The organism is Sphingomonas echinoides ATCC 14820 (assembly GCF_000241465.1).
GTDB lineage: Bacteria > Pseudomonadota > Alphaproteobacteria > Sphingomonadales > Sphingomonadaceae > Sphingomonas > Sphingomonas echinoides.
In genome coordinates this window covers 3,720,032-3,777,702 of the sequence record NZ_JH584235.1, presented here as the reverse complement: position 1 = coordinate 3,777,702, position 57,671 = coordinate 3,720,032, and the positions used below count along the sequence as shown (strand labels likewise).

General features: G+C 65.5%; 47 protein-coding genes, 1 tRNA gene and 2 pseudogenes (2 of these 50 running past the window's edge). 26 read left to right on the top strand and 24 right to left on the bottom strand.

Annotated elements, in window-relative coordinates; translation table 11 throughout:
* Positions 1 to 1,322: the 3' portion of a peptidylprolyl isomerase gene (locus ON00_RS17465; RefSeq protein ID WP_010408124.1), read on the top strand. Its footprint begins 628 nt before the window's first position; the window shows 1,322 of its 1,950 coding nt (coding positions 629-1,950); its start codon lies off the left edge, out of view; its stop codon occupies positions 1,320 to 1,322.
* Positions 1,303 to 2,817 (top strand): anthranilate synthase component I, encoded by a 1,515-nt coding sequence (gene trpE / locus ON00_RS17460; RefSeq protein ID WP_010408122.1) that lies wholly within the window; start codon positions 1,303 to 1,305, stop codon positions 2,815 to 2,817. The genes ON00_RS17465 and trpE overlap by 20 nt, the downstream gene beginning before the upstream one ends.
* A gap of 115 nt (positions 2,818 to 2,932) precedes the next feature.
* Here the strand turns inward: trpE and ON00_RS17455 are convergent, their stop codons facing one another.
* Positions 2,933 to 3,379 (bottom strand): hypothetical protein, encoded by a 447-nt coding sequence (locus ON00_RS17455; RefSeq protein ID WP_010408119.1) that lies wholly within the window; start codon positions 3,377 to 3,379, stop codon positions 2,933 to 2,935.
* Between the two features lie 113 nt (positions 3,380 to 3,492).
* Between ON00_RS17455 and ON00_RS17450 the strand changes: the two are divergent.
* The 5 genes and pseudogenes from ON00_RS17450 to ON00_RS20690 all read left to right on the top strand — a co-directional run.
* Positions 3,493 to 4,059 (top strand): annotated as a pseudogene (locus ON00_RS17450) (anthranilate synthase component II); the annotation flags it as partial.
* A gap of 158 nt (positions 4,060 to 4,217) precedes the next feature.
* Positions 4,218 to 5,204 carry an anthranilate phosphoribosyltransferase gene (gene trpD, locus ON00_RS17445; protein ID WP_010408115.1) on the top strand — a complete coding sequence of 329 codons (987 nt, stop codon included), beginning with the start codon at positions 4,218 to 4,220 and terminating at the stop codon, positions 5,202 to 5,204.
* Positions 5,201 to 5,986: an indole-3-glycerol phosphate synthase TrpC gene (gene trpC, locus ON00_RS17440; RefSeq protein ID WP_010408112.1), complete on the top strand. Its 786-nt coding sequence runs from the start codon at positions 5,201 to 5,203 to the stop codon at positions 5,984 to 5,986. The genes trpD and trpC overlap by 4 nt, the downstream gene beginning before the upstream one ends.
* A complete protein-coding gene (gene moaC, locus ON00_RS17435; protein WP_010408110.1) occupies positions 5,983 to 6,456 on the top strand; it encodes a cyclic pyranopterin monophosphate synthase MoaC in 474 nt (157 codons plus the stop codon). Before trpC ends, moaC begins: the two co-directional genes overlap by 4 nt.
* A gap of 385 nt (positions 6,457 to 6,841) precedes the next feature.
* Positions 6,842 to 6,997 (top strand): hypothetical protein, encoded by a 156-nt coding sequence (locus tag ON00_RS20690; protein WP_154651363.1) that lies wholly within the window; start codon positions 6,842 to 6,844, stop codon positions 6,995 to 6,997.
* 102 nt (positions 6,998 to 7,099) lie between these two features.
* On the opposite strand, the gene ON00_RS17425 is transcribed toward ON00_RS20690, so the two are convergent.
* Positions 7,100 to 9,439: a TonB-dependent receptor gene (locus ON00_RS17425; protein WP_010408108.1), complete on the bottom strand. Its 2,340-nt coding sequence runs from the start codon at positions 9,437 to 9,439 to the stop codon at positions 7,100 to 7,102.
* Between the two features lie 333 nt (positions 9,440 to 9,772).
* Here ON00_RS17425 and ON00_RS17420 point away from each other — a divergent pair, with 333 nt between their 5' ends.
* From ON00_RS17420 to ON00_RS17405, 4 genes are all read left to right on the top strand, one after another.
* On the top strand, positions 9,773 to 10,828 hold the full coding sequence (locus ON00_RS17420) for a sensor histidine kinase (RefSeq protein ID WP_010408105.1): 1,056 nt from the start codon (positions 9,773 to 9,775) through the stop codon (positions 10,826 to 10,828).
* 28 nt (positions 10,829 to 10,856) lie between these two features.
* On the top strand, positions 10,857 to 12,041 hold the full coding sequence (locus ON00_RS17415; protein ID WP_010408102.1) for a molybdopterin molybdotransferase MoeA: 1,185 nt from the start codon (positions 10,857 to 10,859) through the stop codon (positions 12,039 to 12,041).
* 71 nt (positions 12,042 to 12,112) lie between these two features.
* Positions 12,113 to 12,784 carry a transcriptional repressor LexA gene (lexA, locus tag ON00_RS17410; protein WP_010408099.1) on the top strand — a complete coding sequence of 224 codons (672 nt, stop codon included), beginning with the start codon at positions 12,113 to 12,115 and terminating at the stop codon, positions 12,782 to 12,784.
* 173 nt (positions 12,785 to 12,957) lie between these two features.
* On the top strand, positions 12,958 to 13,788 hold the full coding sequence (locus tag ON00_RS17405; protein WP_010408095.1) for a hypothetical protein: 831 nt from the start codon (positions 12,958 to 12,960) through the stop codon (positions 13,786 to 13,788).
* Between the two features lie 61 nt (positions 13,789 to 13,849).
* On the opposite strand, the gene ON00_RS17400 is transcribed toward ON00_RS17405, so the two are convergent.
* Positions 13,850 to 16,060, bottom strand: a complete 2,211-nt coding sequence (locus tag ON00_RS17400) for a ComEC/Rec2 family competence protein (RefSeq protein ID WP_010408092.1) — start codon at positions 16,058 to 16,060, stop codon at positions 13,850 to 13,852.
* Between the two features lie 43 nt (positions 16,061 to 16,103).
* Between ON00_RS17400 and gltX the strand changes: the two genes are divergently transcribed.
* The 3 genes from gltX to ON00_RS17385 are packed head-to-tail and all read left to right on the top strand — an operon-like array spanning position 16,104 to position 19,074.
* Entirely contained in the window at positions 16,104 to 17,576 is a 1,473-nt protein-coding gene (gltX, locus tag ON00_RS17395) for a glutamate--tRNA ligase (protein WP_010408089.1), read from the top strand.
* A 20-nt stretch (positions 17,577 to 17,596) separates the two neighbouring features.
* Positions 17,597 to 18,883, top strand: coding sequence for a citrate synthase (locus ON00_RS17390; protein ID WP_010408087.1), 1,287 nt, complete (start codon positions 17,597 to 17,599; stop codon positions 18,881 to 18,883).
* Positions 18,880 to 19,074 (top strand): hypothetical protein, encoded by a 195-nt coding sequence (locus ON00_RS17385; protein ID WP_010408084.1) that lies wholly within the window; start codon positions 18,880 to 18,882, stop codon positions 19,072 to 19,074. Before ON00_RS17390 ends, ON00_RS17385 begins: the two co-directional genes overlap by 4 nt.
* 31 nt (positions 19,075 to 19,105) lie before the next feature.
* Here the strand turns inward: ON00_RS17385 and ON00_RS17380 are convergent, their stop codons facing one another.
* The 5 genes from ON00_RS17380 to ON00_RS17360 form a co-directional block, all read right to left on the bottom strand.
* Entirely contained in the window at positions 19,106 to 20,605 is a 1,500-nt protein-coding gene (locus ON00_RS17380; RefSeq protein WP_010408080.1) for a globin-coupled sensor protein, read from the bottom strand.
* A 140-nt stretch (positions 20,606 to 20,745) separates the two neighbouring features.
* Entirely contained in the window at positions 20,746 to 22,143 is a 1,398-nt protein-coding gene (locus ON00_RS17375) for a sensor histidine kinase (RefSeq protein WP_010408079.1), read from the bottom strand.
* Positions 22,140 to 23,255 (bottom strand): DUF2336 domain-containing protein, encoded by a 1,116-nt coding sequence (locus ON00_RS17370; RefSeq protein ID WP_010408077.1) that lies wholly within the window; start codon positions 23,253 to 23,255, stop codon positions 22,140 to 22,142. Before ON00_RS17370 ends, ON00_RS17375 begins: the two co-directional genes overlap by 4 nt.
* A 35-nt stretch (positions 23,256 to 23,290) precedes the next feature.
* Positions 23,291 to 24,451, bottom strand: coding sequence for a hypothetical protein (locus tag ON00_RS17365; RefSeq protein ID WP_010408076.1), 1,161 nt, complete (start codon positions 24,449 to 24,451; stop codon positions 23,291 to 23,293).
* A gap of 50 nt (positions 24,452 to 24,501) precedes the next feature.
* Positions 24,502 to 24,795, bottom strand: coding sequence for a hypothetical protein (locus ON00_RS17360; protein WP_010408074.1), 294 nt, complete (start codon positions 24,793 to 24,795; stop codon positions 24,502 to 24,504).
* 82 nt (positions 24,796 to 24,877) lie between these two features.
* On the opposite strand from ON00_RS17360, the gene ON00_RS17355 reads away from it, so the two are divergent.
* A complete protein-coding gene (locus ON00_RS17355) occupies positions 24,878 to 27,187 on the top strand; it encodes a coiled-coil domain-containing protein (RefSeq protein WP_029623062.1) in 2,310 nt (769 codons plus the stop codon).
* Between the two features lie 42 nt (positions 27,188 to 27,229).
* Here ON00_RS17355 and ON00_RS17350 read toward each other — a convergent pair whose 3' ends face one another.
* The 4 genes from ON00_RS17350 to ON00_RS17335 all read right to left on the bottom strand — a co-directional run bounded on the left by ON00_RS17350 (position 27,230) and on the right by ON00_RS17335 (position 30,848).
* Positions 27,230 to 27,643, bottom strand: a complete 414-nt coding sequence (locus ON00_RS17350; protein ID WP_010408067.1) for an Hpt domain-containing protein — start codon at positions 27,641 to 27,643, stop codon at positions 27,230 to 27,232.
* Between the two features lie 152 nt (positions 27,644 to 27,795).
* Complete coding sequence (der, locus tag ON00_RS17345; RefSeq protein WP_010408065.1) at positions 27,796 to 29,193, bottom strand: ribosome biogenesis GTPase Der; 1,398 nt, start codon at positions 29,191 to 29,193, stop codon at positions 27,796 to 27,798.
* 66 nt (positions 29,194 to 29,259) lie between these two features.
* Positions 29,260 to 30,003: an NUDIX hydrolase gene (locus ON00_RS17340; protein WP_010408062.1), complete on the bottom strand. Its 744-nt coding sequence runs from the start codon at positions 30,001 to 30,003 to the stop codon at positions 29,260 to 29,262.
* Positions 30,000 to 30,848 (bottom strand): oxygenase MpaB family protein, encoded by an 849-nt coding sequence (locus tag ON00_RS17335; RefSeq protein WP_029623061.1) that lies wholly within the window; start codon positions 30,846 to 30,848, stop codon positions 30,000 to 30,002. Before ON00_RS17335 ends, ON00_RS17340 begins: the two co-directional genes overlap by 4 nt.
* A 218-nt stretch (positions 30,849 to 31,066) precedes the next feature.
* Here ON00_RS17335 and ON00_RS17330 point away from each other — a divergent pair, with 218 nt between their 5' ends.
* Both ON00_RS17330 and ON00_RS17325 read left to right on the top strand, forming a co-directional pair.
* Positions 31,067 to 32,869 carry a CocE/NonD family hydrolase gene (locus tag ON00_RS17330; protein ID WP_083834183.1) on the top strand — a complete coding sequence of 601 codons (1,803 nt, stop codon included), beginning with the start codon at positions 31,067 to 31,069 and terminating at the stop codon, positions 32,867 to 32,869.
* Between the two features lie 64 nt (positions 32,870 to 32,933).
* Positions 32,934 to 35,744, top strand: coding sequence for a bifunctional YncE family protein/alkaline phosphatase family protein (locus tag ON00_RS17325; RefSeq protein ID WP_010408055.1), 2,811 nt, complete (start codon positions 32,934 to 32,936; stop codon positions 35,742 to 35,744).
* Between the two features lie 51 nt (positions 35,745 to 35,795).
* Here the strand turns inward: ON00_RS17325 and ON00_RS17320 are convergent, their stop codons facing one another.
* The 3 genes from ON00_RS17320 to ON00_RS17310 form a co-directional block, all read right to left on the bottom strand.
* Positions 35,796 to 36,686, bottom strand: a complete 891-nt coding sequence (locus ON00_RS17320; RefSeq protein WP_010408053.1) for a sterol desaturase family protein — start codon at positions 36,684 to 36,686, stop codon at positions 35,796 to 35,798.
* Position 36,687: 1 nt separating this feature from the next.
* On the bottom strand, positions 36,688 to 37,089 hold the full coding sequence (locus tag ON00_RS17315; protein WP_169313346.1) for an EF-hand domain-containing protein: 402 nt from the start codon (positions 37,087 to 37,089) through the stop codon (positions 36,688 to 36,690).
* An 83-nt stretch (positions 37,090 to 37,172) separates the two neighbouring features.
* A complete protein-coding gene (locus ON00_RS17310; RefSeq protein ID WP_245535599.1) occupies positions 37,173 to 37,535 on the bottom strand; it encodes a hypothetical protein in 363 nt (120 codons plus the stop codon).
* Between the two features lie 208 nt (positions 37,536 to 37,743).
* Here ON00_RS17310 and ON00_RS17305 point away from each other — a divergent pair, with 208 nt between their 5' ends.
* Positions 37,744 to 38,463: a response regulator gene (locus ON00_RS17305; RefSeq protein ID WP_010408042.1), complete on the top strand. Its 720-nt coding sequence runs from the start codon at positions 37,744 to 37,746 to the stop codon at positions 38,461 to 38,463.
* A gap of 8 nt (positions 38,464 to 38,471) precedes the next feature.
* A pseudogene (locus ON00_RS21420) lies at positions 38,472 to 39,749 on the top strand (sensor histidine kinase); the annotation flags it as partial.
* Here ON00_RS21420 and ON00_RS21255 read toward each other — a convergent pair.
* Both ON00_RS21255 and ON00_RS17290 read right to left on the bottom strand, forming a co-directional pair.
* The gene (locus tag ON00_RS21255) at positions 39,705 to 39,854 is read right to left on the bottom strand and encodes a hypothetical protein (protein ID WP_154651362.1); all 150 of its coding nucleotides are present in this window, start codon (positions 39,852 to 39,854) and stop codon (positions 39,705 to 39,707) included. The pseudogene ON00_RS21420 and the gene ON00_RS21255 sit on opposite strands and share 45 nt — an antisense overlap.
* Before the next feature lie 37 nt (positions 39,855 to 39,891).
* Positions 39,892 to 39,967 (bottom strand) — tRNA-Ala (locus ON00_RS17290).
* Between the two features lie 155 nt (positions 39,968 to 40,122).
* On the opposite strand from ON00_RS17290, the gene ON00_RS17285 reads away from it, so the two are divergent.
* Positions 40,123 to 41,124 (top strand): NADP-dependent oxidoreductase, encoded by a 1,002-nt coding sequence (locus ON00_RS17285; RefSeq protein ID WP_029623058.1) that lies wholly within the window; start codon positions 40,123 to 40,125, stop codon positions 41,122 to 41,124.
* A 45-nt stretch (positions 41,125 to 41,169) separates the two neighbouring features.
* Here the strand turns inward: ON00_RS17285 and ypfJ are convergent, their stop codons facing one another.
* Positions 41,170 to 42,087 (bottom strand): KPN_02809 family neutral zinc metallopeptidase, encoded by a 918-nt coding sequence (ypfJ, locus tag ON00_RS17280; protein WP_010408033.1) that lies wholly within the window; start codon positions 42,085 to 42,087, stop codon positions 41,170 to 41,172.
* A gap of 142 nt (positions 42,088 to 42,229) precedes the next feature.
* On the opposite strand from ypfJ, the gene ON00_RS17275 reads away from it, so the two are divergent.
* From ON00_RS17275 to ON00_RS17265, 3 genes are all read left to right on the top strand, one after another.
* Positions 42,230 to 43,393 carry a patatin-like phospholipase family protein gene (locus ON00_RS17275; protein ID WP_010408030.1) on the top strand — a complete coding sequence of 388 codons (1,164 nt, stop codon included), beginning with the start codon at positions 42,230 to 42,232 and terminating at the stop codon, positions 43,391 to 43,393.
* A 20-nt stretch (positions 43,394 to 43,413) separates the two neighbouring features.
* Positions 43,414 to 44,199, top strand: a complete 786-nt coding sequence (locus ON00_RS17270) for a 3-hydroxybutyrate dehydrogenase (RefSeq protein ID WP_010408027.1) — start codon at positions 43,414 to 43,416, stop codon at positions 44,197 to 44,199.
* 76 nt (positions 44,200 to 44,275) lie between these two features.
* Positions 44,276 to 44,959 (top strand): DUF4893 domain-containing protein, encoded by a 684-nt coding sequence (locus ON00_RS17265; RefSeq protein WP_010408023.1) that lies wholly within the window; start codon positions 44,276 to 44,278, stop codon positions 44,957 to 44,959.
* Here the strand turns inward: ON00_RS17265 and ON00_RS17260 are convergent.
* On the bottom strand, positions 44,956 to 45,906 hold the full coding sequence (locus ON00_RS17260) for a cation diffusion facilitator family transporter (RefSeq protein ID WP_010408021.1): 951 nt from the start codon (positions 45,904 to 45,906) through the stop codon (positions 44,956 to 44,958). The two genes, ON00_RS17265 and ON00_RS17260, sit on opposite strands and share 4 nt — an antisense overlap.
* A gap of 322 nt (positions 45,907 to 46,228) precedes the next feature.
* Between ON00_RS17260 and ON00_RS17255 the strand changes: the two genes are divergently transcribed.
* Both ON00_RS17255 and mgtA read left to right on the top strand, forming a co-directional pair.
* Positions 46,229 to 47,779, top strand: a complete 1,551-nt coding sequence (locus ON00_RS17255; protein WP_010408019.1) for a polysaccharide lyase family 1 protein — start codon at positions 46,229 to 46,231, stop codon at positions 47,777 to 47,779.
* Positions 47,780 to 47,857: 78 nt separating this feature from the next.
* Positions 47,858 to 50,422, top strand: coding sequence for a magnesium-translocating P-type ATPase (gene mgtA, locus ON00_RS17250; RefSeq protein WP_010408017.1), 2,565 nt, complete (start codon positions 47,858 to 47,860; stop codon positions 50,420 to 50,422).
* On the opposite strand, the gene ON00_RS17245 is transcribed toward mgtA, so the two are convergent.
* The 5 genes from ON00_RS17245 to ON00_RS17225 all read right to left on the bottom strand — a co-directional run bounded on the left by ON00_RS17245 (position 50,398) and on the right by ON00_RS17225 (position 57,372).
* Positions 50,398 to 51,483 (bottom strand): AI-2E family transporter, encoded by a 1,086-nt coding sequence (locus ON00_RS17245; RefSeq protein ID WP_029623056.1) that lies wholly within the window; start codon positions 51,481 to 51,483, stop codon positions 50,398 to 50,400. The genes mgtA and ON00_RS17245 overlap by 25 nt on opposite strands.
* On the bottom strand, positions 51,480 to 54,035 hold the full coding sequence (locus ON00_RS17240) for a cation-translocating P-type ATPase (RefSeq protein ID WP_010408013.1): 2,556 nt from the start codon (positions 54,033 to 54,035) through the stop codon (positions 51,480 to 51,482). Before ON00_RS17240 ends, ON00_RS17245 begins: the two co-directional genes overlap by 4 nt.
* Positions 54,036 to 54,186: 151 nt before the next feature.
* A complete protein-coding gene (locus tag ON00_RS17235) occupies positions 54,187 to 56,175 on the bottom strand; it encodes a TonB-dependent receptor (protein ID WP_010408011.1) in 1,989 nt (662 codons plus the stop codon).
* Between the two features lie 85 nt (positions 56,176 to 56,260).
* A complete protein-coding gene (locus tag ON00_RS17230; RefSeq protein WP_245535598.1) occupies positions 56,261 to 56,599 on the bottom strand; it encodes a hypothetical protein in 339 nt (112 codons plus the stop codon).
* Positions 56,600 to 56,616: 17 nt separating this feature from the next.
* The gene (locus ON00_RS17225; protein ID WP_010408007.1) at positions 56,617 to 57,372 is read right to left on the bottom strand and encodes a competence/damage-inducible protein A; all 756 of its coding nucleotides are present in this window, start codon (positions 57,370 to 57,372) and stop codon (positions 56,617 to 56,619) included.
* Positions 57,373 to 57,435: 63 nt separating this feature from the next.
* Here ON00_RS17225 and map point away from each other — a divergent pair, with 63 nt between their 5' ends.
* Positions 57,436 to 57,671 carry the beginning of a type I methionyl aminopeptidase gene (gene map / locus ON00_RS17220; RefSeq protein WP_010408004.1) on the top strand. The gene runs 589 nt beyond the window's last position, so 236 of the gene's 825 nt are visible here — the first part of the coding sequence; the start codon lies at positions 57,436 to 57,438; the stop codon falls past the right edge of the window.

The window sequence follows — 57,671 nt, the reverse complement described above, 5'->3', positions numbered from 1 at the left end:
CAGGCCCCGCGCCGACCGATGCCGAGCTTAACACCTTCTACACCCGCAACCTGTCGCGCTACCGCGTGCCGGAGCGGCGGATCGTGCGCTATGCGCTGATCAATGCGGCCACCGTCGCCGCCGCGCCGACCGACGCCGAGATCGCCGCTGCCTATAAGGCGCAGGCGGCAAGCTTCGCCGCCGCCGATGTGCGCACGATCGCGCAAGTCGTGGTGGCCGATCAGACCGCCGCGACGGCGCTCGCCGCCAAGGTGCGCGCAGGCACGCCGATCGAGCAGGCAGCCCGCGCCGCCGGGCTCGAAGCCGCGACGCTGACCGACCAGCAGAAAGCGGGCTATGCCGGGCAGACGTCCGCCGCCGTCGCCGATGCGGCCTTTGCCGCCAAGGCGGGCGATGTCGTCGGACCGCTGCGCGCGCCGCTCGGCTTTATCGTCGCCAAGATCGTCAAGCAGCATATCCAGCCCGCCAAAACGCTGGCCGAGGCAACGCCAGCGCTGCGCGAGACGCTGTCCAAGCAGAAGACCACCGCCGCGCTGACCGACAAGCGCAATGCGATGGAGGACGCGCTGTCGAAGAGCAATTTCGATACGCTGGTCACGCAGCAGAAGCTGACGCCGCTGCGCACCCCCGCGCTGCTGCCTACCGGTCAGGACATCGACAACCCCACCGCCAAGCCCGATCCTGCGATTGCGCCGATCCTCGCCGCCGCCTTTGCAGCGCAAGCGGGCGATGCGCCGCAAACCGTGCCGTTAGGCCCCGATGGCAGCTTTGCGTTGGTCGCGGTCGAAAAGATCGTGCCGACCGCGCCGCGCCCGCTGGCGCAGATCCGCGACGTAGTGGTGCGCGACTTCACGCTCGACCGTGGCCAGCGCGAGGCGCGCAAGATCGCCGCCGCCGTCGTCGCCAGCGCCAATAAGGGCACGCCGCTGGCCGAGGCGATGGCCGCGACCAAGCTGAAGCTGCCGCCGCTGCGCCCGATCAACGCGCCGCGCGCCGCCCTGATGGCCAATCCGCGCCAGGTGCCAGCGCCGCTGTCGCTGCTGTTCAGCATGGCCGCCAAGACCACCAAGCTGATCGAAGCGCCGGACAGGGCCGGCTGGGTCATCGTTCATCTCGACTCGATCGAAGCGGGCGATGCGCGCGGCAACGACAAGGTCATCTCCGGTACGCGCTCCGATATCGGCAAGGTGATCGGCCGTGAATATGCCGGTGCCTTCGGCAAGGCCGTGCAAAAGGCGGTTGGTACCACGCGCAACACCGCTGCGATCGCCAAGCTCAAGCTCAACATGCTGGGTGGCGTGAGTGCGACCGATCAGCCCTGATACGGCGGCGGCACACACCGCCCTCGCCGCCGGTCGTCCGGCGCTGCTGTGGCAGCGTCGGGTCGCCGATACCGAAACCCCGGTCGCTGCAGCCCTCAAGCTGATCGAGCCGGGGCGCGGCGACTTCCTGCTCGAATCGGTCGAGGGCGGGGAAACGCGCGGGCGGCACAGCCTGATCGGGCTCGCGCCCGATCTGGTGTTCCGCGCGCAGGGCAATGCCGCCGCGATCAACCCGCATTGGCTGACCGATCGCGAGGCCTTCGCGCCCTGCACCGAACCGACGCTGGAGGCTTTGCGCGCGCTGGTGGCGTCGTGCCGGATGGACGTGCCCGCCGAACTGCCGCGAGCACTCGCCTGCCTGGTCGGCTATTTCGGCTATGAGACGATCGGCCTGGTCGAGCGGCTGCCGCGCCCGGCGACCGATACGCTGGGCTTGCCCGACATGATGTTCGTGCGGCCAACGGTGGTGCTGATCTTCGACCGGCTGGCCGATGCGCTGTTCCTCGTTGCGCCGGTCTGGCCCGATGCGGCCCGAACGCCCGAGGCGATCGTGACCGAGGGACTCGAGCGGATCGAGGCGACCGCCGCGCGCCTCGCCACCGCGCCCTTGCCCGCGCCGGTGCGCGGCGAGGCGAGCGAGATCGCGCTGACGCCAACGCTTGCCCCCGGCCGCTATGCCGAAATGGTGGCGCGGGCGAAGGATTATATCGTCGCGGGCGACATCTTTCAGGTGGTGCTGTCGCAGCGCTTCACCGCGCCCTTCCCGCTGCCGCCGTTCGAACTGTACCGCGCGCTGCGGCGGATCAACCCGTCGCCGTTCCTCTATCATCTCGATCTGCCCGGCTTTGCGCTGACCGGATCGAGCCCGGAAATTCTGGTGCGGGTGCGCGATAGCGAGGTGACGATTCGCCCGATCGCCGGCACGCGCCCACGCGGCAAGACCGCCGCCGAGGACGAAGCCAATCGCCAGAGCCTGCTCGCCGACCCCAAGGAGCGCGCCGAGCACCTCATGCTGCTCGATCTCGGGCGGAACGATGTCGGGCGCGTGGCGACGGCGGGCAGCGTGCAGGTAACGGCGAGCTACACCACCGAATTCTACAGCCATGTCATGCACATCGTCTCGAACGTGATCGGCCAGCTAGCGCCCGAGCATGACGCGCTCGACGCACTGTTCGCGGGTTTCCCGGCGGGCACGGTCAGCGGTGCGCCCAAGGTGCGCGCGTGCGAGATCATTGCCGAACTGGAGGACGCGGTGCGCGGCCCCTATGCGGGCGGCGTCGGCTATTTCTCGCCCGACGGATCGATGGATTCGTGCATCGTGCTGCGTACGGCGATCGTGAAAGACGGCATCATGAATGTGCAGGCGGGTGCCGGTATCGTTGCCGACAGCGAAGCGGCGTATGAGCAGCGCGAGTGCGAAGCCAAGGCCGGGGCGTTATTGGCCGCCGCGCGCGAGGCGATCGCGCGGGCGGCAGAGAGCGGGTTCGGGCAGTAACCGGCTAGGCTCCCCCCGTTCGCCCTGAGCTTGTCGAAGGGCAGCCCGCCGCACGCACGGGGTCGGCGGGAGAGCGGGGCTTCGACAAGCTCAGCCCGAACGGGGTAATGGCCTCTTACGGTACCTGGCTCGCCTGCCGCTTGGCTTCGGCTTTTTCGGCAGCATATTGTTGGGCGCGCATCTGGGCGCAGCCGGTCTGGCCGCCCGAGCCAGTCGGCGAACAGGTATCGGGGAGGCCTCCCGCTCGACGACCCACCTCGTCCATCACCGCGGTACGATTGACCCAGCTCTGGTTTTGCGCCGGGATCGGCTTTTGGTCGCGCAGCGCCTTGGGAATGCGATAGGGTTCGCCGACACGCGCGCACACCACGATCTCTTGATCGGGATTGCTCGCCTGCGGGCAGGTCTCGTTACCCGTCAGCGTGACGGAGCGAATCCGGAGCGGAGGCTTGCCCGACTCGGCCTGTTTGGCTTCGGTCGTCGAAGCCTGCGGCGCGCTCTGCGCGACCGTCGCGGTGGGGACTGTAGCCAGCAAAAGGGCGACGGCGAAGGGGCGCAGCATGGGAATTTCTCCTTGGGACACGGTAACGTGTAGCACGTTTGGTTAGATCCAACCTGAACGGCGTCTTTATCACCGCGATTGTCGTATCAGCACAAACAGGTTAGCGGCGCGCCATGATCCTCGTCATCGACAATTACGACAGCTTCACCTGGAACCTGGTCCACTACCTGATGGAGTTGGGCGCGGAGGTAAAGGTGGTGCGCAACGATGCGCTGACCGCCGCCGAAGCGCTGGCCAGCAATGCGCAGGGGTTCCTGATCTCGCCCGGCCCCAAAACCCCGACCGAGGCCGGCATCTCGCTCGATCTGGTGGCGGCCTGCGCCGCAGCTGGGCGTCCGTTGCTGGGCGTGTGCCTGGGGCATCAGGCAATCGGCCAGCATTTCGGCGGCCGCGTGGTGCGCGGCGGGTTGATGCACGGCAAGACCTCGCCCGTCACGCATGACGGAACGGGCGTGTTCGCGGGCCTGCCCTCGCCTTTCACCGCGACGCGCTATCATTCGCTGATCGTCGAGGATCTGCCGGACACGCTGGTGGTCAACGCGCGCGCGGATGACGGATCGGTGATGGGCGTGCGCCATGCGACGCTGCCGATCCACGGCGTGCAGTTCCATCCCGAAAGCATCGCCACCGAACATGGCCATGCCATGCTGGCCAATTTCCTGGCGGATGCGGGCATATCTCCCCTCCCGCTTGCGGGAGGGGCTGGGGGAGGGCCTGTCCAAGACGCACAGCTCTCTGCCCCCCCTCCCCTAACCCAGTACCGGGTGGACGACGCCCCACGTCGTCCAGGCCATGCCGGGGGCATGGCCGACCCGGAACTCGCAAGCGGGAGGGGAAATTGAACCTCCTCCCCGACACCGCATCACCGCTCAGCCGCGAAACCGCGGCGCAAGCCTTTGCCGACCTGCTCGACGCGCGGACCTCGGAAAGCGAGATCGAGACCTTCCTGATCGGGCTGACCGAGCGCGGCGAGACCAGTATCGAGATCGCCGAGGCCGCCCGCGCGATGCGCGCGCGCCTGCTGCCGATCGATGCGCCGCCGGGCACGGTCGATGTCTGCGGCACCGGGGGCGACGGGCATCATACGCTCAACGTCTCCACCGCCGTCTCGATCGTCGTCGCCAGTACGGGCGTTCCCGTCGCCAAGCATGGCAATCGCGCGGCCTCCTCCAAGGCGGGCGCGGCGGATACGCTGGAAGTGCTGGGGCTCGACATGCACCGCGCCGGGCTGTGCGCCGAGGCGAGCCTGCGCGATATCGGCATCGCCTTCCTGTTTGCCGCCAACCATCACCCGGCGATGAAGCGGATCACACCGATCCGCCAGCGGCTGGGCCGCCGCACGATTTTCAACCTGATGGGGCCGCTCGCCAACCCCGCCGGGGTAACGCGCCAGTTGATCGGCATTGCGCGGCCCGATTATGCCGCAACCTATGCCGCCGCGCTCGAACAGCTTGGCACCGAGGCGGCGTTGGTGGTGTCGGGCGAGGAAGGGCTGGACGAATTGTCGAGTGCCGGCAGAAGCGTCGCGGTCAGCGTGGGCCAGGTTGACCTGCCCGACATCATCGTCCCCGAAGACGCGGGATTGCCGCGCCACCCCGTCACCGCGATCCGTGGTGGCGACGCCGCTTATAATGCCGCCGCGCTGCGCCGCTTGCTTCAGGGCGAAGCGGGCCCATATCGCGATGCTGTTCTCCTCAATGCCGCCGCCGCATTGATCGTGGCGGGAACCAGCCAGACGCTTGCCGAAGGCGTGGAGATTGCACGCGACGCGATCGACAGCGGCGCGGCGAACGGCTTGCTCGATCGATGGATTGCCTATTCATGACCGACGTCCTCACCCGCATCCTGGAAACCAAGCGCGCCGAAGTCGCCGCGCGCAAGGCAACCACCGCAATCGCCGAACTCGACGACCGCATCGCCGCGCAGACCGCGCCGCGCGGCTTTCGCGCCGCCTTGGATGGGCGGGCCGAGACCGGCTTTGCGCTGGTCGCCGAAATCAAGAAGGCCAGCCCGTCCAAGGGCCTGATCCGCGAGGATTTCGATCCCCCCGCCCATGCCGCGGCCTATCAGGCGGGTGGCGCAACCTGCCTGTCGGTGCTGACCGACGAAGCGTGGTTCCAGGGGGCCGACAGCTATCTGACCGCCGCGCGCAACGCTTGTGCGCTGCCGGTGCTGCGCAAGGATTTCATGGTCGATCCATGGCAAGTGCCCGAATCGCGTGGGCTTGGTGCGGACGCGATCCTGCTGATCATGTCGGCGCTCGACGACGGGCTGCTGGCCGAGATCGAGGCGAGTGCGCTCGAATGCGGGATGGACGTGCTGGTCGAGGTGCATTCGCACAGCGAAATGGAGCGCGCGCTGAAGCTGAAGTCGCGGCTGATCGGCGTCAACAACCGCAATCTGCGCGATTTCACCGTCGATTTCGCGCGCACCTATGAACTCGTGTCCAAGGCACCGAAGGATTGCACCTTCGTCGCCGAAAGCGGCCTCACCACCCGCGCCGATCTCGATGCGATGGCCGAACATGGCATTCGCTGCTTCCTGATCGGCGAATCGCTGATGCGTCAGGCCGACCTGGAAGCCGCGACGCGCACACTGGTCGGATGAGCGACCTCACCCATCTCGATGCGGCAGGCGCGGCGCATATGGTCGATGTCGGCGGCAAGGCGGCGACGCGGCGCGAGGCGGTGGCGACCGGGCGGATCGAGATGGCCGCAGAGGCCGCGCGCGCGATCCGCGACGGCACCGCGCTGAAAGGCGATGTGCTGGCGGTGGCGCGGGTCGCGGGAATCATGGCGGCCAAGCGCACCAGCGAGTTGATCCCCTTATGCCACCCGTTGCCGCTGACGCGCGTGGCGATCGATCTGGTGGTGGACGAAAGCGGCGTCACCGCAACCGCGACGGTGGCGACCGAGGGCAAGACCGGGGTCGAGATGGAAGCGCTGACCGCCGTTACGGTCACGCTGCTGACGATCTACGACATGGCCAAGGCGATCGACAAAGGCATGACGATCGGCGGCGTGCAGTTGCTGACCAAGACCGGCGGCAAATCGGGCGATTGGGCGCGGGCGGGCTGAATCACCTGCCTCGAAGATCAGCGTTAGCATCCGATGCTCAACAATCACATCGCCTCGGTGACACGATTGTCATTAGCGAAGGTTGAGCCAGAGGGTTATGCTAGCATGCTGATCATGCCGTGGAGACAACAAGATGCGATACGCGGTTTGTGCTTTTGCCCTCGCGGCCCTCGGATCTACCTCTGCGTCAGCGCAAGATCAATTTGCTGAGAGTTGCACCGGAACAGAAACCGTCCAAGTTGACACGAACGCGCCTATGGTCGTTCCTTACACCATAACATTCAGTGCGGACCTGGCAGCAGGATATTATTGTTACGCGGAGTGTAGCCCCCAGCAGACATATCCCATTAAGGACCGGGCATCTTATCCAATAAAGCTGGCTGACATGCAGACGCCTGAGCAGGATCGCTTAATCACCTTCGATCGTAAAACCGCGACCCTCACCGACTATCAAATCATTCGAGTTGTTGGCACCACCATAAGAAACGCAAAGGCCACTTGTCTAACGGCGGCGTTCCACAAGCCGCAAACCGGCAACTGATCCATGGGCCAAACCGGATCCCTGCGCTCTGGCGGCGCGCATATTCGGTTTGGCCCCCAACGGTGAACGCGGCCCGCCGAAGCAGGCCGCGCCCTCAGCCCCTTAGAACTTGCCGCTCAGCGACACGCCGATGATGCGTGGGTCGTTGAACACGGCAGCGTTGTAGTTATCGAGCACGCCCTTCAGGTTCTTCTCATTGGTCAGGTTGCGCACGAATACGGCCAGTTCGTACTTGTTGTCCGGCGCGGCGTAACCGCCCTTCAGGCCAGCCTCGAAAGTGCCGTCCGAGGTGTACTCGATCGTCTTGTACGGCACGAAGCTGGTATAGCCCTGCAGCGTGACGTCGCCCGCGAGGAACAGCTTGCCGCCATTGCCGAGCGGATAGTCATACCGGGCATTGGCATCGAGCTGATATTTCGGCGCGTCGGGCAGGACGTTGCCGTTGATCTGCGCGAGCGTCGCCGCGCCGACATTGATCGTCGGGTTGAGCACGGTGCAGGTGACGACGCCGTTAAGCTTGCAGACCGGTGCATACACGCGCGTGTCGTTGATCTCGGTGTGCAGCACGCTGCCACCCAGGCCGAGCGTGAACTCGGGCACCGGACGCCAGGTCAGCTCCGCTTCGCCGCCCCACGCCTGCGCCTGGTTGGCGTTGAACAGCAGGCCGTTATTGTTGGCGTCGTTGCCGTTCAGCTGGATGTTGTGGACCTTGTAGTAGAAGCCCGTCGCGTTGAAGCGCAGCGTGTTTCCGAACAGGTTCGACTTGATGCCGGCTTCATACGACGTGATCGTCTCCGACGTCGCGGTCACGAAGGCGGAGCTGAACACGGCGTTGCGACCCTGGATCGTCGGCCCGCGGAAACCGTGCGAAACGCGCGCGAACACGTTCACATTCGGCTCGACCGCATAGTTGAGGCTGCCTTCCCAGCTCGGCTGGGTATCGGCCAGGCGCACATAGCTCGCGGCCGCAGCCGGGAAGGTCGATACGCCCGCTGCGTTGCGCGGCGGCGTGACGAGGCGCGTGGTCTTTTCGTCATAGGTCACGCGTACGCCGCCGGTCAGCGTCAGCTTGGGGAGCAGCTCGTAGCTCGCCTGGCCAAAACCGGCATAGGACGTGTTGATGTTGCGCAGGACGACGAAGTTGTTCGGGTTCGGGTTGGTCCCGAACGAATTGTCGAGCAGGAAGAAACCACGCTGGTCGAATTCGGTCGTATCGCGCGATTCAAAGTAGATGCCGCCGATCTGCCACTTGAAACGCCCGGTGCCATTGCTGGCCAGACGCAGTTCCTGGCTCAGCTGGTCGAGGTCGCGGACGCGGCCCTGGCTCTCGCCATAGAACTTGCCGCCCGCGAAATTGACCGCGGCACCGCCATCGGTGTCGCCGCGGCTATAGCCCGACGTGGATTCATACGCCGTGATCGAGGTCAGCGTGACCGCGCCGAAATCGTTCTTCGCGTTGAACGAGCCGCCATAGGTCCGGTACGCCTGCGGATTGTTATGGCCCTCGTCGAGCGCGATGCTGTCGCGCGGTTCGGCGCTGACATCGTTGGTGCCGAGCTTGATCGCGCCGCGATGGAAGATCGTCGAAGTGCCCGAGTAATTGCGCGCATGCGCCGAAACGATGCCGGTGAAGCCGGTTTCGGGCGGGGTCAGCATCAACTGGAGGCGGACGTCCTTCTCCTCGAAGCCGCCGAGCTTGTTCTTGCCGCCGACGGTGCCGTCATCGCTCGGGCCGGTATAGCTGTTGTCGATCCAGTTATCGCGACGCTGATACAGACCCGACACGCGGAACGAGAGCACGTCCTTGACGATCGGCCCGCCGACGCCGGCGTCGACCGACACGGTGTTGTAGCTGCCATAGGACGCCGTCGCGCGGCCTTCATAATCGTTGGTCGGCTTGTTCGTGTCGAACTTGATGATGCCGGCCGTGGTGTTGCGGCCGAACAGCGTGCCCTGCGGCCCGCGCAGCACTTCGATCTGGTTCACGTCGAACACCGGGTTGGACTTCAGCACGACATGCTCGAGCACGACATCGTCCTGGATGATCGACACGGGCTGCGAGGCGCCGAGGTAGAAATCGATGTTGCCGAGGCCGCGAATGTAGAAGCGCGGGAAGATCTTGCCGGTGGTCGTCTCGGCATAAAGGCCGGGGACGCGGTTGGCGAGTTCGAGCAGCGTATCGCCGCCGCCCGCCGTGAAGTTGCGCAGATCGGCACCCTGCAGCACGCCGACCGAAACCGGCACCTTCTGCAGGTTCTCGCTGCGGCGTTGCGCGGTGACGACGATATCGCCGAGATTATCTTCGGCGGGCGTCTGCGCCGCTGCGGCGGCAGCAGGAGCATCCTGCGCGCTGGCAGCGCTGGCACCGGCAAGCGCGACAAACGCGGTGCCGAACAGGAGTGCGGACTTTGCGACGAGTGATTTGGACACGATGTTCCCCATTTTGAGTTTAGCGTACTGCGGACATGACAACACGCGCGCAGCGCCCTTTGCGGGTGTCTGCGCGATGCGCTCTGAGCGGTCTTCGACTGGTACAGTCTGGTTGCTGAGGCGCGGCTAGGCCGAGATTATGTCGCGATTGTGACAGTTTGGGCAGGAGCCCGGGATTGCCACACGACTGTGGTTTCCGTGCAACTACCCCGGCGCGCGCGCGCGCCGTTCGCGCATTTGCGACACGGTCATACGATGGCGTAGGATGCGCGACGGTAGCGGGCGGAGTGTCCGAATCTTGATCGAGAATACTGCGCGGCCCTGAGGGAATTGGTATCTGACCGAATGAATGACCTACGACCGAACCTGCTGGAACGTTTGCCGCTCCTGACCGATCGCCCAATCCTTGCCTATGTTTTCGCGGCGCTGTCGGCTGTTCTCGCCGGGCTTTTGCGCAGCGCGCTGAACCCGTATTTCCCGCCGGGATTTCCGTTTCTCACCTTCTTTCCGGCGGTGATCATCTCGGCCTTTCTCTGGGGTCGCGGGCCCGGCGTGCTGTCGGCCATTCTGTGCGGGCTCATCGCCTGGTACTTTTTCATCGCGCCGCTGTTCAGTTTTCAGATCGGGGCACCCACCGCGACGGCCTTGCTCTTTTATATCGGCGTCGTCGCGGTCGATATTGCGCTGGTCGACATGATGCAAAAGGCCAATGCCCGGCTGCGCGAAGAACGCGAGCGCACGCGCGAACTGGCGGCCCAGCGGCTGGATCTGGTCGAGCGCAGCGATGTGCTGTTCAACGAATTGCAACATCGTGTGTCGAACAATCTGATGATGGTTGCGGCCTTGCTCAGCGTCCAGCGTCGCGCCCTTACCGATGCGGGGGCGCGGCAGATTCTCGACAACGCCGTCCACCGCGTCCAGCTGATCGGCCGGATCCAGCGCCAGCTCTATGATGTGAGCGGTGGCCAGGTCGCGCTGGATCGTTTCGTCACCGATTTGGTCGCCGATCTCGCCGAAGCCGGCGGCAAGCCCGGCATTGCGTGCCGGGTCGATGCGCAAGCGGACATGGTGCTCGATCCCAACGCGCTGATCCCGCTCGCCTTGATCCTGGCGGAAGCGGTGGCGAATGCGTTCGAACACGGCTTTGCCGACCGCGAAACCGGGCAGATCGACATCCGTGTTAAAAGCGCCGACGGCCTGTTGAACCTCTCCGTCACCGACAATGGCGTGGGCTTGCCGACCGACTTTGACATCACGCTTCCGACCAGTCTCGGGCTGACGATCGCGACGACACTGGCCCGGCAGCTTGGCGGCACGTTCGACGTGCAGCGCGGCGATGCGGGCGGCACGATCACGCGCTTGACGATGGCAAGCGCGACGCCCCGCCTGGCGGCGCGCTGATCCCCCTTACACGTTTGAAAGCTGCCTTATGCCCGCTCCCCTGATCTCTGTGTCCGAAGCGCAAGAGCGCCTGTTCGCGCTGGGCACCGCAGTGGCGACGGAAACGGTGCCTTTGGCGGCGGCAGCGGGTCGCTGGCTGGCGAGCGACGTCTGTGCGCTGCGCACGCAGCCTTATGCCGACCTGTCGGCGATGGATGGCTATGCGGTGCGGTTCGACGATTTGCCGGGCCCGCTGCGCGTGATCGGCGAGAGCGCCGCCGGGCGGCCCTTTGACGGGACGTGCGGCGCGCGGGAGGCCGTGCGCATCTTCACCGGTGCGGCACTCCCGTCCGGCACCGATAGCGTGCTGGTCCAGGAAGAAGCGGCCCGCGACGGCGACAGCCTTACCCTGTCCGGCGACGGACCGGTGCGCGGCGGCAATATCCGTCGCAAGGGGCTCGATTTCACCAGCGGCGAGTTGCTCATCGCCAAGGGCGAGCGGCTGACGGCAGCGCGTCTCGCGCTGGCGGCGATCGCCGGGCACGGCGCGCTGACGGTCGCGCGGCGGTTGCGCGTCGCGGTGGTCGCGAGCGGTGACGAACTGGTCGCCCCAGGGGCGAGCGGTGCCCCCGACGCCTTGCCCGAATCCAACAGCGTGATGCTGGCGGCGTTGCTGGCCGACTTACCGGTCGACATCCTCCCGCTCGGTATCCTGCCCGATCGGCTCGATGCCATCGCCGCCGCCTTTGCTGCGGTGGACGCCGACATTCTCGTCACCACCGGGGGCGCTTCGGTCGGCGACCATGACCTAATCCGCCCGGCGCTGGAAGCTGCGGGCGGGACGATCGATTTCTGGCGGATTGCGCTACGGCCCGGCAAGCCGATGCTGGCGGGGCGCTTGCGCGGGATGACGGTACTGGGCCTGCCCGGCAACCCGGTGTCGGCCTTCGTGACCGCGACGGTGTTCCTGCGCCCGCTGATCGCGCATCTGAGCGGCGCGCGCGCGGCCGTGCCGGTCTTACGCACCGCCATACTGGGCGCGGCCCTGCCCGCCAATGACCGGCGGCAGGATTATCTCCGGGCGCAAACCCGCGATGGGCGCGTGTATGTGGCACAGCGCCAGGACTCCTCGTTGCTGCGGACCCTTGCCGAGGCGGATTGCCTGATCGCGCGCGCGCCGCATGCGCCAGCGGCCGGAGCGGGCGACTCGGTGGAAATCCTCGCGCTCCCCTAAAGCCCACGCTTGACGCGCGATTTTTCGTTCCGTATAGGTTCGCAGTCTGTTCCGACGAAAGGGCCCGAGCGATGCTAACGCGCAAGCAGCATGAGCTGATCTGCTTCATCAACGACCGGCTTGATGAAACCGGCGTGTCGCCCTCGTTCGAGGAAATGAAGGAAGCGCTCGACCTCAAATCCAAATCGGGCGTCCACCGCCTGATCAGCGCGCTCGAGGAACGCCAGTTTATCCGCCGCCTGCCCAATCGCGCACGCGCGCTCGAAGTTCTTAAAATGCCCGAGCGCGGCAGCAACACGCCGACCAAGACCACCGCTGCGCCCGCCGCCAACGTTCGCGCAATGCCCGAGCCTGCCAATGACGTGATCGAAATCCCGCTGCACGGCCGCATCGCCGCCGGTGTGCCGATCGAGGCATTCGAAGGTGCTTCGATGCTCGCCGTCCCCGCCGCTTTGCTCGGCAGTGGCGAGCATTATGCGCTGGAGGTCGCCGGGGATTCGATGGTCGAAGCCGGGATTTTGGATGGCGATTATGCGCTGATCAAGCGCCAGGAAGTGGCGCGCGACGGCGAGATCGTCGTGGCGCTGATCGAAGACAGCGAAGCGACGCTCAAATTCTTCCGCCGCGAAGGCGCGATGATCCGGCTCGACCCGGCGAACCGGGCGTATGACCCGCAGCGTTATGCGCCCGCGCAAGTGCGCGTGCAGGGCAAGCTGGCCGGGATTTTGCGGCGGTACGACTGAGGGAGAAGTAGACAGTCGCCGAGCGCTACCGAAACACAGCGCTATGTAGAAAAGTTTGACGTCGATTCTGGCGATGGCCAGCAATCTTAAACGGTGCGAACGCTTTTTGTTCGTGCCGGCATTGTCTAACCACAGACCATAGGTCAGGTATCTGTCTTTGCGGGAGACAGCCGATGCTATTGCCTTTGATCGCTTTAATCTCGGCGGTCCCCGGTCAGGATGCGGGCAGGCCTCCATCTGCCGTTCCGGGATCAACCGCGCCTTCCCCAACCGCGCCTTCCAACGAGCAGCGCATCGCGCACGCGTCCAACACCGGGAGGCTAATTTACGGTTTCGATCGTGCGGCCTGGGTCAGCACCGATGCGCTGATGGCCGCAGTCCCGAAAGATCAACTGACCGGCGTGGGCGGATATGTCGTCGAAGTGTCCGACGAGCAAACCTTGCACGTGACCTACTACCGCGGGAGCAATGCAACCGCCCAGGCCTTTTTCGTCGCCGATGTTCGTGGCGGAAAGGTGGTGCGTCAGGAACAATTGCCCCAACCGGTAGCGCTCACCCCGTCGCAAGCCTTCCTCGCGCACGCACGCGAGATAGCGGTCGAACGCGCGAAGGCGCAAAAGTACGAACCGTGCACGCCAGCACCGTTCAATACGGTCGTGCTACCGTCGCCCAATGGGGGGCCAGTCGCGGTCTACTTGCTGACGGCCCAGCAGGATGCCGCCACCTACGTGATGGGAGGCAACTATCGCGTCGTCGTTGCGCCGGACGGACACGTGCTGTCTTCCCGTCCGTTTAATGTCAGTTGTCTCGCGATGAAGCCCCCCAAACTGCCACCGGGTGCAACAGCAGAAGGCTTCATGACCACGCATTTGCTCGACCCAGTTCCGACCGAGATCCATGTTTTTACCTCCTACAATCTGCATATGCCGCTGTTTGTGGGGACTGCGCCCAAAACGGTATGGGTGGTGAAAGGTAGCTCCATCACGCTGGCTCCAATCAAATAAAAGGCCGAAGCGCCGCGCCGCTGGCTAACTCACCCCCGACCCAAAGCGAAATCGACCGCCCTCAGCGGCGGCGAGCCTTGTTCCCTTTGCGGAACCGCGACAGCTTCGATGATACCGGCATCGTCACCCAAGGATGCCGGTCGCCCGCATGACGGACGGTCCGCACCGAGGCCGTGCCCAGCGCGATCGCCACGCCGCCGCTGCGCGCCAGCGTCGCGCGATCAAGCCTTAGCCAGCGCGGTGCGCAGCGGCGCGGCAGGCGGCGTTCGCTGATGACGATGTCGGCCTCGGCGCACGCCGCGATCAGATCGGGCGCGGGGACGAGGTAGGCGCTGCGCGTCGCGAGGATGCGCCAGTCGCGGTCGCCCGCGCGGCGCGTCATCAGGCACAGGTCGCGGCTGCAGCGCGCCTCGGGCTGCTCGGACATCAGCACCGGTAGGTCCTCAATCCCGCCATTCTCGGCCAGCATGTCGGCGGTGTAATCCCCGATACGGTCGCGCAGCAGCGCCAGATCACCACGCCCGGTGCGGATCGCGACGTGGCGACCATCGCCCGTCACGAGCACGTCGGGCGCGGGCGTCAGCAGCGCCCACAGCGCGCCCGCCGCCAGCGGCAAGAGCCCCAACCGCCGCCAGCGCGTGCGCCATAAAGCCAGCCACAGGCCACCCACCACCATCAGGGCGTAAGCCGCGCCCGGCATGGCGGGCAACGGCGCGACCGATCCCGGAACGGCGGCGGTGGTGTGCGCGATCCACAGCAACAGATCGAGCGAGCGCGCCGTCGCCCACCAGAACGGTGCCCCCGCGCCGATGCAATCGAACAGCAATGCCAGCGCTTCCAGCGGCATCGTCACGAAGGTGGTCAGTGGTATCGCCACGATATTGGCGACCGCGCCGTACACCCCGGCTTTCTGAAAGTGGAACAGCGAAATCGGCAGCAGCGCCAGTTCCACGACAAGGCCAGTCAACAATAAGGACGCGAGTTCGCGCGCGAGCTTCGCCAGCCGCGATTGCTCGCGCGGGCCGAACCAGCCGCGCACCGTCGGATGTTCGTTAAGCGCGATAATCGAAGCGACGGCGGCAAAAGACAATTGGAAGCTCGGACCCGCCAGCGCCTCGGGATAGAGCAGCAACACCACCACCGCGCCCGCCGCGACCAGCCGCAGCGTCAACGCCTCGCGCCCCAGCGCGAGCGCGATGAGCACGAACAGCGCGGCGACGCACGATCGGATCGTCGGCACTTCGGCACCGGTCAGCAGCGTGTAGCCGATCGCCGCGAGCGCCCCCGCCCCCGCTGCAATCAGCGGCAAGCGCCAGCGCAAGGCCAGCCACGGGCTGAGCGCGAGCAGCCGCATCACCAGCACCATCACTGCGCCGACCGCCGCCGTGATGTGCAAGCCGCTGACCGAGAGCAGATGCGCAAGGCCCGAACGACGCATCGCCTCATTATCGGCCATCGGGATGCTGCCCTGGTCGCCTGTTGCCAGCGCGGCGGCAATGCCCCCGGCCCCGCCCCCGCCCGCTTGCGCCTGAATATGCTGCGACAATCGCACGCGCAGCCCAACTTCCGCCGCCGTACCACCGCCAGCGATGATGCGGATCGGCGCGAAGCCACGCCCGGTCGCGCCGATCCCGTCAAACCAGGCGGTGCGGGCGTAATCATAGGCTCCGGGCACGGCCGGCTCGGGCGGCGGCATCAACCGCGCCGACAGCAACAGCGTCGCCCCCGGCACCAGCCCGACTGGAACATCGGCCTCGGTCAGATTGACGCGAAGATGTGCAGGCAGCGTCGGCAATGGCTGCGGCGGCCCGCGCCGCTCGGGCACCGCCAGCACCCGGATCGGCGCGAGCCGCACGCGCACAAGACCCCGCGCCACCAGCGGCTCGACTCGCTCGACCCGCGCGGTGAAGGTCGCGATCGTCGGGCGGGCAAGCACACCCGCCGCGACTCGCTCCGAGCGGCTCCAGATCAGTGCCAGCCCAAGCAAGACGCAAAACCCGCCCACCGCGACCACCCGCGCCGCGCGGCCATGTCGCGCGAACGCCACGCCGCCAAGCGCCACCGCCAGTGCGAGGCACCCCGCCGCACGCCAAGCCGCCGGGTCGGGCAGCACGAACCACAAAGCGATCCCCGCGCCCAAGGCGACCGGCACCCACAAGGCCAGTTGGTCGCGCTCCGCCTCCAGCCACCGCTCGAGTCGGGCATTGACGGCGGCAAACCCCCGAAGCACGCCGATTTGAAGCGCGGGAAGGTGCGTGCTAGGGGCGCTCAAGGCTGAACCGGCCATCCATCCTTAAGTCTGGGAGTATGCGCGATTGAGCGCAATATCTGATCCCGCCACGGCCCCCGCCGTCGGCGCCACCACCACCCCCAATGACGCCACGGTCGTCACCCGGTTCGCACCGTCGCCGACCGGCTTCCTGCACATTGGCGGGGCGCGTACCGCCTTGTTCAACTGGCTCTACGCGCGTCACCATGGCGGCAAGTTCCTGCTGCGCATCGAAGATACCGATCGTGCGCGCTCGACCCAGCCCGCGATCGACGCGATTTTGACATCGATGCGCTGGCTCGGGCTCGATTGGGACGGCGAGGAAGTCTTCCAATTCTCGCGCGCCGCGCGTCATGCCGAAGTCGCCTATCAATTGCTGGCGGCCGGCCAGGCATATAAATGTTTCGCCACCGCCGACGAGCTGACCGAAATGCGCGAGGCGCAGAAGGCGGCGGGCAGGCCAATGCGCTATGACGGCCGCTGGCGCGACCGTTCGCCCGAGGAAGCGCCCGAGGGGGCGCCGTTCGTCGTGCGGCTGAAGGCCCCGCGCGAGGGTGCCACCACGATCGAGGACCGTGTCCAGGGCAGCGTTACCGTGCAGAATGCCGAGCTCGACGATTTCGTCCTGCTGCGCTCGGACGGCACGCCGACCTATATGCTGGCAGTGGTGGTGGACGATCACGACATGGGCGTGACGCACATCATCCGCGGCGACGACCATCTCAACAACGCCTTCCGCCAGCTTCCCATCCTGCGCGCGATGAACGCGATCGAGGGCGGCTGGCCCGACCCGGTCTATGCGCACATCCCGCTGATCCACGGGTCGGACGGTGCCAAGATGTCCAAGCGCCACGGTGCCGTCGGCGTCGAATTCTATCGCGACGAACTCGGCATCCTGCCCGAAGCGCTGGAGAATTATCTGCTGCGGCTCGGCTGGGGGCATGGCGATGACGAGGTCATCAGCCGCGACCAGGCGATCGAGTGGTTCGATCTCGACGGCGTTGGCAAATCGCCCGCGCGCTTCGATTTGAAGAAACTCGAAAATTTGAACGGTCAGTATATTCGACAGGCCGACGATGCGCGCCTGGCCGAGTTGGTGGCACCGCGACTCGAGATCACGCCGAACGCCGAACAGCTCGATCTTCTGCGTCGCAGCATGGCATCGCTGAAACCGCGCGCAGCCAATCTCAATGAATTGGCCAGCGGCGCTGCCTTTCTTTTTCGCACCCGCCCGCTTGCGATGGACCATGATGCGACAGCGCTGCTGTCGGGTTCTGCCCCCGCATTGCTCGCGCAGGTGCACGCGGCGCTTGACGCGGTCGAAGACTGGGATACGGAGGCGCTCGAAGCTGCGGTTCGGCAGGTCGCCGACGATGCAGGGGTCAAGCTCGGTCAAGTCGCGCAACCGCTGCGCGCCGCACTGACCGGACGCAAGACCTCGCCTGGGATCTTCGACGTGCTCGACTTGCTCGGGCGCGACGAGAGCCTGGGGCGTATCGCCGACCAGATGGCCGCATAGACGTCACGAAAGGACGACCGATGACTGACACTGTCAAGCTGAACGCCGCGGACAAGGATCTCGATTTGAAGGTCCTGCACGGTAGCGTGGGTCCAGACGTGATCGATATTCGAAAGCTGTATGCCCAGACCGGCATGTTCACCTACGATCCGGGCTTCACCTCGACCGCAAGCTGCGATTCGGCGATCACCTATATCGACGGCGACGAAGGCGTGCTGCTGCACCGCGGTTACCCGATCGGGCAGTTGGCCGAACAGTCGAGCTTCATGGAGGTGTGCCATCTCCTGCTGAACGGCGAGCTGCCGACCAAGGACGAGCTCGACAAGTTCACCTACACGATCAGCCGCCACACGATGCTGCACGAACAACTCGCAACCTTCTATCGCGGTTTCCGTCGCGATGCGCATCCGATGGCGATCATGTGCGGTGTCGTCGGCGCGCTGTCGGCCTTCTATCAGGATTCGGCCGACATCACCGATCCGCAGCAGCGCATGATCGCGAGCCATCGCCTGATTGCCAAGATGCCGACGATCGCCGCGATGGCGTATAAATATTCGATCGGCCAGCCGTTCATGCACCCCAAGAACGAGCTGAGCTACACCGGCAACTTCCTGCGCATGACCTTCGGTGTTCCGGCCGAGGAATATGTCGTCGATCCGGTGATCGAAAAGGCGATGGACCGCATCTTCATCCTCCACGCCGACCATGAGCAGAACGCGTCGACCTCGACCGTGCGCCTTGCCGGCTCGTCGGGTGCCAATCCGTTCGCGTGCATCGCAGCGGGCATCGCCTGCCTGTGGGGCCCGGCGCATGGCGGTGCCAACGAAGCCGCGCTCAACATGCTGCGCGAAATCGGCACGGTCGACCGCATCCCCGAATATATCGCGCGCGCCAAGGACAAGAACGATCCGTTCCGCCTGATGGGGTTCGGCCACCGCGTGTACAAGAATTACGATCCGCGCGCGACCGTGATGCAGCAGACCGTGCGCGAAGTGTTCGCCGCGATGAAGGTGTCGGACCCCGTGTTCGACGTCGCGCTGAAGCTCGAAGAAATGGCGCTGAGCGACCCGTATTTCATCGAGAAGAAGCTGTTCCCGAACGTTGACTTCTATTCGGGCGTCATTCTCTCGGCGATCGGCTTCCCGACGACGATGTTCACCGCCCTGTTCGCGCTCGCCCGCACCGTCGGCTGGGTCGCGCAGTGGAATGAAATGATCGCCGATCCGGAGCAGAAGATCGGCCGTCCGCGTCAGCTCTACACCGGCCCGACGCAGCGCGATTACGTCGCGCTCGACGCCCGTTCGTGAACCCGGTGAAGGCGCTCGCCCTTGTGGCGGGCGTCATCCTGCTGGCCTTTGGGGTGCTGTTCGCGGGCCAGGGCCTCGGCCTTATCATGTGGCCCGCATCGAGCCCAATGCTCGCCAAGGGCGAATGGGCGGTTTATGGTACGCTGATCGGGCTGGCGGGCGGCGCGCTGCTGTGGTGGTCGCGGCGCTGAGCGCCCGACCACCCGCGGACCGCTGCGGTGGTTACTGAACCGACGCGCTACCGGCAGCATTGACCGCACGGCCATTGGCGCGCGCCGAACGCCGAGGCGCGGCGGACCCAGCCGGAGCAGCGGCGCTTCCCGTCTTGAACCGCTCGGTCTGCTGCGCCAGCGATCCAACTTCGCTGGTAAGATTGCGCGCGGCGGCCGACGTTTGTTCGACCATCGCGGCGTTCTGCTGCGTCGTGCGGTCCATCGAACTGATCGCCGCCGAGATTTCGCTCAGAGCCGAGGATTGCGCCACGGCATCGTCGGCCATCGAGCCCAGCAGATCGTGGACCTTCGCCACATCGCCGGAGATGTCGGTCAGCGACGTGTCGACGTTTTTCACGGCATTGACGGCGGTGCCAATGTCGGCCTGCGTCACGGTCAACTGATCGCGCGCGCGCTTGGCCTCTTCCTCGGCGCGCATCGCCAGCGCGGACACCAGATCAGCCACGACCGCGAAGCCACGCCCCGAATCGCCCGCGCGTCCCGCTTCGACGGCGGCGTTCATCGCGAGAACGCGCGTTTGAAACGCGATCTTGTCGAGACCTTCGATCACCGAATCGATGCCCTTGGCACTCTCACCGACGCGGATCATGGCTTGGACCGCCTGATCTGCGGTCGCGCGGCCATTGGCCACGGTGTCGGTCGCCTGTTGCGCGCGGTTGACCGTCTCGGCGGTCGCTGCGGCGGTTGCCTTCAGCCTGGAATCGATCTGCACCAGCGATGCCGACGTTTCCTCAAGGCTGGCGGCGGTGCCCTCGGTCCGGCGCGCCAGATCTTCCGAAGCGTGGGCAATTTCCGAGGAACCGGTCCGGATGCCGGCGCTGCTCGCCATCACGCTGCCGATCAAACCGCGCAGCGAGGTAAGCGCTTGATTAAAGCTGGTTTCGATTGCAGCAAAGGCAGGCGGCATGTTCGCAACGTCGCGGCTCAAATCGCCATCGGCCAGCGCCGACAGGGCCTGCGACAGGCTTTCGATCGCCTTGTTGCGTTCGACTTGTGCCTCTTCGAAATAGATCGAGACCGACAATTCCATGTCGAGCAAGGCCGCTTTGACGATCGCGCTGCTCGCATCGGCGGCGCTCGGCCCGCGGAAGAACGACAACAGGCGCCGCCACGGCGACAGATGCCGCGCAATGCCACGGATCAAATTTTCGAGGACCAGCCCGTAAGCGCCGATATACCAGCGCGGTTCGAGGCCGATATGGGCGTGGATCGCGCCGATCCGGCGAACGCTGGCATGAAATTCCTGATCGAACGCGCCCGTCGCAATACGAAGCCAGTGGCTTTCCTGCGCACGCTTGGCGTGCGCCATATGCTGATCGTCGCGGAAGAAGGCGGCGGTTTCCGGGGTTCTGCGCGCGCTGTGATAGAAGCGGTCCAGTGCAGGGCTAAGTAAAGTCCGAACTAACGGCTGAAGCTCCGCCAGAACAGCACGTTGGGTTTCATCGATCGCCATGAAATCCAGGCGCGTTTGAACTTCCTTGTCGATCATACGTCACTATCCCGATGTCTTGGAGCGTCCGCCCCCCATCGCTTTATAGACTGTGAGGTTGCTGCAGCGGCTCCGCCACGGGCATTTTTTCGACGATCTTATGCGCCGACGATCGTGGCGCTTGGACAGCGGCCGAAGACTTAGACGCGCTCCGGCAATGTAAACACAAACCGCGCGCCTTGCCCGGGGGCGGAATCCACGGTCACGTCGCCACCCATCGCGCGCGCCAGCCGCCGCGCGATGTAGAGCCCGAGCCCGCTGCCGCCAACCTCGCGTGGATCGACCCGTTCGAACTTTTCGAAAATGCGCGCCTGATCCTCCAGCGCGATGCCCTTCCCCTGATCGGCGACGATCACCGCCGCGACCGTTCCTTCCCGTTCGGCGCGCACCCAGACCATGCCATCGGGCGGCGAATAGCGGACCGCATTGCCGATGAGATTGACCAGCACTTGTAGCGCACGGCGGAATTCGCCGGTTGCCGCCAGCGTCTCGCCCAGCGACGGGCGGTCGATCCGCACCTTCGCCTCGGATGCCCGGACCTGGAGCAACCCCGCCGCGCGGCGCGCGACATCCGCCAGATCGATGGCTTCCTTGGCCACCACGAAATCGGGTCGTTCGATCGCCTGGAGATCCACCAGATCGTCGACCAGCCCCATCAAATGCCGCCCCGCGCTGGCAATGTCGGCGGCGTAATCGGCGTAATCCTGCCGCAACGGGCCTTCCGACTGGGCATGAATGCTGTCGGCATTGGCGATGATACGGTCGAGCGGCCCACGCAGCGCCTGATCCAGTCGCATCGCAAAGGCGGTGGTCACCGCATCCGGAGCAACAGGCGGCGCGGGCGCGGTTATTGTTGTCGCCGGATCGCCGTCCAGCGCATAGGCCGCGCCGACAAAGCCCGAAAAAGCGCCATTGGCGTCGGTCCGCGGCGTAGCGGCAAGGCGCACGCGGTGCCCGCTGGCGCGGATCGTCGCGACCTGATCGTCGAAGCGCTGTTGCAGCGCCAACCCGCCCAAAATCGGGAAGACCCCACCATCGCCCTCCCCCAACACGAACAATCGCGTCAGCGGCTGGCCCAGCATTGCCGCACCATCGAAACCATAGCGTGCCCCGGCGGAGAGCGAGAGGAAGGTCAGCCGCAGTGCGCTGTCGGTTTCCCACAGCCAATCACTCTCGCTGCGCAGAAAGTCGGTCGCGCGCTCCTCTGCCGCCGCCGCCGGATGCCACGCCGCACGGCTGCGCCAGCCGGTAATGTGCAGCCGGACATTGCCCGAGCTGGCAACCGAATCGGGCTCAGCGCGCACCCATAATTCCAGGTCGTCCGGCCCATCCGCAGCAACCACGGCGCGGGACACCAGAATACCAAGCCGCTGCGCCAAGCGTGCGAGCGCCGCGATTTGCGGCACGGCCAGCGGCTGCCCGATATCGCCACCGGCGCGGGCGTTGAGGTCATGGAGTCGCTGATCCGCCTCGACCAGACGCCCGTCTCGGTCGACCATGCCGCGCACCGGCGGCAACATTGGCTCGCTCACATTCATTGGTGCGTCCCCCGCCCCAGTGCCACCAAGGCCGCGCGATAATCGCGATGCAGCAGCAATGGGGCAAGGGCGTGACGCGCGGTCGAGGGGGATATTGCCAGAATGTCGTTAATTCCGTCCGCGAAACGATCTAGGTTTCGTACTGGCTCGGCTTCGCACAGCGCAAGTCCGATCCGCGCGATTGCGGCACGATCCAGTTCAAGCGCGCGCAACACCAGCCACAAGCGGCTGCCGTCACGGTCGAGAACGATTTCGCGTGCATCGGCATAATCCAGCCCCAGCGCACGCGCGAGCAACGCGATGAACACTGCCAGCCACCGGTCGGCCAGCGCCTCGACCAGCAGGATGGCGAGTTCGCTCGCTTGCGGGTCGAGCGCGCTGGCGAGGCGCAGCGCCGTCGCTTCCAACCGGTCGCCCTCATCATGCGCGGCGATACTGCGTAGCGCCGCGTCGACCAGCGCGCGGTCGAGCAGCATGCGGGATTCGCCGTCCTGCGCCTCCAGACTTTCGCGGATTGCGGCGGCAACCCACCAAATCACGCGGTGGTGCAACTCGGCGGGAAGATCGGTGACGGCAGGCTGGCCGGGGGCCGGAGACCCGCGGCGACGGCTCTCCGCCGTCATCAACGCCACCGCGCTCGCTGAAATCACACGATCGGGCGCACTGGCGAGGCGCGGCAACAGGCTTGGACGATCGGGATCATCGGGCGATTCTCCCGGCAGCGCATCGGTCAGCAGATCCTGTTGGACGCGGCCAAGCAGCTCCCGCATCAGTTCGGCATCGCGCAGCACGCCCGCTTGCGCCAGCCGGTCAAAAATCGAGGTGCCCTCCGCCTCGACGGCGGCAGAGAGCAAAGCGGCATCGCGCGCCAGCAGCAATCGGGCAGCGTGGTGGCGCAACGCCGCTTCTACCGACTGGACCAAATCGCCGAGCGTCGCCGCCATGGCGATTCGCGTGCGGTCGTCGAGCCGTGCAGCCTCAGCCAGGAAAAAGTCGGCGATGGCGATGCGCAGCCGATCGTCGGCGCGCGCGTCCGCCGCCGCCGCCCGGTTGAGCAGTGCGGTAACGGCCCCATTGGCCTCAGCATCCTTGTCGCCACATTCATTCGACATGATCTCGGCAATAAGGGGTTGTCGTTAAAGCGAGACTAAGGCTTTTCGAGAAAGCCCTCAATGGCGACGGCAAGCGTGACGACCGCATAGAGCGCGGCCAAGCCAAGCGCGAACAGCGGCTGACCCAGCGCGAGCAGCGGCAGCATAAGCAGAGGATAGGCTACGGGGCTGGCCCATAAACGCCGGGCGTGCGCCGATCCCGCAACCCGTTCGAGCAAGGCCGCGATGATGATCAAGGTGGTCGCGAGGATCAATCCGGCCGGCCGATCCGCGCCATAGCCGACCAGCAGCGCCGCCCCCGCCACGATCGCCGGGGTCAGATGCTCGGCAATGCGCGCGACCGATCCTTCGTCGCGAACCCAGGCCAGCGCCGCCGCGACCCCGGTGACCCCGACGGCAAGATACGTTAGCGCCATGCCGACGGCCGGGTGCCCGATAAAAATCGTCAGCCACGCGCCAAGCGCGACCGCAATGCCCCCCGCCAGCACCGTGATCGTCCCGACCCCACGCGTCATCAGCGGTGGCAAGATCAGCCGAATGAGCGGCGACAGCAGATAGCGCTCGGCCCAGCGCGCCGGTCTGGCGACCAGCGCCGCAACCGTGCCGTTGCCGCGCGCGGCCAGTGCCTGGGTGCTCCGCTCGATCGTGTGGCCGGGGGCCATATGCGCGTCGAGCCGGACCTGATCGGCCGCGGCCTGTGCGGCCACCCGCAACAAGGTCGACTGAAAATCATAATCGCGCGGCAAGGCGGCGACTTCGGCAATGCGCTTGCAATCTAGCAAGGCGAGGCCAGCCCATGCGACGTTTGCGCCAACACGTTCATAGTGCGAGTCCATCTGGTCGGTCACCAGCAGCGTGTCGTGCGGCGCGGCGGCAATTGCCTGAACGACTTCGCTCGTGGTCACCACGCCGTCCGCAACGACCAACACGCGCGCGAGCGGATGGAGTTTTTCCAGCACTTCGCCCGCGCTGCGCACCGCATCGACCGACACGCCGCGCCGCCCGATGCGGCTGATCGCGCCCAGCAATTCCGGGGTCATGCGTGCGACGACCAGGATGATGTGGGTCGCGCCCGCCGCCACCAGCAAGCGCGCCTGAAACTCGATCAGCGTCAACCCGCCAAACGGCAAGGTCGCCGCGAGCACGCCTACGCGGTCATCGGCATCTTCGGTCGCAAAAATCAATCCAGCCAGCATCGCCTAGCTGTTAGGGGCTCGGCTCGATTAAGGCAAAGCCCGCAAAACGATCAGAGCCGCTCCACCGCGCGGCGCAAGCGCCGCATCAGCGCGGGGTCATGCGCCATCGCCTCGGCGGCTTCGGTGGCGATGGCCATCAGGCGGATTGCCCCGAAACTGGCGGCGAGGCCGCGCATCCGCCATGCGGCCGCACGCCATGCCTCGTCGCCTTGCGCCGTCTCGAGCGCGCTCAACCCCCGCTCCACGCTCTCGAGAAATGCGCCGCGCAGTTCCGCGATCAGGGCGGGCTCATCGCCCACTGCTGCCGCCAAGGTCGCGTCAATTGCACCGGGATCATAGGCCATTGCGCCCGTCTAGCGCCTCATCCGTTAAGACAAGGTTTCGCTATTCGCTTTGAACTGGCGACTTTCGTGATAAACAAGCATGATGAACGGGGGTTCTCGCATCATAGACCTGCGGCCGCACAGCGCCGCGCCACCCGCCCAAGCCGACGCGGAAGAGGGTGTGGCGATGGCGGAGGTTGCGCCCGTGCCGGAGGATTCCATCGAACTGACCGACGTGATTGACGATCGACCGCCGTCGCGGCCGGTGCCGTGGCTCTCCATCCTGGGGACGCTCGCATCGCTGGGGTGGATTGGTGCGATGCTGTGGTTGTCGCGGGACAGCTTGGCCACGCTGACGCCGCCTGCGCTGGTCAATTTCGTCGCCGGGCTGTGCGTGCCGCCAGCCTTGATCGCGATTTTGCTGGTGTTGGCGCTGCGCACCAGCACGGCGGAGGCGCGTCGCTTCGGACAGACGGCACAGGCGATGCGCGCCGAGGCTGCCAGCCTTGAACGCACCGTCGCGGCCCTCGCCCACAGTATCGAAAGCAATCGCGCCAACCTGGCCGAGCAGACCAATGCCTTGATGGCGCTGGGCGATGGCGCGGTTGCGCGAATGGCCTCGATCGGGTCGGGGCTGACCACGCAAATCACGACCGCCGATGCCCATGCGGCAACCCTGGCGACCGCAGCGGACCAGGCGCATACCCGGCTGGAAGTGCTGTTGGCGCTGTTGCCGCGCGCGCATAACGAGACCGACGGGCTGGCGCAGTTGCTCAAGGCAACCGGCGTTACCGCGAGCGAACATGCCGCGGCGCTCGATGCGCAACTCACCGCGCTGGCCGAGCGTGGGCGCGAAGCGGATGCGGTCGCCAACGGTGCCGCGCAGAAGCTCGCCGCGCACATCACCCGCATGGAAGTTACCAGCGAAACAGCGGGCGCGCGGCTGGAACAGGTCACGGGCGACATGTCGCAGGCGGTCGATGGCCTGCTCGGCCGCACCGCCGACGCCGTCGACGAAGCGCGCAAGGGCATCGCCGCGCAGGGCGAGGCAATGCTGGCGATGCTCGGCACCAACCAGGCAGCACTCGAGCGCGCCGCGCGCGACAGCGCCGAAGGCCTGGCCGCGCGCATCGCCGAGATCGAAACCCTGATCGACCGCGTCGCTGCTCGCCTTGCCGATCAACGCGCGGCCAGCGACACGATCGTCGAAGAAATCGACCAGGGGCTTGTGCGCGTTTCCGACACGTTCGAAACGCTGCATAACCAGGGCGTGCAACGCACCCAGGCGCTGGCCGCGTCGATCAGTGCGCTCGGCGGATCCGCCGATGCGATGACCGAGGCGCTGAAGACCGGCGACGAAATGGCGACGCATGCCATCGCCTCGACCGAACATTTGCTGATGGCGCTCGATTCCGCCGCGCGCGAGATTGACGAAACCCTGCCCGAGGCGCTGACCCGCCTTGATGATCGGCTCGGCGTCAGCCGCAAGATCGTCGGGCAGGCCAAGCCCGAATTGCTGTCGCTGGTGACGGCGGCGGAGAGCACGCACGATGCGATCGAATCGATCGCCCATGTCATCGCGATCCAACGCGACACCGTCAACGAACTGGCGAGCACGCTGCTCGAGACGCTGTCCGACGGCAAGATCAAGGCCGATGCGCTGGGCGAAATGGTCGACGATACGATCGGGCGCACGCATCGCTTCGCCGAAGATGCCGCTCCCCGGCTGGTCGAGGCGCTGCTGCGCGTGCGCGATACCGCCAGTGCCGCCGCCGACCGCGCGCGCGAAACGCTGGCGACGGTCATCCCCGAGGCAGCGCACGCCCTGGAACAGCAAAGCGCCGCCGCGATGGAGCGCGCGACGCGCGTCGCGGTCGAACGGCAGCTCGCCAGCATCGGGCAAGCGGGCGAAGCTGCCGCCGATGCCGCCGCGCGCGCGTCCGAACGGCTGACCCAGCAGATGCTCGCCATCGCCGATTCAACCGCTTTGGTCGAAAGCCGCCTGCAGGACGCGCGCGCCGAGCGCGAAAACGCCGATCAGGAAACGCTGGCGCGGCGTGTCTCGTTGCTGATCGAATCGCTCAATTCCGCCTCGATCGACATCGCCAAGACCTTCTCCACCGACGTGTCGGACAGCGCCTGGTCAGCCTATCTCAAGGGCGATCGCGGGGTGTTCACCCGGCGGGCAGTACGCTTGCTGGATAGCGCCGAAGCGCGCGAGATTGCGCGCCTGCACGAAGAGGACCCCGCCTTCCGGGAGCAGGTCAATCGCTACATTCATGATTTCGAGGCGATGCTCCGCACGATCCTGTCGCAGCGCGACGGATCTCCGCTTGGGGTGACCATCCTGTCCTCCGACATGGGCAAGCTCTATGTCGCGCTGGCGCAGGCGATCGAACGCCTGCGCGCCTGATCTACGCCGCGCGGGGCCGCCGGGTTGGGTAGGCCGGGTTGGTTAGATCGTCCGGCGACCGAAAGCCGGACGCCGCTCCACCAGCGGGTTGGATTCGCGCTCCAGCATCGCCAGCGTCTTTTCGAACAGCGGGCGCAGCGCGACGATATCGCTCAACGCCTCATCGGGGGTATCGCGGTTTTCGACACAGTCGCGCGCGATCGATTCGATCCGCTCCGCGATCTCGCCCAGCGGCTCGGCACCGAACTGACGCGCTTCGCCTTTCAGGGTATGCGCCGGGATCACCATTGCCGCCGCATTGCGCGCGCGCATCGCCGTTTCGATCGCGGCGACCGATTTGACGCCGTCCTCCCGGAAATAGCCCAGAATGCGGACGAAGCCCGCCCCGAGTTCGGCACGGGCACGCGTAAAAACGTTCCAGTCGATCAGGCTGTTCTCGTCGAGCGTCACCGTCATTTCCTCCAACCCGCACTCTCACCCGAAAGTACAGCTTGCTTCTACCTGCGCGAAGTAAACGAGCGGTTGACGCAGACACGAATCATTTCGGGTGCGTGACTATCAAGTTGCTGGTGTGACGCGATAACTCCGACGCAGCGCGCCGAGCGGACTTAGCGGTCGAACGGGTTCTTCGGCGCGCGCAAGGTCAGCCGCACCGGCACCGCGCCAAAGCCCAGATCGCGGCGAATGCCGTTGATGAGATAGCGCTGATAGCTGGTCGGCAATTGGTCCACGCGCGTGCCGAACAGCACGAAGCCGGGCGGGCGCGTCTTGGCTTGCGTCAGATAGCGAAGCTTGATGCGCTTGCCGCCCGGTGCGGGGGGCGGATTGGCCTCAACTGCCTTTTCGAACCAGCGGTTGAGTTCGCCCGTGCCAACACGGCGCGACCAGGCGTCGCGCGTCTCGAACGCCACTTTCAGCAGCACGTCGATGCCCTTGCCGGTTGCCCCCGACACGGTGAGCACGGGCATCCCCTTGATCTGGCTCAGCCCTTCTTCCAGCGCGCCACGAATGCCGTTGAACAGGCTGGAGCCGTTTTCGGCGATATCCCATTTGTTGATCGCGACGATCAGCGCGCGGCCTTCCTGCAGCGCGGCATCGGCGATGCGCAGATCCTGCGATTCGAGCCCGCGCGTGGCATCGAGCAGCAGCACGACGACTTCGGCGAAATCGATCGCGTGCAGTGCATCGGCGACCGACAGCTTTTCCAATTTGTCCTGCACATTGGCGCGCTTGCGCATACCAGCGGTGTCGATCAGGCGGACCTTGCGGGCATTTTCACCGGGCTCGCGTTCAGGATCGTGCCACACCCAATCGACCGCGATCGAATCGCGCGTGATCCCGGCTTCGGGGCCGGTGATCAGGCGATCCTCGCCGAGGATACGGTTGATCAGCGTCGATTTACCCGCATTGGGGCGACCGATGATGGCGAGCTTCAGCGGCGCTTCCGGGCTATACTCGCCCTCGTCATCCGCATGGGGGATATCGGCACCATATTCGTCCTTGTCGGGCTCGATATAAGGCAGCAGCGCGTCAAACAGTTCGACCAGCCCCTCGCCATGTTCAGCCGACAATTCAACGGGATCGCCAAATCCAAGCGACAGCGATTCGAGGATGCCGTCGGCCCCTGCCTTGCCCTCGGCCTTGTTGGCGACGAGGATGACCGGCGTGGTCGATCCGCGCAGCCAGCGCGCGATTTCCTCGTCGAGCGGGACGATGCCAGTACGCGAATCGAACAGGAACAAGGCGACATCGGCCTGCGCGACCGCGGCCTCGGTCTGCGCGCGCATCCGGCCGGGCAGCGAGGCGGCGTCCTGATCCTCATAACCGGCGGTATCGATGATGCGGAAATCGAGGCCGACCAGCGTGGCATCGCCTTCGCGCCGGTCGCGCGTCACGCCGGGGCGATCGTCGACAAGCGCCAGCTTTTTGCCGACGAGACGGTTGAACAGGGTCGATTTGCCGACATTGGGCCGGCCGATAATCGCGACCACGGGAAGATTGGGCATGGTGGCTCCATACGCCAGACGGGCGCTTTCGTCACCCCCGCGCGATTCGGGGACGGAAACGGGGTCCTAGCCGCGCATCACGTCGCCGATCGGCTCGGAGGTTATCGGATAGCCAAGGTCGTCGGGAATGCAGAGATGGTCCTCCCCGTCGCGCTGTTCCACCCACGGGGTCACGGCGCGGATCTCGTGCGCGGCGGCATGGGCGGCGGCGGCGGCAAAGCTCTCGAATTGCGCCAGCCGCTCCAGATTGCGCCGCGTCGGGAAAATGATGCGCACCCGCCCCGCATCGGCATCGTCCAGCACGCCTTGCGCGCTCGACCAGAAGACGCGGACATTCTCGGTATCGTCGACCACCGCCTCGGGGCCATCGAGCGACGCCTGCGCAAGGTAAAAACGCGTATCGAAAATGCGCGCAGGCGCGTGCGATGGCAGCCAGCGCGCGAACGGCACGAGCTGCGCGGGGTCGAGCGCAAGATCGAGATCGCGCAGCGCTGCGCCGATCGTCTCGCCGCGGTGGAGCGCCGCGCGCAATTCAGCGAAGGTGGCATCGGGCATCGGTGGCAGGCCGATGGGCAGGCCGACCTCCTCGATCGTCTCGCGGATCGCGCCGATGCGGGCGGCCATATCCTCGGGCTCGCCGCCCAATTCCAGCGCAAGTGCGCGGTCGCCAGGGTCGATCCGTCCGCCCGGAAAGACCAAGGCACCCCCTGCAAACACCATCGCCTTGGAGCGTTCGACGAAGAGGAGTTCGGGCACCGTCCCACTGTCCCGGAACAGCACCAGCGTCGCGGCGGGAATCGCTTCGGTCATGCGCGGAACGCCCAGCGCAGGGTGCTGGCGATGCCAAAGGTGCCAGCGCGGAGCAATGGCCGACCAAGCTGCGGCTGGGCGAGCCCGTGCATGGTGCGCGCCCAGCCCGGCAGCAAATCCACCCCCGCCTGCAAGGTCATCGCCTGAAACGGCCCCGCCGCGATCGAAGGCGCTGGCTGATCCAGCAGAACATGCGCCACGTCGCGCGTCCGGGCATCCACGCGCAGTTGCGGCCGCATCGCGGTCATGATCGCCTCCGCCTCGGCGCGGCTATGCGGCACGGGCGACACGCCCAGCGGCTCGGCAATGCGGGCCATTTCGGCGACATAACGGTCCTGATCGGCACGGCTCATCGTGGGTTCGCCATAGCGGATCCAGCCGTCCAGAAAGCACAGCACCTCGCACACATGCACCCAGGCGAGCAGATCGGGATCGCTCGCGGTGTAAGGCGTCCCGTCGGGCAAAGTGCCGCCGATATTGTCATGGATTCGCCGCACCTTGGCGAGCATCGCCCGTGCGTCGTCCGGCGCGCCGAAGGTGGTGACGGCGATGAAGCGCGCGGTGCGGCGCAAGCGCCCCTGCATGTCCTCGCGAAACCCCGAATGATCCCATACGCCCGCCAGCACCTTGGGGTGCAGCATCTGCAGCAGCAGCGCGGCAATCCCGCCGACCAGCATCGAGGTGACGTCGCCATGCACGCGCCACGCGACCGAATCCGGCGGGAACAGTGCGTCCTGGCTGCGCTCGACCGGCGTTTCGCCGCGCGCCTTGTCGTTGAACAGAGCGCGCACTTGCCCGACGATGAGCCCTTTCAGCGGACGGGTCAGGCGATCGGTTGGCGACATAAGCGGCATCGTGCCTGAATGGTTGGGATGGCGATAGGGTCCGTGTCGATCCACAATCACCCTGCCCGCCCTCTTCCCGCAAAATCGCTTCCCCGCTTTCCCGGCGCGTGGCTATACCGTGCCATCATCCGTCATTTCGCGAGGCTCCATTGCGCATTCTTCCGCTCACGCTTGCCCTGCTTGCCACGCCCGCTTTGCTATCGGCGCAAACCGCGCCGATGACGCCCGACACCGTCGCGGTGTACCAACAGGTCCGCCCGCAAGCCGATTATATCCGCCGTGAAGTGATGGTGCCGATGCGCGACGGGACCAAGCTGTTCACCGTTATCGTGATGCGCAAGGGCACGCATGGCGGCCCGATCCTGCTCAGCCGCACGCCCTATGATGCCGGCAAGGCGACGTGGCGCAATCCAAGCCAGAAGATTGAGGAAATCCTGCCGGTCGCCGATGCCGAATTCGTCAATGACGGCTATATCCGCGTCTATCAGGACGTGCGCGGGCTGGGCAAATCCGAAGGCGACTATGTCACGACGCGCCCGTTGCGCGGGCCGCTCAACCCGACCAATGTCGACCACGCCACCGATGCCTATGACACGATCGATTGGCTGGTGAAGAACGTGCCCGAGAGCAACGGCAAGGTCGGCATTACCGGCTCCTCCTATCTCGGTTTCACTTCGCTGATGGCGCTGATCGATCCGCACCCGGCGCTCAAGGCGTCGGTGCCGCAAAGCCCGATGGTCGATGGCTGGGTCGGCGATGACTGGTTCCACAATGGCGCGTTCCGTCAGCCAAATTTCGATTACATCGTCGGCCAGACCGCCAAGAAGGGCGGTGCGATCGCTGACGGCACCGGTGAGGATTATGACGCCTATCTGAAGGCCGGGTCGGCAGGCGACTTCGCGCGTGCATATGGCATCGACATCTTCCCGGCGATCCGCAAACTGATGGAACACCCCGCTTACGACCCGTTCTGGCAGGAACAGGCGGTCGACGTGCAGCTCGCCAAGCGCAAGCTGACCGTGCCAACGATGGTCGTGGTCGGCGAATGGGACCAGGAAGACAGCTATGGCGCGCCCGCTGTGTTCAAGGCGCTGAAGGACAAGGATCCGAACGCGCCGATTTCGCTGGTGATCGGGCCGTGGCGGCATAGCGGCGTCAATTATGATGGCAGCAGCCTGGGCGCATTGCAGTTCGAGGGCGATACCGGGCTGCAATTCCGGCGCAACACGATGAAGCCTTTTCTCGATCGCTATCTGAAGGACACCCCCGCCGACACCTCGCCGACCCCGGCGGCCATCACCTATGCCAGCGGGATCAACCAGTGGCAGTCCTTCGCCCATTGGCCAGCGGGCAAGGCGACGCCGCTCTATCTCCAGGCGGATAACAGCCTCAGCTTCACCGCCCCCGCCACGGCTGGCCAGGAACGCTATATCTCCGATCCGGCCAAGCCCGTGCCGTTCGTCACGCAGCCGGTGCATATGAAGGATCGCGCGGTGTGGACGACGTGGCTGGTCGCCGATCAGCGCTTCGTCTCCAGCCGCTCCGACGTGCTGAGCTATCAGACGGCGGCGCTCGACAAGCCGCTGCATATTGCGGGCGCGCCGCAAGTCGATCTGTTTGCCGCTACCAGCGGCACCGACAGCGATTTCGTCGTCAAGCTGATCGACGTCTATCCGGAGGAAAACAGCGCGCATCCGGCGCTGGCGGGCTATCAATTGCCGATCGGCATCGAAATCTATCGTGGGCGCTATGTCCATGGCCGCGCCACCCCCGCCGCGCTGAAGCCGGGCAAGGTCGAGAATTACAAATTCGGCCTGCCCAATGTGAACCATGTGTTCCTGCCCGGCCACCGCATCATGGTGCAGGTGCAATCGAGCCTGTTCCCGCTCTATGATCGCAACCCGCAGACCTTTGTGCCCAACATCTTCAACGCCAAGCCCGGCGACTATCGTGCGGCAACGCAGACGATCGTCCATGCGCCGGGCGCGGCAAGTGCGGTGTGGCTGCCGGTGGTGGAGTGAACGGCACCGCGTCTTTTTACCGTAGCATCATGTCGCTAGGCCACGCTCACTAGGAGACCCTGCAATGCGCCGCGCCCTGATCCTCGCCTCGACCGCCCTCGCTCTGTGGGGTGCAGGGCGTGCCACGGCGCAGGATCAGGGCACGGCGCTGCCGACCGGGCAAACACTCACCCCGCTTGCCGCGCCGGGCGCACGCTTCGCACCGCTGGTGGCGCGCACCGGCCCCAACCCGGCATACGTCGCCGATGGCGCGGCGGCGATCGCGGTAAGCCCGAATGGGCGCGAGATGCTGGTGCTCACCAGCGGTTTCAACCGCTATAACGGCCCCGACGGCAAGCTCGTCCTGGCCCAATCCGGCCAATATCTGTTCCGCTACCGCATCGACGCCAAGGGGCCGACCTGGCTCCAGACGCTGACCATGCCCAACAGCTATTCGGGGGTCGCCTGGTCGCCCGATGGCACGCGCATTCTGGTGGGCGGCGGGGTCGATGACGTCGTCCATGTCTTCGCAAAAGGTGCCAGCGGCACCTTCGCCAGCGTCGGCAAGCCGATCCCGCTCGGCCATAACAAGACCGGCAATGGGTCTGAGGTGTTGCCGCAGGCGGCAGGCGTCGCGATCAGCCCTGATGGCACGCGTGCGCTGGTCGCCAATTATTACAATGATTCGGTCAGCCTGATCGATCTGAAGCGCGGCACCGTGCTGGTCGAACAGGATTTGCGCCCGGGCAAGATCGACGCCGCGCAAGCTGGGGTTGCAGGCGGCGAAAATCCGTTTGCGATCGTGTGGCGCGACGCCACCCATGCCTATGTCTCCGCCCCGCGCGACCGGCAAATCGTCGCACTGGAGGTGACCGGCGACGCGATCAAGGTTGCCACGCGCATCGCGACGCTGGGGCCGCCAACGGCACTGCTGCTCGATACAAAGGCACGGCGGCTCTATGCGACCGAGGACAATGCCGACCGGCTCGCCGTGATCGACACCGCGCAGGATCGGTTGGTGATGGAACCTCGCCTCGGCTTGCCCGATGCGCTGGGTGCAACGCCGGGCAAAGGCGTAAACCCCAATGCCCTGGCGCGCCTGGCCGACGGGCGGTTGCTGGTGACCTTTGGCGGGATCAACGCGCTGGCGGTGGTGGCACCGGTCGATCAGGGGATGCAAGTCCAGGGGCTGATCCCGACGGGCTGGTATCCGAGCGCCGTCGCAGTCAGCGCGCAGGGCAATCACGTCTTCGTCGTCAACCGCAAGAGCCCGCCCGGCCCCAACCCGCTTGGCTGCGCGCCGAAACTGGCGGTGCAAAAGGCGCAACCGACCGCGTGCGGGGCCGCCAACCAATATATCTTCCAGCTCGAAAAGGCCGGGCTGCTCGATTTCCCGCTGCCCGCCCCCAAGGCGCTGGTCGCGACGACGCTGCAAGTCGCGCGCAACATCGGCCTCGATGCCGCCCCGGCGCGCGCCGCCGCCGAAGCGAAACTGGCGGCGCTGCGCGCGCACATCAAACATGTCGTGTTCATCGTGAAGGAAAACCGCACCTACGATCAGGTGTTGGGGGATCTCGAAAAGGGCAATGGTGACCCCAAATTGGCGATCCTGGGGCAGGCGCTGTCGCCCAACCATCATCAGCTTGCGCGCCAGTTCGTCACGCTCGACAATTTCTATGACAGTGGTGAGCAATCGAGCACCGGCTGGACCTGGACCACGGCGGCGCGGGTGCCCGATCTGCTCGAAAAGAACGCGCCGGTAAACTATGCGCAGCGCGGCCTGGCCTATGAAGCCGAGGAAGCCGATCGCTCGATCTACACAGCCCTTACCCCGACGGAGCGCCGCGCGGTCAACCCCAAGGCACCGACCGACCCCGATGTGCTGCCCGGCCCCGCCTTGCTGACCGCGCCCGATGGCGATGACGACGCCAGCGCTGGTCAGGGCTTCCTGTGGAATGCGGCAATCCGCGCCGGGCTGAGCGTGCGCAATTACGGGTTTTCGGATGCGTCGATCTACGACAAAGGCGAGCCCGGCGCGAAGCCGCTGGAGCGCGAACCCGCCAAGACCGGCACGCGCATCTACACCCCGGGCGACCGCCTTCTCGCCAGCCGCAGCGACCCGTATTTCCGCGGCTTCGACCAGAAGATGCCCGATTACTGGCGGATGCTCGAATGGCAGCGCGAGTTCGACGCCGCCGACACGGCGGGCACGGTGCCCGCGCTCACGCTGTTGCGGCTCAGCCATGACCATTTCGGCGACTTCAAGGAGGCGATCGACGGGGTGAACACGGTCGAGACCGAGATGGCCGACAATGATTACGCCGTCGGCCGCGTGATCGAGCGGATCGCCGCCAGCAAGGTCGCCGATTCGACCGTGGTGTTCATCATCGAGGACGACGCGCAGAATGGGGCCGACCATGTCGATGCCAGGCGCAGCATCGCCTTCGTCGTCGGCGCGCATGTCAAGCAGCAGGCGCTGGTGTCGACGCGTTACACCACCGTCAGCCTGTTGCGGACGATCGAGGCGCTGCTGGGGCTGAAGCCGCTTGGCTTGAACGATGCGCTCGCGCTGCCGATGGCGGACGTGTTTGACATGACCGCAACGCCGTGGAGCTACCGTGCGACGGCGGCTTCGGTATTGAAGACCACGGCCTTGCCGATCCCCGACGACCGCTATGGCGTCGCCACGCGCGTCTGCCCAACGCACACCGCGCAATATTGGGCGGACGCGATGCGGGGGCAGAATTTCGCGCAGGAGGACCGGCTGGATACCGCCGCGTTCAACACCGCTTTGTGGCGCGGGCTCGGCAGTGGACCGGAGCCGGTGGTGCGCAGCGGGGCCGATCTGCGGTTCGGTCGGAACCTTGTGGCGGCCACCGGGGCGACGTGTTCCTAAAGTCGGAAAATCGCAGCACCGCTGGCGGGCGTTTGCCCGAGCTTTGCGGCGCTACTGGACGTTGCGTGCTTGAGCCAATGCCACCGTCGCGTCCAACAGGTGATCGTCGCCTTTATTGGGATCGACACCCGGGGGAGCCAGCGCCACTCGCACCGCCGCGAGAACACTCCCTGACTTCCGGATCGCGGTAAAGAGATCCGCCCATTCGCGCCAAACCACCTTGACCGGATTGGCCTCCGCCGCGCGGCCCTTCAGACCAAACTCTACCGGCTCGTCGGCGCGCTCCGGCCGAAAGGTGCCGAACACACGATCGAAAAGGATCAGCACGCCGCCATAATTGCAATCGAGATATGCCTCATTGCGACCATGATGCGCGCGGTGATGCGATGGCGCGTTCAGTACCCATTCGAGCCGACCCAGTGACAGCGGTGCCTCTGTATGAAGAAAAAACTGGTACCGGAGATTGGCCGTCAACAACACCACGATCAGCCGTGGATCAAATCCCACGAGAATAAGCGGCACGTAAAACAGCCAGCCGCCCGAAAACACATTGGTCCAACCAAGCCGCAGCGAGGAGAGCAAGGTCATTTCTTCGGCTGAATGATGGACGGCATGGGTCGCCCACATCCAGCGGACACGATGGCTCGCTCGGTGAAACCAATAATATGCGAACTCCACGAACAGAAAGCCCGCCGCCCATGTCCGCCAGTCACCGAGCGGAAGGTGGATGGGCGCGATTTTCCACGCGACCGAATAAACAACACCAAGGACAGCGGCGTTGAGCGCTGCCGCAGGGATATTGCCGGCCACCAGGCCGATTGTCGTCATCGCGGTGCTCCGGTCGTAACCGCGCCCCGCACCGACTCGCCAGACAATCTCGGTCAACACCATCGCCACCCCGACGACGAGGATAATCGGTGACCCGGTGATCAGCGTTTCCATGTCATTGGTTCCGCATCTGTGCGAGGCCGGCCCGCAAGGTCGCCATTTCCGAGCGATCGATCACTCCGTCGTGATTGGCATCGGCCCGATCGAACACCGGCATGGGCGCGTTGGCGAGTTCTGCGCGGGTCACCACGCCATCGCCATTGGCATCGGCATTGGCGATAAAGTTTTGAAACGTCTTCTGGATGCTCGGTCGGAAGCGCGCAATCGCGGGAATGTCCGCCGCGCTGACGACGCCGTCACCATTACGATCGAACCGTGCAAAATTGGCCATGCGCGCAGCGGCAAATTCCGCGCGCGTGATTTGCCCGTCGTGATTGGTGTCGATCCGATCGACATCCTGTGCGGCCGCTGCGGTAGCGAGCGAAAGCAGTCCAGCGAGCGCGATCAAAGATTTCATCTTCATATCCGTTCCTGCGAAAAAACGGGTCCGACGGCAGCCTCTCAAGGGCCGAAAGCGCCGCCGGACCCTGTTCGGGTACCTTATTGGGGGATTTTGGTCACGGTACCCGAAACCGTGTGCGACTGGCCGTTGGGGCCGGTTGCTGTCGTCGAAAAGCTGCCGCTGCCGTCACCGTTGCTGGTTGCGGTGGTCGAGCGACCAAATGTCGTGCCATTGTTCAGCGTGGTCGCCTTGCCGCCATTATACGTGCCGTTGGACCAGGTTCCGCCGCGCGTGGTCGTCGCACCGGCACCCGAATTTGTCTGGATTCCGCGCGTTACCGTGCTGCTGCCCGTTTGGCGATTGACGCTGCGCGAGGCGGTGCCGCCGTGATTGGCACCCTGGATCGAAATCGATCCGCCGCGGCGCTGTGCGTCGGCAGGGGCCGCAGCCAAGCTTGCCATCATCCCAACGCCTGCAAGAATCGTAACCATCGACTTTTTCATACAATCGGCTCCATTTTCGGTTTTACCGGACGGGGGCTGTCCGATGACCTGCTTTTGCCGCAGTTCCGTAAGCGCGGTGCGTAGCGCAGATGATATTATGTAAAGAAACGTAATCGCGGCCTCGCCCCCGCTTTGCCAAAGCGGCAACCCAATGCATGGATACGGTATGGATACGCAGACCGTGATCGCTGTGGTTGAAGATGATGCAGAGATCGGGCCGCTGGTGGCGGGCCTGCTGCGCCGCGAGGGCTTCAACGCGGAACTTTGTGCGTCTGGCGCGGCGTTCGATCGGCTGCGGGCGCGCCGCCGCGTCGACCTGGTCGTGCTCGACCTGATGCTGCCAGGTGAGGATGGCCTTTCCATCTGCCGGCGACTTCGCGCGGAAGGCGAGGTGCCGGTGTTGATCGTAACGGCGCGGGGCGATGATATCGATCGGATCGTCGGGTTGGAAATCGGCGCGGACGACTATCTACCCAAGCCTTTCAACCCCCGCGAACTGGTTGCGCGCATCCGGGCGATTCTGCGCCGAACCCGAGACCGGCATCGGGTCATGGCGTTGCCGGTGGGCGAGCGCTGGGATGTCGGAGGTTTCATGGTCGATACGACGACACGCACGCTCACCGATCCCGAGGGCATCGACATTCCCTTGACCGGCGGCGAATTCGATTTGCTTGTCGCCTTTGTGCGCCATCCGCGACGGGTCTTGTCCCGCGATCAATTGCTGGACTGGACGCGCGGGCGTGACGCACAGCCCTTCGACCGCAGCATCGACGTGCAGGTCGGCAAGCTCCGCCGCAAACTGGCGGCGCATCCGAAGGGCGATGTCCTTATCAAGACGGTCCGCGGCGGTGGCTATTGCCTCGCCGCGCCGGTTGAGCAGCGGTAATCGATGCGATGCAACGCGGGACGCTGCCCTTTCGGATCGCGGTAGCGCTGGTCATCGGCTTCGTTGCCTTACAATTGGGCGTCTTTGTCCTCACCAGTCTTTCGGTCGGCGGAAAATCACACAGTACGATCGGGCTGCCAACCACCACGCAAACGCGAACGATGGTCGATATCATTGAGGCGGCCCCCGCCATACGGCGACCAGCTATCGCCGAAGCGTTTGATGGTGCCCTTTATCACGTCTTGGTCGAAAACGGCCCGCTGCCTCCGTCCATCGAAAGCTTGCAGGGGATAAGCATTGGGCAAAGGTACAGCGCGGCCTTGCCCGGGCACAACCTGTCCGTCACCGGGCGCGTTGCGCGGATGCCGACGATCGCTGCGCTAAACCCGTGGCCGGGATGGATCAGCGACCCACTAGCGGTGCACATCGCGCTGGCGGGCGACCAACCTACCATGCTGACCATCGTCAGCCAGCCTTCGGAGCCAATCCTGGCATTGCTGCGGCAACGCGCGGGACTACTCGGCTTTGGTGGGCTGGTGGCGCTCGCTGCCCTTGCACTGGCAGTTCGCGCGACGACCCGCCCGATCGTCCGACTTGCCCGCGACATTCGGACTTTTGCCGGCCGACCCGAAACCCCCGATCTAGTCGTTTCCGGCTCCTCCGAGCTACGCGATCTCGCCCAAGCCTATAATGACATGAAGGCCCGCATCGCTGAGCTGATGGGCGAACGGACGCGCATTCTGGCCGCGATCGCGCATGACATGCGCACTTATCTGACACGCTTGCGGCTCCGCGTGGACTTCATCGATGATCAAGAGCAGCATGATCGCGCGACCCACGATCTCGAAGAAATGTCAGCGCTACTCGACGACACGCTGCTCCTGGCGCGCCCGGAGCAGCCGCGCTTCGCCGATCCCCGCATCCTAGACCTCTCGGCTGAAATCGCCCGGATCGCGGCCATTCATAACGAACTGGGTCACGCAGTCACGGTTGGTCATTGCGTGGAATACGCTTGGGTGGAGGCGTCACCCTTGGCGCTGCGTCGAATCCTGGCCAATCTGATCGACAATGGTTTGCGGCATGGCAACAGCGTCACCCTCGCTATATGGCGCGAACCGACACAATGGCGGACCGAAGTCTCCGATGACGGCCCTGGCGTACCGTCGGCTGAGATCGGTCGTCTGGGCCGGGCATTTGGGCGGATCGACCCTTCGCGTGACCGGGCGACCGGCGGTGCCGGGCTAGGGTTGGCCATCGTCCGCGCGCTGGTGCAGGCGCAGGATGGTGAGATTGCCTTTGCCAATGCCGCGCACGGGGGCCTCGTCATCAGCATCTGGTTCAAAATCGCGAGCAAGCTGGACGATCACCAACCCGCCGCGCTCGGCGCGCAAACCTTGTCGATATGTCGCGAAAACCAAGAGGATGGCGTGGTGGAGCTGAGGGGAATCGAACCCCTGACCTCTGCAGTGCGATTGCAGCGCTCTCCCATCTGAGCTACAGCCCCGCACCACGCCCCGGCCCTCTTTTCAGGCGGGAATGCCGCCTTAACGGGGCTTTTCCGCCGATGCAACATGCCGCAATCGCACCTGCGCCCTTTTTCGTTGCCAAAGCGCGTGCCACGACATACCCCACCTTCGAAAACACGATGGAGGAATGCCGATGTCCCGCGCCTGGAGCCTGAAATCCCGTCCCAATGGTATGCCCGTGGCAAGCGATTTCGAACTGATCGATTTGCCCACGACCGCGTTGAACGACGGCGAAATGCGCATCGCCAATCGCTGGCTGTCGGTCGACCCGTATATGCGCGGGCGCATGAACGACGTGAAATCCTACGTTCCGCCGTTCGCGCTCGGCGAACCGATGCAGGGCGGCGCGATCGGCGAAGTGATCGAGAGCCGTGCCGAGGGGTTTGCGGTCGGCGATGTGGTGCAACATTTTCTGGGCTGGCGCGATGAGGCAGTACTGCCTGCGACACAGGTCCAGAAGCTGCCCGCACTCGGCGTACCGCCACAACAATTTCTGGGTTTGCTGGGGATGCCGGGAATGACCGGCTATTTCGGCCTGCTGCATGTCGCCGAGGCTAAGGCAGGCGACGTGGTGTTCGTCTCGGCGGCGGCAGGCGCGGTCGGATCGACCGTGGTGCAAGTCGCCAAGGCGAGCGGCATGACGGTAATCGGCTCCGCTGGCGGTGCCGACAAATGCGCGCTGGTAAAGGGGCTCGGTGCCGATGCGGTGATCGATTACAAGAGCGAGGGGCCGTTGCTCAAGAAGCTGCTGGCGGCGCTGCAGGGGCTCGGCAAGGACGGCATCGACGTGTATTTCGACAATGTCGGTGGCGAGCATCTCGATGCCGCGCTGGCGACCGGCAATCTGCACGCACGCTTCGCGATTTGCGGCATGATCGACATCTACAATACCTCCAAGCCGACCGAACTGCGCTATCTCGCGCGGCTGATCGGGATGCGCATCCGCATGACCGGGCTGCTGGTCAGCGACCATATGGGCAAGACGGCGGAGTTCTACCGTGTAATGGGCGGCTGGCTGGCCGAGGGCAAATTGAAGAATGAGGAAACCGTGTTCGAAGGCCTCGACGCGATGCCCGATGCGTTTTTCGGCCTGTTCACCGGCGGCAACACCGGCAAGATGCTGGTAAAGCTCTGATCCTTGGCCCTCTCCCGCGCCAGCGGGAGAGGGCTTTCGTTTCCCTCAGAGCGCGCCCGAAAAGGTATCGCACTGATTGGGGTCACCCGTCTCCATCCCCTTGCGCAGCCACGCCATGCGCTGCGCCGAGGTACCGTGGGTGAAGCTGTCGGGCACCACGCGCCCTTGCGATTCCTGCTGCAACGTATCGTCGCCAATCGCGTGCGCCGCAGTCAGCCCTTCCTCGAGATCGCCCGGATCGAGCCGATCCTTGTTCTGCGCGGCCCACACGCCGGCATAGCAATCCGCCTGCAATTCCAGTTTGACCGAGGCCTGATTGCCCTGAACTTCACTGCCGCGTTGCTGGATCGCCGCCACCTTGTCCGACGTGCCCAGCAAATTCTGGATGTGATGGCCAAATTCATGCGCAATCACATAATCCTGCGCGAAATCGCCCTTCGCCCCGAAGCGATTGGCCAGTTCATCGAAAAAGCTGGTGTCGAGATAGATGCCCTGGTCGCGCGGGCAATAAAACGGCCCCATCGCGCTCTGCGCCGCCCCGCAACCCGAGCGGCCATCACGCGCATAAAAGACCAGCTTGGGCGGCGCGAAGCGCGCGCCGAGCAGCTTTGCCCAAGTCTTGTCGGCCGAACTGAAGGCATTGCAGGCAGCGAGGCTCTGCGCGTTCAGGCGGCAACTAGTTGCCGTGTCGGTGCCCGCCTGCTGTTGGCCGACCTGCGCGGTCGGCGCGGACAGTTGCCCGCCACCCCCGCCGCCGAGCATCCCCAGCCCACCGCCGAAAAAGAACAGCACCGCCAGCAACACGGCGACGCCGCCGCAGCCGAATCGGCTGAACACGAGCGGCAGCAAGCCGAAGATCAGCCCGCCGCCGCCACCGCCGCCAAAGCCGCCAAAACCGCTGCCGCCGCCCTGACCGCGTTGATCCTCGACGTTGATGTTGGGGTCGAAATCGTCGAGGCGCATCGCAAGGGGTCCTGAGGTCGTTGCCGCTGCCGCATGAATGCGCGGGGACGGCGCTGGTTGCAACGGCTATGGCACGCTTGAATGACGTCCATTTCATCAAACTGTCGTTGATCCTGCAGCGCAACGCGCGCATGTCCGGCGCATGGCCGATTCCGAGACGATCACGCCCAAGCGCCGCTCCAAGGCGCTGCCTTTGCCCGAGTGCGTGGCGTTGGTGTTGCAGGGCGGCGGCGCGCTCGGCAGTTATCAGGCGGGCGTGATCGAAGGGCTCGCCGCGAGCGAGATCGAGATCGATTGGGTCGCGGGGATTTCGATCGGCGCGATCAACGCCGCGATTGTCGCCGGCAACCCGCCGGCGCTGCGCGTGCAGCGGCTGAACACCTTTTGGGACCTGATGACCTCGGCGCTGCCGAGCTTCCCGCTCTTCCCCAATGACCATATCCGCGAATTCGTCCACGAATGGTCGGCGGGATTCGTGCTCGCGGCGGGCGTGCCAGGGTTCTTCAATCCCCGCTTCCTGTCGCCAATGTTCGCCGTACCCGGCACACCCGAAGCGATCAGCTTCTACGACAGCGCGCCCTTGGAAAAGACGCTGAACGACCTGATCGACTGGGATTTGCTCAACAACGGCCCGGTGCGGCTGTCAGTTGGCGCGGTCGATGTCGAAAGCGGCAATTTCAACTATTTCGATACGACCGAAACCAGGATCGATGCGCGCCACATCATGGCCTCGGGCGCATTGCCGCCGGGCCTGCCCCCGATCGAGATTGACGGGCGGCTGTGGTGGGACGGCGGGCTGGTGTCCAACACTCCGCTGACGCACGTGCTCGACCATCAGCAGGGTCCGCTGCTCGCTTTTCAGATCGACCTGTTCGCGGCGGCGACCGAGCGACCTCGCACGATCATGGATGTGATGGCGCGCGAAAAGGAAATCCGCTTCTCCAGCCGCACCCGGCAAGTATCCGACCAGGTCATGCGCATCCGCCGCGACCGCGAACTGGCACGGCGCGTGCTCGCCAAATTGCCCCCGGAACTGCACGACGACCCCGACGTTATCGCGCTCAAGGCGCAGTCGAACGAGGATCCCGTCAACCTCGTCCACCTGATCTACCGCGCCAATGCCTGGGAGGGCGGCAGCCGTGATTTCGAATTTTCCGCCCGCACGATGCGCGAGCATTGGGAAGCAGGACAGGCAGCGGTCGCCGAGACGATGGCCAATGCCGAGCTGGTCGCCGAGAATATCGAAACCGGCCGCAGCGCCGCCTTCGATTTGACCGTGAAGCACCCCACTCTACCAACCCTTTGAATCGCAACGGAGACTCCGCCATGTTCCTCAAGGGCAAGACTGCCATCATCACCGGTTCGACCTCGGGCATCGGCCTTGAATATGCCAAGGTCCTCGCCGCGGAAGGTGCAAGCGTCGTCATCAACGGTTTTGGCGATGCCGCCGCGATCGAGATCGAGCGCGCCAAGCTGGAAGCGACCAGCGGAGCGAAGGCGCTGTACGACGCCGCCGACATGACCAAGCCCGAAGCGATCGCCGCGATGGTGAAGCGCTGTCACGATGAACTGGGTGGCCCCGACATCATCGTCAACAATGCCGGCATCCAGCATGTCGCCAAGATCGAGGATTTTCCGGCCGACAAGTTCGAGGCGATCATCAAGATCAACCTCAATTCGGCCTGGTACATGATGCAGGCGGCAGTGCCATTCATGAAGGCGAAGAAATGGGGCCGAATCATCTCCACCGCCTCGGCGCATTCGCTCGTCGCCAGCCCCAACAAATCGGCCTATGTCATGGCCAAGCACGGCCTTGCCGGGCTGACCAAGACGATCGCGCTGGAAACCGCGACCGACGGTATCACCGTCAATTGCATTTCGCCGGGCTATGTGTGGACGCCTTTGGTCGAAAATCAGATCCCCGATACGATGGCCTCGCGCGGGCTGACACGCGATCAGGTGATCAACGAGGTCCTGCTCGAAGCGCAGCCGACCAAGGAGTTCGTGACGGTCGATCAGGTCGCCGCGCTCGCCTTGTTCCTGTGCCGCGACGAGGCGAAGTCGATCACCGGCGCGAACCTTTCGGTCGACGGCGGCTGGACGGCGGCCTGATCGGGTAGCCATGGCCTTGGCAACCTCAGGTCGGCATGGTTAGGTATAGCCCTATCGCAAAAGGGGATCGGTCGCTTTGAAGGTTTTAGCCCGAATCCTTGGGTCCGTCTTATGCGCGCTGCCCGCCGCACTGCTCGCTGGGTGCGGCGGCAAAGCCAGCAAGACGGTTGAAGTCAGCATTGCCCCACCGCGATCGCTGCGCGGCACCGCAGCCGCCGAGGTTGACTGGCGGCACGTGGCAACTGCGGAAGACCGGACGCGCTTGCGCAACTGGCGCCAGGCGTGGATCGATGCCCTGGCCAAGGCGCAAGGCAGCGCCAAGGCGGCGGTTGTCGCCTCGGATTCGCTGCTGTTCGACCCCGACCGTGCGCTGAGCGGGGCAATGCCGCCGCCCGGCAACTATCTGTGTCGCGTCATTAAATTGGGTGCGAACGGCACCGCGATGCACGATGTCACCACGTACCCACCGGTCGATTGCAAGGTCGACGATGAGGGCGAGGTGTCGAGCCTGTACAAGGTTTCCGGCGCACAGCGTCCGGTCGGGCTGCTGTTCCCGGATTCGCAGGCGCGCACGATCTTTCTGGGAACGATGGTGCTGGGCGACGAGACCAAGCCGCTGAGCTACGGCCAGGACAGCAACCGCGACATGGCCGGCTATCTCGAACGGATCGGCGAAAAACGCTGGCGGCTCGTGCTCCCGTATCCGCGCTTCGAATCGTTGCTTGACGTGGTCGAGATCGTCCCCGCCCCCAAGCGTTAACGGGGCGGCCCCGCCGGAAGCGTAGTGGCATTCTCGCGCTTTTCCGGCCGGATGTAGATGGACGACAACATCGGTTCGGCGGCCTTCAGCTCGGTCTCGATCGTCTCGATCAGCGTCTCCGCCTCGCCCATCGTGATCTGATCGCGAAAATCGGCGCTGATCGCGACGAAGATGCTGTCGGGCGCGGTGTGGATGGTGCGGACATGGTTGACCGCAGTAATTTCGGGCCGTGCCGCGACGATCGCGCGGACCTTGGCCACCACCGCCGGATCAGCCCCCTCGCCGATCAGCAGACCCTTCGCCTCGCGCGCGAGCAGCGCCGCGACGATGCCGAGGATGACGCCGATCACGATCGACGCCGCGCCATCAATGCGCGGGTCGCCCCACATCTGGCTGGCCCATACGCCAATCCCGGCGACGATCAGACCCGCAATCGCGGCCGAATCCTCGAACAGCACGATAAATTCTGCCGGGTCCTTCGACTTGCGGATCGCCGCCCACCAGCCCTTGCCGCGATTGGCGGCGGCAAATTCGCGCACCGCGATGAACCACGATCCCCCCTCCAGCGCGAACGAAACGCCAAGCACGATATAATTGACCAGCGGATCGTGCAGCGGTTCTGGCTCCAGAATGTGGACCCAGCCTTCGTAGATCGACACGCCCGCGCCGACGCCGAAGATCAGGATGGCGACGACGAAGCTCCAGAAATACAGCTCGCGCCCGTAGCCGAACGGATGGGCTTCATCCGGCGGGCGACGCCCGCGATGCTGGCCGTACAGCAGCAGGAGCTGGTTGAAGCTGTCGACGACCGAGTGGAACCCTTCGGTCAGCATCGCCGAGGAACCGGTGATCGCCGCAGCCACGAATTTGGCCAGCGCAATGCCGAGATTGGCGAACAGCGCCGCGATGACAACGAAATTGGTTCCACCTTGCTTGGATGCCGACATGGATTTCCCTATTTTTGGACCCCGACCTTTGGAGATGGCCAACGCATAGCGCGGCGGCTCGGCAGCAAACAGCCCAACCGTCACACACTTTATTGACACCGGTATCAACGCGGTTAATCTTATCCACGACAACAAGAATCCGCGGCGACGGATCGGTAGAGGATGCCGGGAGGAAGGGACGAAGCGACGCGCGGAGCAAGGGCCCCGCACGCGAAACGCCCTGGATCACCCGCAAATCAGAAGTGCAACCGTACCGGTCGGCAGGAAACCCCTGCATGACACCGGTGTCTGGTATGGAACGTTGATACAGGGGAGAGCGATCATGACCATCAAAGCGGTGTTATTGGTAACGGCAGCAGCCTTGGCGCTGGTCGGCTGCGGGGATTCGAGCAACGGCGGCGGCGTTGCTGTCGTTGGTGGTGGCACCACCGGGAGCACGCCGACGCCAAGCCCGGCGACGCCAGCGCCAACGCTTGCGTCCTCGCTGGGGGCCGATGGCTGGGCGGCGACCGGCACCGGCACGACCGGGGGTGACGGCGCGGTGGCGGCCAAGACCTATACCGTCACCAATCGCAACGAGTTGATCCAGGCGCTCTACGGCAACACCGCCACGATCGCCGCCGATGGCAGCTATACCGGCACGCTCGATCCGGCGAAGAAGCTGATTTACGTGAAGGGGCGGATCAGCCTCAACGTCAACCAGGCGCTGACCGAACAGACCGCCGACGATTACATCAAGGGCAGTTGCGCGAGCACGACCTATGGGTTCACCGCCGAGGCCGCGCTAACCACCGCCTATCTCGCCGCCTATCGCCCGAGCGTATACGGCAATGCCAGCTTGCCGGTCGGCAATCCCGAGAGCGCGCGCGTCTGTGCGGCGGCGCTGCAAAAGAAGGTCGTGCAGATCTTCGTGCCGTCGAACACCTCGATCATCGGCCTGGGCAGCGATGCCAAGCTCGTCCATGGCAACCTGATCCTCGGCACCAGCAGCGCACCGATCGACAATGTCGTGGTGCGCAACATCACCTTCGAGGATGCGTTCGACTTCTTCCCGCAATGGGACCCGACCGATTCCACCACCGGGCGCTGGAACTCGGCCTATGATCTGATCTCGGTCCTGTATGCGACGCATGTCTGGATCGACCACAGCACCTTCAGCGACGGCGCACGGATCGACCGCCTCTATCCCTCGGTATGGACCGAGACGGTCGGGGCGGTGAATTACACCGGCAGCGACTTCAAGGTGCAGCATCATGACGGGCTGATCGACGTGACCAAGCTCGGCAATCTCGTCACGATTTCGAAGAGCTATTTCTTCGGCCATGACAAATCGTTCCTGATCGGCGGCACCGACACCGCGAGCAAGACAGCAGAAAACCCGAGCGTGCTGAAGGTGACCTTCCACGACAATTATTTCCAGGGCCTGCGCCAGCGCATGCCGCGCGTGCGCTTCGGCCAGGTCCATGTGTACAACAATTATTATGAGGTCTCGCTCGACCAAACCGCCGACGAACCCTTCCTGGTGGCCTGGACCGTCGGGCAAAGCGGCAAGATCATCGCCGAGAACAACGCCATCATCACGCCGGGAACTGCGGGGACCGTCAGCAATCTGTGGAGCATTTCGGTCAGCGCCGCGCGCACCAGCGGGTGCATCACCACGGGTTACACCGCCGATGATTGCGCATCGACCTTCGCCGATTCGGGCACGCAGTTGAACGGCGTTACCGTGGATGTCACCACCCCGCTGCGCGCCTCCAATGCTGCCGTCACCGCCAGCACCTGGTCGCCCGCCGCCAATTACAGCTATGTGCTCAAGCCGACCACCGGGCTGATCGGCACCGTCATCGCCAATGCGGGCGCGGGCAAGCTCTGACACCAGGGCCGACCGAACACGGGCGCGTGCGTAGTTTCCGAAGCTACCACGCGCTCACTGCCGACGGATAGTGGCGGGATGCACGCCCCCGCCCCCGGCTCCCCCACCGCGCCGTTTTGGACGCGCTCTGTTGACGCGCTGTGTACCGAGCTCGACTGCAGCCATGACGGGCTAACCACCGCGCAGGCCGATGCGCGGCTCGCGCATTATGGCCAAAATGCCGATGCGACGGTCCGCCAGACCGGGCTGTTCCGCGCAATCGTCCGCCGCCTGTTCGAGCCGCTGTCGCTGATCCTGCTCGTCGCGGCGATTGTGTCGATTTCTACTGGCGACTCCGTGGGCGGGACGATCATCGTCGCCATTCTGGCGATCTCGATCGGGCTTGAGGCGGTGCAGGAACGGCAGGCGCTGGGCGCGGCGGCGGCGCTGCGGCGGACGGTGGCGCTGAAGGCCGAAGTCAAGCGCGACGGCCAATTCGTGCAGATTGCGGTCGAGGGCGTGGTGCCCGGCGACGTGATGCGCGTGCGCGCGGGCGACATCATCCCGGCCGACGGGCTGGTGCTCGATAGCGATGCGTTCACCGCCAATGAGGCGGCGCTGACCGGCGAGCCCTATCCGGTGGAAAAGCGCCCCGGCACGGTGACCGGCGAGACGGCGGGCGAGGCGTCGAACGCGCTGTTTCGCGGCGCGGTCGGCCAGACCGGCGAGGCAATCGCCTTGGTCGTCCATTGCGGGGCAGCGACCGTGTTTGGCGGCGCGGCGGCGGCGCTGGACGAAGCGACCGAACTCTCCCCCTTTCAGCGCGACTTGCGCAGTTACGGGCTGCTCACCGCGCGGCTGACGATCGTGCTGGTCGTGGTGGTGCTGGCAACCAGCGTGTTCTTCGGGCGACCGGCGCTGCAATCGCTGATGTTCGCGGTCGCGCTGGCGGTGGGGCTAACGCCCGAATTGCTGCCGATGATCACCACCGTCACGCTGTCGCGCGGCGCGATGCGGATGGCCAAGCGCAAGGTGATCGTGAAACGGCTGGCGTCGATCCACGATCTCGGCGCGATGACGGTGCTGTGTACCGACAAGACCGGCACGCTGACCTCGGCTGAAATCACGCTCGCGCGCAGCCTGTCGCCCGCCGCCGCGGAAGACCCACGCACGGCGCGGCTGGCCGCGATTGCCGCATCGCTCGGCGGGGATCGCGGCGCGCTCGACGCGGCGCTGCTGGCCGCCGCGCCCGCTGCGGATACGGGCTGGACGCTGGTCGGACGCCACGCCTTTGATTTCGCGCGGCGGCTGGGATCGGTCGTCGCCAGCGGCCCCGAAGGCACGATCCTGATCGCCAAGGGCGCGCCCGAAGCGATCCTCGCTTTATGCACGTCGAGTCAGGGCGGCAGCGCGATGGGCGCGGCGGAACGTACCGCCGCGCTGGCGCAGGTCACGGCGCTCGCCGGGCGGGAAGGCCTGCGGACCATCGCAGTGGCATCGCGCGCCTGGACCGGCCCCGCGCAAACCGTTTCGGCGGCGGATGAGACCGGCCTCGTCTTCGAGGGCCTGTGCGCCTTTGCCGATCCGCCCAAGGCGACCGCCGCCGCAGCCATCGCCCGGCTGGCGGCGGCGGGAATCCGGCTGAAGATCCTGTCGGGCGATGATCCAGTGGTGGTCAAGCGGCTGGCCGGACTGGTCGGCATGAAGGCGGACCGCGTGCTGTCGGGCGCGGACATCACGCACCTGTCCGACGACGCGCTTGCGGTGCAGGTGCGGCATGTCGACGCCTATGGGCGGCTCGCGCCCGACCAAAAATCGCGCATCGTGCGGGCATTGCAGGCGCGCGGTGCTGTGGTCGGCTATCTCGGCGACGGCATTAACGATGCCCCGGCGCTGAAGGGGGCCGATATTGGCCTGTCGGTCGCGGGTGCCACCGGGGTTGCCCAGGCGGCGGCGGACATGATCCTGCTCGACAGCGATCTGGCGGTCGTCGCAGACGGTGTCGAGGAAGGGCGGCGGACCTTTGCCAACATCCTGAAATACATCCGCATGGGGGCCAGTTCCAACTTCGGCAACATGCTGTCGATGGCGGTGGCGTCGTTCTTCCTGCCGTTCCTGCCGATGTTGCCGACGCAGATCCTGCTCAATAACCTGCTCTACGACGTGTCCGAAATCGGCATTCCGTTCGACACCGTCCGCGCCGAGGCGATTGCGAAGCCGCAAGTGTGGAACCTGCGCGACCTGGTGAAATTCGCGGCGATCATGGGGCCGCTCTCCTCGCTGTTCGACTTGCTCACCTTTGCCGGGCTGGTGCTGCTGTTCCACGCGGCACCACCCGAATTTCGCACCGCCTGGTTTCTGGAATCGATGGCGACGCAAGTGCTGGTGATCTTCATCATCCGCACCAATGGCAGGCCCTGGGCGAACCGCGCGAGCCCGATCCTGACGATGACGTCGCTCGGCGCGTTACTGGTGGCGCTTGCCCTGCCCTTCACGCCGCTGGCGCACTGGCTGGGCTTCCAGACACCGCCGCTGGCGATGACGGGCGGGATCGTGGCGGTGGTGGTCGCCTATCTGGTCTGTGCGGAACTGCTGAAAGGCATCGCGATACGGCCCAGCCGCGCGACCCGCCACGCGCATCAACGCGGGCCGATACCCCGGTGAGCGTCGCGGGATCGCGAGAAAATCTCCCAGGTCGCGATGAACATCGCCGCGATCACCGGCCCCACCACCAGCCCGTTAAACCCAAACAGTTCCAGGCCACCAAAGGTCGAAATCAGCACGACATAATCGGGCATTTGCGTGTCGCGCCCGACCAGGATCGGCTTCACCACATTATCAACGCTGCTGATGATGAAGAACCCGCACAGCGCCAGCGCGATCCCCTGCCAGATCGCCCCGGTTGCCAGCAGATAGAGCGCCATCGGCACCCACACGATGCCCGTACCGATCGCCGGCAGCAGCGAGAACGCGCCCATCAGCACGCCCCACAGCAACGCGCCACCAATGCCGAGCCCCCACACGATCAGCCCGCCGATCAAGCCCTGCAGCACCGCGACGACCAGACTGCCCTTGATCGTCGCGCGCACGACGGCGGCGAATTTGTCGAATAGCGCACGGCGATATTCGGGCAGCAGGGGGATGGCATGTTCGACCTTGGCGACGATCGTGCGTCCGTCGCGCAACAGGAAGAAGCAGAGGTACAGCATGATGCCGAGCGTCGCCAAAAGCCCGAACACGCTTTGCCCGAGGCTGAATGCGCGGCCCGCCAGCGAATCGAAGCTCTTGACCGCCCCGTCCGCGATCCGCGCCCGCACCGCCGCAAAATCGGTGAGGCCATAGCCCGCCAATTGCTGTTGGACCCAGTTCGGCAAGCGGCCCTCAATCTGGAAGAACACGAGATCGAAATCGATCTTGCCCGATTTGATCTTGGCGTAGAGCCCCGCCGCCTGTTGCAGCAGCGCCCCGCCCAGCAGCACCGTCGGCAAGATCACCGCGAGCAGGATGACCAGCAGAGTCAGCACGGTCGCAAGGTTGCGACGACCGCTAAGCGTGGCGGTCAGCCAATCGGTCAGCGGGGCGAACACGATCGCGGCAACCACCGCCCACACGATCGCCCCGAAAAAGGGCGCGATGAGCCAGGCGAAGACCAGCGACACGATCATGAGGAACGCCAGGAAGAACCCGCGCTCGAGCGAGAAGCCGCGTGAATCGGGTGCGATCATGCCGTCGCCGGACGCGCGATTGCGCCACGCCCCATGATCGCGCGCACCACCGGCTTGCACAGTTCGAGCAGGACCAGAAGGCCCGCCCCCAGGCCAAGCGCAAACACCATGTCGATCCACGCGATCGACCCGAATTTCAGCAAGGTTTGCGCGGCGGGCAGGAAGAAGATCAGGCTGGCGATGATGACGATCGCCGCCAGCACGGCGCGCAGCGCACTGTTGTGCCGCGCGAACGCCTCGATGATCGACGCGCCGAACGATCGGTTCACGAGGATCAGCGCGAGGATTTCGGCAATCAGCGAGAAGAAGATCAGCGCACGCACCTCCGCCTCGGGCATCCCGCCCTGCACTTCCAGCAGGAACACCGTCGCCAGCATGGCAAAGGCCAGCCCGCCCTGGAACACGCCCCAGGCGATCATCGTCACGGAGAAGAGCGGTTCATTCGGGTCGCGTGGCGGGCGTTGCATGATGTCTCTTTCCCCGCGCTCGGCCTCGAACACAAGCGCGCAGACCGGATCGATCACCATTTCCAGCAACGCGATATGGATTGGCCCGAACAGGATCGGCATTCCGAACACCAGCGGCAGCAGCGCCAGCCCGGCAATCGGCACATGCACCGCGAAGATGAACGCCATCGCCTTGCGAATATTGTCATAGATCCGTCGGCCGAGCGCGACCGCTTGCACGATCGCGCCGAAATCATCGTCGAGCAGCACGATCGCCGACGCCTCGCGCGCGACATCGGTGCCACGCTTGCCCATGGCGATGCCGATGTGCGCGGCCTTCAGCGAGGGTGCGTCGTTGACCCCGTCCCCCGTCATCGCCACCACTTCGCCATCGGCCTTGAACGCCTGGACGATGCGCAATTTCTGTTCGGGCATGATGCGCGCGAACACGGTGATGGTCTTCAACCGCGCCGCCAACGCGGCATCGTCGAGCACGGCCAGTTCATCGCCGGTCAGCACATCACCATCGGCAATGCCCGCCTGCGCCGCGATCGCCTTGGCGGTGGCGGCATAATCGCCCGTGATCATCGCCACACGGATCCCAGCCGAGCGACATTCGGCAACCGCCGCCTTCACCGTCGGGCGCAGCGGATCGGCGAGCCCGACCAAACCGATCAGGTCGAACGCGAAGCCTGCCTGCGTCTCCGGCCAGTCGGTATCGGCGGCGACCGCCGTCGCCACGCCGAGCACGCGAATGCCGCGCGCCGCCATTCGGTCGACCGCGAGCGTCATACGGTCGCGCTCGCTGGGCGTTAGCTTGCACAGATCGGCAATCGCCTCGGGTGCGCCCTTGGTCGCGACAACCAGCCGGTCGTCATCGGTGCGCCAGACATTGGACATGGCGAGCAGATCGGGCCGCAGCGCATAGCCATGAACGTGGGTCCAGACCGGCTCCGAGGGTGCGCAAACCTCGACATGCGCCTGATGCAGCGCGATTTCCATCGGGTCGGACGGTTCCACCGCACTGGCCCGCGCGGCCATGCCCACGATCGGCCCGTAATCGGCAAAGGCGCAGGGTGCCTCCCCCAGCGTCGCATCCTCGCCCGAGGCCAGCCACAAGGCGACCACCGACATCCGATTTTCGGTCAGCGTGCCAGTCTTGTCGGTACACAGCACCGTCGCCGACCCCAGCGTCTCGATCGCCGCCGCGCGCCGCGTCAGCACGCCGACCGCGCCGATCCGCCACGCCCCCATCGCCAGGAAGATGGTGAGCACGACCGGAAATTCCTCGGGCAGCATCGACATGCCGATCGCGATCCCGGCGAGGATCGCCTCGATCCAGCCGCCGCGCAGCACGCCGAACAGCACCACCACCGCCAGCGCCACCGCGCCCCCGCCGATTGCGCACCAGGTGACGATGCGGGTGGTTTCGCGCTGGAGCCGAGGCGCCTCGGTATCGAGCGTGGCAAGCGACTGGCCGATCTTTCCGATCTCGCTGCGCGGCCCCGTCGCGGTCACCTCGGCGATGCCGCTGCCGCGCGCGACCAGCGTGCCAGAATAGACATAGGGCTGATCCTCGCCACCGGGACGATGCGCGGTGGCAGGAGCATCGGCGTGAGCCGCCTTGCCAACCGCCAAGGATTCGCCGGTCAACAGCGATTCATCGGCTTGAAGATCGTGCGCGCTCAGCAAACGTCCATCGGCCGCAATGCGATCGCCTTGCTCCAGCACCAGCACATCGCCGCACACCACCTCGCGGCCCGGAATGCGCACGCGCTCGCCGCCGCGGATGACCAGGGCGCTTGGTGCCGACAAATCGCGCAACGCTTCCAGCACATGCTCGGTGCGGGTTTCCTGGATCACCGTCAGGACAACCGAGAAGCTGGCAAAGGCGAGCAGGATCAACGCCTCGGTCAAATCCCCCAGCAGCAGATAGGCGACGCCACCCGCCAGCAGCAACGCGAACATCGGCTCGTGCAGCACCTCGAACGCGATCCGGAAGGCCGAGCGCCGCCCGGCGCGGGGCAAGGCGTTGGGCCCGTCGCGCGCGAGGCGATCGGCGGCTTCGGCAGGCGAAAGACCAGCGGGTGCGGGCGTCATCATCATGGTGGCTTCCCCCGACACCGTATCGCCGGTGACACGCTCCTGCGGACAGCGCAGGGTGCTCGCGCAAGAATAGCACCAGCAATGCCGCGTCGCGCCCGTGGCTGCTATGCGTGCTTTCCCCTAGCCCCCGCCGCAGGGAGAGCGGGCAGGATCACCGCAAGCGCAGCCCGACCCACAGCGTGCGCGGCGTGCCCAGGTCGATCGATCCGGCGGCATTGCGCGTCACCACCGTTTCATCAAACAGATTCTCGCCCCGCAGAACCACCGCGACATGGCGACCGACCGGCACCGTCACCACCCCGTCGAGCGTGGTCGCGGCGGGCAGCACATCGGTCTGCAGATCGTCCTCATATTGCCGCCCGACATAGCGCGCGGTCAGCGACGCGCTCCATCCGCGCAGCCCTGCCCAGCCGAGTGTCGCGCTCGCGCTATGCCGGGGGCTTTGCGCAGGGGCAAAGCCGCCCAGCTGCGCCGATGCGCCCGAGGCATGGACCGTACTGTCGCTAAAGGCATAAGACAGGTCGAGCGCAAGCGCGCCACGCTTTGCGTGCGCCGTCACCTCCACCCCACGCGCGACGATCGCATCGACATTCTGCCGCTGGCGAAGGTTGGTCGCGATCGTGACATTGGCGATCGCTCCCTCCAGCCGATTGTAGAAGGCCGTGACACCCAGGGTGAGGCCCGCGAATGGTTTCAAGTCGAAGCCCCCCTCGAACCCGCGCAACCGCTCCAGTCCGAGCGCGGCATTGGCCTGGGTGGTGACGGGAAAGACGACAAACGGCCGGTACAACTCGTTCAGCCTCGGTAGACGAAAGCCGGTATAGGCCGCCGCGCGCACCGCCACCGCATCGCTCGCCTGGAACAGCGCGCCCGCGCGCCCGGTCCCCTCCACCCCCGCGCGATTGGCAAAGCGCGTGTCGGTCATCACCCGACCGCTCGCGCTGGCCTCGCGGAAAAAGCCATCGCTGATCGTCCAGCGATCAACACGCCCTCCTGCTGTCAGGACCAGTCGACCGATCGTCCAGTCATCCTCTAAAAACAGACCGGTGGTACTGGTCCGGCCGCCGGCGGTGCGTCGCGTGGTGACGGCGCCACTTGCGGCATAGGCATCCTCATAGAGCGTCCCCTCGCCAAAGCGCGCATCCACCCCGATCCGCAGGAGATGATCGGGCCCGACGGGCGGGCGCAGCTCGATCTTCCCGCCAATCCCGGTCGCGGGCGTATTGCGCTGGTCGAGCGTCAGCCTGGCAGTGGTCGCGCTGATGACGCGGTTGGTGAAATTGCGCGCCTGAACATAGGCCAGCGCATCCACCGCCCAGCCACCGCGATGAATCAGCCGGACGCTGGCGTCCTCGCCTTGTGAACTGCTGTCCGCACCCGCAAAGCGCAGTGTACGATTGTCGCGGAACAGCAGACCACTGGCCTGCACTTCGGTTTCGGGATCCAGCGGCACCACCGCACGCACGCTCCCGGACCAGTCGCGATAGCGCGCCCGTGCGCTGGCGGCGGTGCGCTGGGCGAACGGCGTCGTGAAGAAACCGTCGCCGCGCTCGACCTTGCCAGACAGGCTGACGAAACCACTGCCGACGTCGGGCGAGACACTCCCGGACGCTTCGACGGCCGAATTGCTGCCGTAAAAGACCTCGCCCCAAACCGGCGGCAAATCGCGCCGCGTTGCGCTCGCCAGTTCGATCGTGCCCGCCACCGCGCCTGCGCCGAACGCGCCCGCCCCGCCGCCGCGCGTGACGCGCACGCCCGACAGCCGATCCGCCGCCAGCGCGTTGAACGGAATGTAGCCGAAGAACGGGTCGGCCAGCGGCACCCCGTCCAGCAACAGCAGGGCCCGACTGGAGGCATTGCCGCCCAAGGCACGCAGCGTGACACCCTGGGCCGACGGGTTGGCCGAACGGCTGTCCGCCCGGCGAAATTGCTGAAAGCCCGCAACGTCGGCCAGCACATCCTCAACCCGGCCCGAGGCATCGCCCGTCAGCCGCGCGCGATCGATCGCCACCGTCCCATAAGCGGGCACGCCAGGCGGCAGTGGCAAGGACTGGCCGAGCACGACGATATCGGCCGCATCCGGCACCGGCGACGATTGGGCAACCGCCGCGCCCGGCGCGATCAGCGCCGCCAGCGCCAACCCGGACACAGCATTCGCGCGGGTGGGCCTGCGCTTCCCTGCAGAGCGCAGCGCAGCCCCCACCCGCTCCGGCAATCGCGCGCGCCTAGCGCTTCTTGGGCTGCGGAACGCCGCTTACCCAGAAGATGCCGCCCGGCTGCAAGGCGATGACATATTGCCCGCGATCGTCGCATTCGGCGATCCACGTCGCCTTGCCGTCGATCGGCTCATGCTTTTTCATCCGCACGATCTTCTGGCAGGTGTAGCCGCCATCGCGGATCGCGCGGAACATCGTCGTTTCCTGCAAGGAGGGCGACAAAGCATCGATCTTCGCCTCCATCGGATCATGCGTCGCCACGGCGACAGGCTTGGCGCTGCCGCTCGGGCTGCCATCGCACGATGCCAGCGCCGCCGTCAGGAGCATCGCCACAGAGATACGGTTCATCATGTCGCTCTTGTCCCTCAAATGCCGCCCGCCACAACCGTCCGCCCCGTAGCTTCCAACGCACGGGTAAGGTCAGCGATGCAGCGGTCGGCCAGCGCGGCGTCGGTTGCGCGCACCACGAAATTGGCACCGGTGCGGCCATCGCGAAAGAAGGGATAACTCCCAATAGCCACGCCTTCATGGCTCTTTTCGGCCTCGCGCAGCAGATCGGCAATCTCGCTTTCGCCGACCCAGCAGCCGATCGTGCGCGACAGCACCGGCAACCCGCCTTCCAGCGTTCCGGTCAGCGCGTCCAGCATCCCTGCGGTAATGTGCGGCACCCCCGCCATGATGAAGATATTGCTGACGCGAATGCCCGGCGCGCCCGACATGCGGTTTTCGATCAGATCGGCCCCCTCCGGCACGCGCGCCATGCGCTTGCGCGCCTCGGTCAGGCCGCCGCGCGTGGTGTAATAGGCTTCCAGCACCGCCACCGCTTGCGGGTGATAGACCACCGGCACGCCCAGCGCCTCGGCAATCGCATCGACGGTGATGTCGTCATGCGTCGGGCCAATGCCGCCCGTCGTGAACAGATAATCGTTGCGCGCGCGCAGGACGTTGACCGCCTCGACGATGGCATCGGTCTTGTCGGGCACGACGCGCACCTCGGCCAGGCGGATGCCCTGCACGTTGAGCCAGGTCGCGATTTGCGCGATATTCTTGTCCTGCGTGCGGCCCGACAGGATCTCGTCGCCGATCACCGCCAGTGCAGCCGTCCAGATGCGTGTCGTCATGCTTCCCGCATAGCCCGCATCGGGGCCCTCGCAAAGCCCAAGCGGCTTCGCTATATCGCGGGGATGACCGAATATGTAACCGTAACCGCCGACGCGCCCACCGCCCGTACCGGTGCCATCAAGCTCCATGGCCCCGAAGCCTTCGCTGGCATGCGCGCCGCCGGGCAGCTTGCCGCCGAAGCGCTCGACATGATCGTGCCGCACATGGTGCCCGGCATGGCCACCGCCGAGTTGGACGCGATGATCCGCCGCTTCATCGTCGATCGCGGCGGCGTGCCGGCAACGCTCGGCTATCGCGG

Coding starts and splice junctions, on each gene's coding strand:
- ON00_RS17270 (WP_010408027.1), top strand. CDS start 43,414: ATGTTCCTCAAGGGCAAGACTGCCATCATCACCGGTTCGACCTCGGGC.
- ON00_RS17325 (WP_010408055.1), top strand. CDS start 32,934: ATGCGCCGCGCCCTGATCCTCGCCTCGACCGCCCTCGCTCTGTGGGGT.
- ON00_RS17240 (WP_010408013.1), bottom strand. CDS start 54,035: ATGATGATGACGCCCGCACCCGCTGGTCTTTCGCCTGCCGAAGCCGCC.
- ON00_RS17255 (WP_010408019.1), top strand. CDS start 46,229: ATGACCATCAAAGCGGTGTTATTGGTAACGGCAGCAGCCTTGGCGCTG.
- ON00_RS17350 (WP_010408067.1), bottom strand. CDS start 27,643: ATGACGGTGACGCTCGACGAGAACAGCCTGATCGACTGGAACGTTTTT.
- ON00_RS17365 (WP_010408076.1), bottom strand. CDS start 24,451: ATGCTGGCTGGATTGATTTTTGCGACCGAAGATGCCGATGACCGCGTA.
- ON00_RS17335 (WP_029623061.1), bottom strand. CDS start 30,848: ATGTCGCCAACCGATCGCCTGACCCGTCCGCTGAAAGGGCTCATCGTC.
- ON00_RS17405 (WP_010408095.1), top strand. CDS start 12,958: ATGCTATTGCCTTTGATCGCTTTAATCTCGGCGGTCCCCGGTCAGGAT.
- ON00_RS17355 (WP_029623062.1), top strand. CDS start 24,878: ATGAACGGGGGTTCTCGCATCATAGACCTGCGGCCGCACAGCGCCGCG.
- trpC (WP_010408112.1), top strand. CDS start 5,201: ATGACCGACGTCCTCACCCGCATCCTGGAAACCAAGCGCGCCGAAGTC.
- ON00_RS17380 (WP_010408080.1), bottom strand. CDS start 20,605: ATGATCGACAAGGAAGTTCAAACGCGCCTGGATTTCATGGCGATCGAT.
- ON00_RS17260 (WP_010408021.1), bottom strand. CDS start 45,906: ATGTCGGCATCCAAGCAAGGTGGAACCAATTTCGTTGTCATCGCGGCG.
- ypfJ (WP_010408033.1), bottom strand. CDS start 42,087: ATGCGCCTCGACGATTTCGACCCCAACATCAACGTCGAGGATCAACGC.
- ON00_RS17315 (WP_169313346.1), bottom strand. CDS start 37,089: ATGAAATCTTTGATCGCGCTCGCTGGACTGCTTTCGCTCGCTACCGCA.
- ON00_RS17275 (WP_010408030.1), top strand. CDS start 42,230: ATGGCCGATTCCGAGACGATCACGCCCAAGCGCCGCTCCAAGGCGCTG.
- ON00_RS17285 (WP_029623058.1), top strand. CDS start 40,123: ATGTCCCGCGCCTGGAGCCTGAAATCCCGTCCCAATGGTATGCCCGTG.
- ON00_RS17310 (WP_245535599.1), bottom strand. CDS start 37,535: ATGGCAAGCTTGGCTGCGGCCCCTGCCGACGCACAGCGCCGCGGCGGA.
- ON00_RS17330 (WP_083834183.1), top strand. CDS start 31,067: ATGACGCCCGACACCGTCGCGGTGTACCAACAGGTCCGCCCGCAAGCC.
- ON00_RS17320 (WP_010408053.1), bottom strand. CDS start 36,686: ATGGAAACGCTGATCACCGGGTCACCGATTATCCTCGTCGTCGGGGTG.
- moaC (WP_010408110.1), top strand. CDS start 5,983: ATGAGCGACCTCACCCATCTCGATGCGGCAGGCGCGGCGCATATGGTC.
- ON00_RS17370 (WP_010408077.1), bottom strand. CDS start 23,255: ATGTCGAATGAATGTGGCGACAAGGATGCTGAGGCCAATGGGGCCGTT.
- der (WP_010408065.1), bottom strand. CDS start 29,193: ATGCCCAATCTTCCCGTGGTCGCGATTATCGGCCGGCCCAATGTCGGC.
- ON00_RS17455 (WP_010408119.1), bottom strand. CDS start 3,379: ATGCTGCGCCCCTTCGCCGTCGCCCTTTTGCTGGCTACAGTCCCCACC.
- ON00_RS17225 (WP_010408007.1), bottom strand. CDS start 57,372: ATGACGACACGCATCTGGACGGCTGCACTGGCGGTGATCGGCGACGAG.
- ON00_RS17420 (WP_010408105.1), top strand. CDS start 9,773: ATGAATGACCTACGACCGAACCTGCTGGAACGTTTGCCGCTCCTGACC.
- ON00_RS17245 (WP_029623056.1), bottom strand. CDS start 51,483: ATGATCGCACCCGATTCACGCGGCTTCTCGCTCGAGCGCGGGTTCTTC.
- ON00_RS17305 (WP_010408042.1), top strand. CDS start 37,744: ATGGATACGCAGACCGTGATCGCTGTGGTTGAAGATGATGCAGAGATC.
- mgtA (WP_010408017.1), top strand. CDS start 47,858: ATGCACGCCCCCGCCCCCGGCTCCCCCACCGCGCCGTTTTGGACGCGC.
- ON00_RS17375 (WP_010408079.1), bottom strand. CDS start 22,143: ATGAATGTGAGCGAGCCAATGTTGCCGCCGGTGCGCGGCATGGTCGAC.
- ON00_RS20690 (WP_154651363.1), top strand. CDS start 6,842: ATGCAGACGCCTGAGCAGGATCGCTTAATCACCTTCGATCGTAAAACC.
- lexA (WP_010408099.1), top strand. CDS start 12,113: ATGCTAACGCGCAAGCAGCATGAGCTGATCTGCTTCATCAACGACCGG.
- ON00_RS17415 (WP_010408102.1), top strand. CDS start 10,857: ATGCCCGCTCCCCTGATCTCTGTGTCCGAAGCGCAAGAGCGCCTGTTC.
- ON00_RS17340 (WP_010408062.1), bottom strand. CDS start 30,003: ATGACCGAAGCGATTCCCGCCGCGACGCTGGTGCTGTTCCGGGACAGT.
- ON00_RS17425 (WP_010408108.1), bottom strand. CDS start 9,439: ATGGGGAACATCGTGTCCAAATCACTCGTCGCAAAGTCCGCACTCCTG.
- ON00_RS17230 (WP_245535598.1), bottom strand. CDS start 56,599: ATGAACCGTATCTCTGTGGCGATGCTCCTGACGGCGGCGCTGGCATCG.
- ON00_RS17390 (WP_010408087.1), top strand. CDS start 17,597: ATGACTGACACTGTCAAGCTGAACGCCGCGGACAAGGATCTCGATTTG.
- ON00_RS17360 (WP_010408074.1), bottom strand. CDS start 24,795: ATGGCCTATGATCCCGGTGCAATTGACGCGACCTTGGCGGCAGCAGTG.